The 57,671-nt window shown below is 55.7% G+C and carries 49 protein-coding genes, 6 tRNA genes and 3 rRNA genes (2 of these 58 running past the window's edge); 48 read left to right on the top strand and 10 right to left on the bottom strand.

Translation table 11 applies throughout. The annotated features are described in order from the left end of the window. From R0140_RS26060 to corA, 6 genes are all read left to right on the top strand, one after another. Positions 1-414 carry the 3' portion of a DUF484 domain-containing protein gene (locus tag R0140_RS26060; RefSeq protein ID WP_008807952.1) on the top strand. The gene continues 294 nt to the left of window position 1, outside the view, so 414 of the gene's 708 nt are visible here — the last part of the coding sequence; its start codon lies off the left edge, out of view; the stop codon is at positions 412-414. Continuing rightward, on the top strand, positions 411-1,310 hold the full coding sequence (xerC, locus tag R0140_RS26055; protein ID WP_032741598.1) for a tyrosine recombinase XerC: 900 nt from the start codon (positions 411-413) through the stop codon (positions 1,308-1,310). The genes R0140_RS26060 and xerC overlap by 4 nt, the downstream gene beginning before the upstream one ends. After that, positions 1,310-2,026, top strand: a complete 717-nt coding sequence (gene yigB, locus R0140_RS26050; RefSeq protein WP_032741602.1) for a 5-amino-6-(5-phospho-D-ribitylamino)uracil phosphatase YigB — start codon at positions 1,310-1,312, stop codon at positions 2,024-2,026. Before xerC ends, yigB begins: the two co-directional genes overlap by 1 nt. Before the next feature lie 63 nt (positions 2,027-2,089). Further along, complete coding sequence (gene uvrD / locus R0140_RS26045) at positions 2,090-4,252, top strand: DNA helicase II (protein WP_012543235.1); 2,163 nt, start codon at positions 2,090-2,092, stop codon at positions 4,250-4,252. A 148-nt stretch (positions 4,253-4,400) separates the two neighbouring features. Continuing rightward, the gene (ysgD, locus tag R0140_RS27860) at positions 4,401-4,457 is read left to right on the top strand and encodes a YsgD/CorL family protein (protein WP_349815745.1); all 57 of its coding nucleotides are present in this window, start codon (positions 4,401-4,403) and stop codon (positions 4,455-4,457) included. 150 nt (positions 4,458-4,607) lie between these two features. Beyond that, positions 4,608-5,558, top strand: a complete 951-nt coding sequence (gene corA / locus R0140_RS26040) for a magnesium/cobalt transporter CorA (RefSeq protein ID WP_012543234.1) — start codon at positions 4,608-4,610, stop codon at positions 5,556-5,558. Positions 5,559-5,601: 43 nt separating this feature from the next. On the opposite strand, the gene rarD is transcribed toward corA, so the two are convergent. Together rarD and yigI are read right to left on the bottom strand one after the other, a co-directional pair. Continuing rightward, positions 5,602-6,495, bottom strand: a complete 894-nt coding sequence (rarD, locus tag R0140_RS26035) for an EamA family transporter RarD (protein WP_032734015.1) — start codon at positions 6,493-6,495, stop codon at positions 5,602-5,604. 48 nt (positions 6,496-6,543) lie between these two features. Next, on the bottom strand, positions 6,544-7,008 hold the full coding sequence (gene yigI / locus R0140_RS26030) for an acyl-CoA thioesterase YigI (RefSeq protein WP_008807947.1): 465 nt from the start codon (positions 7,006-7,008) through the stop codon (positions 6,544-6,546). A 152-nt stretch (positions 7,009-7,160) separates the two neighbouring features. Between yigI and pldA the strand changes: the two genes are divergently transcribed. The 3 genes from pldA (at position 7,161) to rhtC (ending at position 10,597) form a co-directional block, all read left to right on the top strand. Further along, positions 7,161-8,021, top strand: a complete 861-nt coding sequence (pldA, locus tag R0140_RS26025) for a phospholipase A (protein WP_002883408.1) — start codon at positions 7,161-7,163, stop codon at positions 8,019-8,021. A 67-nt stretch (positions 8,022-8,088) separates the two neighbouring features. Next, positions 8,089-9,915, top strand: coding sequence for an ATP-dependent DNA helicase RecQ (gene recQ / locus R0140_RS26020; protein ID WP_012969190.1), 1,827 nt, complete (start codon positions 8,089-8,091; stop codon positions 9,913-9,915). 61 nt (positions 9,916-9,976) lie between these two features. Further along, positions 9,977-10,597 carry a threonine export protein RhtC gene (gene rhtC, locus R0140_RS26015; RefSeq protein WP_008807945.1) on the top strand — a complete coding sequence of 207 codons (621 nt, stop codon included), beginning with the start codon at positions 9,977-9,979 and terminating at the stop codon, positions 10,595-10,597. Positions 10,598-10,642: 45 nt separating this feature from the next. On the opposite strand, the gene R0140_RS26010 is transcribed toward rhtC, so the two are convergent. Together R0140_RS26010 and rhtB are read right to left on the bottom strand one after the other, a co-directional pair. Beyond that, positions 10,643-11,551 carry an Rpn family recombination-promoting nuclease/putative transposase gene (locus R0140_RS26010; protein ID WP_032741604.1) on the bottom strand — a complete coding sequence of 303 codons (909 nt, stop codon included), beginning with the start codon at positions 11,549-11,551 and terminating at the stop codon, positions 10,643-10,645. 162 nt (positions 11,552-11,713) lie between these two features. Continuing rightward, positions 11,714-12,334 (bottom strand): homoserine/homoserine lactone efflux protein, encoded by a 621-nt coding sequence (gene rhtB, locus R0140_RS26005; RefSeq protein ID WP_032741605.1) that lies wholly within the window; start codon positions 12,332-12,334, stop codon positions 11,714-11,716. Between the two features lie 109 nt (positions 12,335-12,443). Between rhtB and pldB the strand changes: the two genes are divergently transcribed. The 3 genes from pldB (at position 12,444) to R0140_RS25990 (ending at position 15,269) form a co-directional block, all read left to right on the top strand. After that, positions 12,444-13,436, top strand: coding sequence for a lysophospholipase L2 (gene pldB / locus R0140_RS26000; RefSeq protein ID WP_008807942.1), 993 nt, complete (start codon positions 12,444-12,446; stop codon positions 13,434-13,436). 44 nt (positions 13,437-13,480) lie between these two features. Beyond that, positions 13,481-14,305 carry a sugar/pyridoxal phosphate phosphatase YigL gene (yigL, locus tag R0140_RS25995; protein WP_032741607.1) on the top strand — a complete coding sequence of 275 codons (825 nt, stop codon included), beginning with the start codon at positions 13,481-13,483 and terminating at the stop codon, positions 14,303-14,305. Between the two features lie 64 nt (positions 14,306-14,369). Beyond that, positions 14,370-15,269 (top strand): carboxylate/amino acid/amine transporter, encoded by a 900-nt coding sequence (locus R0140_RS25990; RefSeq protein WP_084441716.1) that lies wholly within the window; start codon positions 14,370-14,372, stop codon positions 15,267-15,269. Here the strand turns inward: R0140_RS25990 and metR are convergent. After that, complete coding sequence (gene metR / locus R0140_RS25985; protein ID WP_032741610.1) at positions 15,157-16,110, bottom strand: HTH-type transcriptional regulator MetR; 954 nt, start codon at positions 16,108-16,110, stop codon at positions 15,157-15,159. The genes R0140_RS25990 and metR overlap by 113 nt on opposite strands. 247 nt (positions 16,111-16,357) lie before the next feature. Between metR and metE the strand changes: the two genes are divergently transcribed. Next, positions 16,358-18,622 (top strand): 5-methyltetrahydropteroyltriglutamate--homocysteine S-methyltransferase, encoded by a 2,265-nt coding sequence (metE, locus tag R0140_RS25980; RefSeq protein ID WP_016160079.1) that lies wholly within the window; start codon positions 16,358-16,360, stop codon positions 18,620-18,622. Between the two features lie 59 nt (positions 18,623-18,681). On the opposite strand, the gene R0140_RS25975 is transcribed toward metE, so the two are convergent. Next, positions 18,682-19,494, bottom strand: coding sequence for a dienelactone hydrolase family protein (locus tag R0140_RS25975; RefSeq protein ID WP_008807937.1), 813 nt, complete (start codon positions 19,492-19,494; stop codon positions 18,682-18,684). A gap of 272 nt (positions 19,495-19,766) precedes the next feature. Here R0140_RS25975 and udp point away from each other — a divergent pair, with 272 nt between their 5' ends. From udp to tatD, 9 genes are all read left to right on the top strand, one after another. Next, a complete protein-coding gene (gene udp, locus R0140_RS25970; protein WP_002883419.1) occupies positions 19,767-20,528 on the top strand; it encodes a uridine phosphorylase in 762 nt (253 codons plus the stop codon). A gap of 135 nt (positions 20,529-20,663) precedes the next feature. After that, entirely contained in the window at positions 20,664-22,112 is a 1,449-nt protein-coding gene (rmuC, locus tag R0140_RS25965; RefSeq protein ID WP_032741612.1) for a DNA recombination protein RmuC, read from the top strand. Positions 22,113-22,182: 70 nt separating this feature from the next. Further along, positions 22,183-22,938, top strand: coding sequence for a bifunctional demethylmenaquinone methyltransferase/2-methoxy-6-polyprenyl-1,4-benzoquinol methylase UbiE (ubiE, locus tag R0140_RS25960; RefSeq protein WP_317703924.1), 756 nt, complete (start codon positions 22,183-22,185; stop codon positions 22,936-22,938). 13 nt (positions 22,939-22,951) lie between these two features. Next, a complete protein-coding gene (gene ubiJ, locus R0140_RS25955; RefSeq protein ID WP_008807934.1) occupies positions 22,952-23,557 on the top strand; it encodes a ubiquinone biosynthesis protein UbiJ in 606 nt (201 codons plus the stop codon). Then, positions 23,554-25,194, top strand: a complete 1,641-nt coding sequence (gene ubiB, locus R0140_RS25950; RefSeq protein ID WP_008807933.1) for a ubiquinone biosynthesis regulatory protein kinase UbiB — start codon at positions 23,554-23,556, stop codon at positions 25,192-25,194. The genes ubiJ and ubiB overlap by 4 nt, the downstream gene beginning before the upstream one ends. Before the next feature lie 129 nt (positions 25,195-25,323). Continuing rightward, positions 25,324-25,575 (top strand): Sec-independent protein translocase subunit TatA, encoded by a 252-nt coding sequence (gene tatA / locus R0140_RS25945; RefSeq protein WP_002883425.1) that lies wholly within the window; start codon positions 25,324-25,326, stop codon positions 25,573-25,575. Between the two features lie 3 nt (positions 25,576-25,578). Continuing rightward, the gene (gene tatB, locus R0140_RS25940; protein ID WP_023323445.1) at positions 25,579-26,115 is read left to right on the top strand and encodes a Sec-independent protein translocase protein TatB; all 537 of its coding nucleotides are present in this window, start codon (positions 25,579-25,581) and stop codon (positions 26,113-26,115) included. Positions 26,116-26,117: 2 nt separating this feature from the next. Beyond that, the gene (gene tatC, locus R0140_RS25935; protein WP_004886745.1) at positions 26,118-26,897 is read left to right on the top strand and encodes a Sec-independent protein translocase subunit TatC; all 780 of its coding nucleotides are present in this window, start codon (positions 26,118-26,120) and stop codon (positions 26,895-26,897) included. Positions 26,898-26,929: 32 nt separating this feature from the next. Further along, positions 26,930-27,733, top strand: a complete 804-nt coding sequence (gene tatD, locus R0140_RS25930) for a 3'-5' ssDNA/RNA exonuclease TatD (protein ID WP_162493294.1) — start codon at positions 26,930-26,932, stop codon at positions 27,731-27,733. On the opposite strand, the gene rfaH is transcribed toward tatD, so the two are convergent. Then, complete coding sequence (gene rfaH / locus R0140_RS25925; protein ID WP_008807930.1) at positions 27,730-28,218, bottom strand: transcription/translation regulatory transformer protein RfaH; 489 nt, start codon at positions 28,216-28,218, stop codon at positions 27,730-27,732. The genes tatD and rfaH overlap by 4 nt on opposite strands. A gap of 178 nt (positions 28,219-28,396) precedes the next feature. On the opposite strand from rfaH, the gene ubiD reads away from it, so the two are divergent. Then, positions 28,397-29,866 carry a 4-hydroxy-3-polyprenylbenzoate decarboxylase gene (gene ubiD / locus R0140_RS25920; protein ID WP_032741613.1) on the top strand — a complete coding sequence of 490 codons (1,470 nt, stop codon included), beginning with the start codon at positions 28,397-28,399 and terminating at the stop codon, positions 29,864-29,866. 55 nt (positions 29,867-29,921) lie between these two features. Further along, a complete protein-coding gene (fre, locus tag R0140_RS25915; protein WP_008807928.1) occupies positions 29,922-30,623 on the top strand; it encodes an NAD(P)H-flavin reductase in 702 nt (233 codons plus the stop codon). Positions 30,624-30,729: 106 nt separating this feature from the next. On the opposite strand, the gene fadA is transcribed toward fre, so the two are convergent. Then, positions 30,730-31,893 (bottom strand): acetyl-CoA C-acyltransferase FadA, encoded by a 1,164-nt coding sequence (fadA, locus tag R0140_RS25910; protein WP_008807927.1) that lies wholly within the window; start codon positions 31,891-31,893, stop codon positions 30,730-30,732. Positions 31,894-31,902: 9 nt separating this feature from the next. Next, on the bottom strand, positions 31,903-34,092 hold the full coding sequence (gene fadB / locus R0140_RS25905; protein ID WP_032741615.1) for a fatty acid oxidation complex subunit alpha FadB: 2,190 nt from the start codon (positions 34,090-34,092) through the stop codon (positions 31,903-31,905). A 191-nt stretch (positions 34,093-34,283) separates the two neighbouring features. Here fadB and pepQ point away from each other — a divergent pair, with 191 nt between their 5' ends. The 11 genes from pepQ to birA all read left to right on the top strand — a co-directional run bounded on the left by pepQ (position 34,284) and on the right by birA (position 46,022). Further along, positions 34,284-35,615, top strand: coding sequence for a Xaa-Pro dipeptidase (gene pepQ / locus R0140_RS25900; RefSeq protein ID WP_012969182.1), 1,332 nt, complete (start codon positions 34,284-34,286; stop codon positions 35,613-35,615). Continuing rightward, on the top strand, positions 35,615-36,229 hold the full coding sequence (locus tag R0140_RS25895; protein ID WP_008807924.1) for an IMPACT family protein: 615 nt from the start codon (positions 35,615-35,617) through the stop codon (positions 36,227-36,229). The genes pepQ and R0140_RS25895 overlap by 1 nt, the downstream gene beginning before the upstream one ends. Positions 36,230-36,268: 39 nt before the next feature. Then, the gene (gene trkH / locus R0140_RS25890; RefSeq protein WP_008807923.1) at positions 36,269-37,720 is read left to right on the top strand and encodes a Trk system potassium transporter TrkH; all 1,452 of its coding nucleotides are present in this window, start codon (positions 36,269-36,271) and stop codon (positions 37,718-37,720) included. An 11-nt stretch (positions 37,721-37,731) separates the two neighbouring features. After that, positions 37,732-38,265: a menaquinone-dependent protoporphyrinogen IX dehydrogenase gene (gene hemG / locus R0140_RS25885; protein WP_012543216.1), complete on the top strand. Its 534-nt coding sequence runs from the start codon at positions 37,732-37,734 to the stop codon at positions 38,263-38,265. Between the two features lie 388 nt (positions 38,266-38,653). Then, positions 38,654-40,193, top strand: a 16S ribosomal RNA gene (locus R0140_RS25880). A 69-nt stretch (positions 40,194-40,262) separates the two neighbouring features. Then, positions 40,263-40,339 (top strand) — tRNA-Ile (locus tag R0140_RS25875). Positions 40,340-40,375: 36 nt separating this feature from the next. Then, positions 40,376-40,451 (top strand) — tRNA-Ala (locus tag R0140_RS25870). A gap of 177 nt (positions 40,452-40,628) precedes the next feature. Then, positions 40,629-43,532 (top strand): 23S ribosomal RNA (locus tag R0140_RS25865). A 96-nt stretch (positions 43,533-43,628) separates the two neighbouring features. Then, positions 43,629-43,744 (top strand): 5S ribosomal RNA (gene rrf / locus R0140_RS25860). Together the 16S, 23S and 5S rRNA genes with 2 tRNA genes alongside form the textbook arrangement of a ribosomal RNA operon. Before the next feature lie 290 nt (positions 43,745-44,034). Then, a complete protein-coding gene (murB, locus tag R0140_RS25855) occupies positions 44,035-45,063 on the top strand; it encodes a UDP-N-acetylmuramate dehydrogenase (protein WP_032736967.1) in 1,029 nt (342 codons plus the stop codon). Then, on the top strand, positions 45,060-46,022 hold the full coding sequence (birA, locus tag R0140_RS25850; protein WP_008808010.1) for a bifunctional biotin--[acetyl-CoA-carboxylase] ligase/biotin operon repressor BirA: 963 nt from the start codon (positions 45,060-45,062) through the stop codon (positions 46,020-46,022). The genes murB and birA overlap by 4 nt, the downstream gene beginning before the upstream one ends. 26 nt (positions 46,023-46,048) lie before the next feature. On the opposite strand, the gene coaA is transcribed toward birA, so the two are convergent. Continuing rightward, positions 46,049-46,999 (bottom strand): type I pantothenate kinase, encoded by a 951-nt coding sequence (gene coaA / locus R0140_RS25845; RefSeq protein WP_012543215.1) that lies wholly within the window; start codon positions 46,997-46,999, stop codon positions 46,049-46,051. Between the two features lie 418 nt (positions 47,000-47,417). Here coaA and R0140_RS25840 point away from each other — a divergent pair. From R0140_RS25840 to rpoC, 13 genes are all read left to right on the top strand, one after another. Further along, positions 47,418-47,493, top strand: a tRNA-Thr gene (locus tag R0140_RS25840). Between the two features lie 10 nt (positions 47,494-47,503). Beyond that, positions 47,504-47,588 (top strand) — tRNA-Tyr (locus tag R0140_RS25835). Between the two features lie 115 nt (positions 47,589-47,703). Next, positions 47,704-47,778: transfer RNA gene (locus R0140_RS25830), tRNA-Gly, on the top strand. 5 nt (positions 47,779-47,783) lie between these two features. Beyond that, positions 47,784-47,859 (top strand) — tRNA-Thr (locus R0140_RS25825). Between the two features lie 115 nt (positions 47,860-47,974). After that, positions 47,975-49,159: an elongation factor Tu gene (gene tuf, locus R0140_RS25820; protein WP_012543214.1), complete on the top strand. Its 1,185-nt coding sequence runs from the start codon at positions 47,975-47,977 to the stop codon at positions 49,157-49,159. 338 nt (positions 49,160-49,497) lie between these two features. Next, positions 49,498-49,881: a preprotein translocase subunit SecE gene (gene secE / locus R0140_RS25815; RefSeq protein ID WP_002883772.1), complete on the top strand. Its 384-nt coding sequence runs from the start codon at positions 49,498-49,500 to the stop codon at positions 49,879-49,881. A 1-nt stretch (position 49,882) separates the two neighbouring features. After that, the gene (gene nusG, locus R0140_RS25810; protein WP_007665882.1) at positions 49,883-50,428 is read left to right on the top strand and encodes a transcription termination/antitermination protein NusG; all 546 of its coding nucleotides are present in this window, start codon (positions 49,883-49,885) and stop codon (positions 50,426-50,428) included. 156 nt (positions 50,429-50,584) lie between these two features. After that, positions 50,585-51,013 (top strand): 50S ribosomal protein L11, encoded by a 429-nt coding sequence (rplK, locus tag R0140_RS25805; protein WP_008808007.1) that lies wholly within the window; start codon positions 50,585-50,587, stop codon positions 51,011-51,013. Positions 51,014-51,016: 3 nt separating this feature from the next. After that, a complete protein-coding gene (rplA, locus tag R0140_RS25800; protein ID WP_008808006.1) occupies positions 51,017-51,721 on the top strand; it encodes a 50S ribosomal protein L1 in 705 nt (234 codons plus the stop codon). 414 nt (positions 51,722-52,135) lie between these two features. Further along, positions 52,136-52,633 (top strand): 50S ribosomal protein L10, encoded by a 498-nt coding sequence (gene rplJ, locus R0140_RS25795; RefSeq protein WP_001207203.1) that lies wholly within the window; start codon positions 52,136-52,138, stop codon positions 52,631-52,633. A gap of 66 nt (positions 52,634-52,699) precedes the next feature. Then, positions 52,700-53,065 (top strand): 50S ribosomal protein L7/L12, encoded by a 366-nt coding sequence (gene rplL / locus R0140_RS25790; RefSeq protein WP_002884142.1) that lies wholly within the window; start codon positions 52,700-52,702, stop codon positions 53,063-53,065. A gap of 324 nt (positions 53,066-53,389) precedes the next feature. After that, the gene (rpoB, locus tag R0140_RS25785; protein ID WP_008808005.1) at positions 53,390-57,418 is read left to right on the top strand and encodes a DNA-directed RNA polymerase subunit beta; all 4,029 of its coding nucleotides are present in this window, start codon (positions 53,390-53,392) and stop codon (positions 57,416-57,418) included. Positions 57,419-57,494: 76 nt separating this feature from the next. After that, positions 57,495-57,671, top strand: the 5' end (the start) of a protein-coding gene (gene rpoC / locus R0140_RS25780) for a DNA-directed RNA polymerase subunit beta' (protein WP_008808004.1). Its footprint extends 4,047 nt past the window's final position; the window shows 177 of its 4,224 coding nt (coding positions 1-177); the start codon lies at positions 57,495-57,497; the stop codon falls past the right edge of the window.

The raw sequence follows: 57,671 nt of genomic DNA, 5'->3' as shown, positions 1-57,671 counted from the left end.
GCGGAGAGCCTCGATGATATGCTCAACCGCCTTCATCGCTGGGCTCGCGAGCTGGGGTTAGCTGGCGCCACGGTGCGCCTGTTCCCTGACTGCTGGCGCCTCGGCGCGCCCTCGAAGTTTACCCATTTGGCGTTAAGCCGGCAGGCGTTTGAGCCGATCCGTATTCAACGTCTGGGCCAGGCGCGCCACTATCTTGGGCCGCTGAACGGTCCGGAGCTGCTGGTGGTGCTACCGGAAGCGAAGGCCATTGGATCCGTGGCGATGTCGATGCTGGGCGGCGATAACGCTCCGGGCGTGATGCTCTTTAGCAGCCGCGATGCGCAGCATTATCAGTCAGGGCAGGGGACGCAGTTGCTGCAGGAAATTGCGCAGATGCTCCCTGGCCTGCTGGAGCGCTGGATTGAACGCGCATGACCGACTCTCCGCTTTCCGCCTGCGTCGACCGCTTCCTGCGCTATCTCGGCGTTGAGCGTCAGCTTAGCCCGATTACGCTGACTAACTACCAGCGTCAGCTGGACGCGTTGATCGCCCTGGCGGATGAGGCTGGGCTGAAAAGCTGGCAGCAGTGCGATGCCGCTCAGGTGCGTAGCTTTGCGGTACGCAGCCGCCGTGGTTTAGGCCCGGCGAGCCTGGCGCTGCGGCTTTCCGCGCTACGCAGCTTCTTTGACTGGATGATCAGTCAGGGCGAACTGGCCGCTAACCCGGCGAAGGGGATTGCGGCGCCGAAAATTCCCCGCCACTTGCCGAAAAATATCGATGTCGATGATGTAAATCGGCTGCTGGATATCGACCTCAACGATCCGCTCGCGGTGCGCGACCGGGCGATGCTGGAAGTGATGTACGGTGCAGGTCTGCGTCTGTCTGAGCTGGTCAACCTTGATATTAAGCACCTTGACCTCGAAAGCGGTGAGGTTTGGGTGATGGGCAAAGGCAGCAAAGAACGCCGTTTGCCGATCGGTCGTAACGCGGTGGCGTGGATTGAGCACTGGCTGGATTTGCGCGGCCTGTTCGGTACTGATGACGACGCGCTGTTTTTGTCGAAGCTGGGTAAACGCATTTCGGCGCGCAACGTGCAGAAGCGATTTGCCGAGTGGGGGATTAAGCAGGGGCTGAACAGCCATGTGCACCCGCACAAGCTGCGCCACTCCTTTGCTACCCATATGCTGGAGTCCAGTGGCGATCTGCGCGGCGTGCAGGAGCTGTTGGGCCATGCTAACCTCTCCACCACTCAAATCTATACCCATCTTGACTTTCAACACCTTGCCTCGGTGTACGATGCCGCGCATCCGCGCGCTAAACGGGGGAAATAATGCGTTTTTACCGACCTCTGGGCCAGATTTCCGCACTGACGTTTGACCTGGACGACACCCTATATGATAACCGCCCGGTGATTGACCGGACGATGCACGAGTCGCTGGCCTTTGTGCGCAATTACCATCCGTCGCTCAGCCAGTTCGATGCCCATGAGCTTAACCAACTGCGTCAGACGCTGCTGGCATCTGAGCCGGAGATCTACCACGACGTGACCGTCTGGCGCCATCGTGCGCTGGAGCTCGGCATGCGTAACGCTGGGCTCTCCGCCGAAGCGGCAAAAGCCGGCGCCGATGCGGCGATGGAAAACTTCGCCCACTGGCGCAGCCGGGTCGATGTTCCGCAGGAGACCCACGATACGCTGGCGAAGCTGGCGGAGAAGTGGCCGCTGGTGGCCATTACCAATGGCAACGCCCGCCCCGAGCTGTTCGGCCTGAGCGACTATTTCCGCTTCGTGCTGCGCGCGGGTCCGGATGGTCGTTCCAAGCCGTTTGCCGATATGTATCACCTGGCGGCGGAGCGTCTGAATTTACCACTCGGGCACATTCTGCACGTCGGCGATGATCTGACGACCGACGTCGCCGGTTCGCTACGCTGCGGGATGCAGGCCTGCTGGATCAAACCGCAAGGCGCGGACCTGATGCACACCGCGGACAGCCGCCTGCTGCCGCATATTGAAATTTCACGGTTGGCATCTCTAACCTCGCTGATATAATCACCAGTCACTCTGTATATATTAACAGGGGTTCATGGAACCCCTTCTCTTCCGGCGGTGCCAATGGACGTTTCTTACCTGCTCGACAGCCTTAATGACAAACAGCGTGAAGCCGTAGCGGCCTCGCGCACCAATATGCTGGTTCTGGCAGGGGCGGGCAGTGGTAAGACGCGCGTTCTGGTGCACCGTATCGCCTGGCTGCTGAGCGTGGAGAACTGCTCGCCGTACTCGATTATGGCGGTGACCTTTACCAACAAAGCGGCGGCGGAGATGCGCCACCGTATCGGCCAGCTGATGGGCACTACCCAGGGCGGCATGTGGGTAGGCACCTTCCACGGCCTCGCGCACCGCCTGCTGCGTGCGCATCATCTGGACGCCAACCTGCCGCAGGATTTCCAAATCCTCGACAGCGAAGACCAGCTCCGTCTGCTGAAGCGTCTGATTAAGGCGATGAACCTCGATGAGAAGCAATGGCCGCCGCGTCAGGCGATGTGGTACATCAACAGCCAGAAAGATGAAGGGCTGCGCCCGCATCACATTCAGAGCTACGGCAACCCGGTCGAGCAGACCTGGCAGAAGGTCTATCAGGCCTACCAGGAGGCCTGCGACCGCGCCGGGCTGGTGGATTTCGCCGAGCTGCTGCTGCGCGCGCACGAGCTGTGGCTGAACAAGCCGCATATCCTGCAGCACTATCGTGAGCGTTTCACCAATATCCTTGTCGATGAATTCCAGGACACCAACAACATCCAGTACGCCTGGATCCGCCTGCTGGCGGGCGATACCGGCAAAGTGATGATCGTCGGCGATGATGACCAGTCGATTTATGGCTGGCGCGGCGCGCAGGTCGAGAACATTCAGCGCTTCCTCAACGACTTCCCCGGCGCGGAAACTATTCGCCTGGAGCAGAACTATCGTTCAACCAGCAATATTCTTAGCGCTGCCAACGCCCTGATTGAAAACAACAACGGGCGCCTGGGCAAAAAGCTGTGGACCGACGGTGCCGACGGCGAGCCGATTTCGCTGTACTGCGCCTTCAACGATCTCGACGAAGCGCGCTTCGTGGTGAACCGCATTAAAACCTGGCAGGAGAACGGCGGCGCGCTGGAGCAATGCGCCATTCTCTATCGCAGTAACGCCCAGTCGCGCGTGCTGGAAGAGGCGCTCCTGCAGGCCAGCATGCCGTACCGTATCTACGGCGGTATGCGCTTCTTCGAACGTCAGGAAATCAAAGATGCGCTCTCTTACCTGCGCCTGATTGCCAACCGTAACGACGATGCCGCCTTTGAGCGGGTGGTCAATACGCCGACCCGCGGCATCGGCGATCGCACGCTGGACGTGGTGCGCCAGACCTCGCGCGATCGTCAGCTGACGCTGTGGCAGGCCTGCCGCGAGCTGCTGAAAGAGAAAGTGCTGGCTGGCCGAGCCGCCAGCGCTCTGCAGCGCTTTATGGAGTTGATTGACGCGCTGGCGCAGGAAACCGCCGATATGCCGCTACATGTTCAGACCGATCGGGTGATTAAAGACTCCGGGCTGCGCGCGATGTACGAGCAGGAGAAAGGCGAGAAGGGCCAGACCCGTATTGAAAACTTAGAGGAACTGGTGACGGCGACGCGCCAGTTCAGCTACAACGAAGAAGATGAAGACCTGATGCCGCTGCAGGCGTTCCTCTCCCACGCCGCGCTGGAAGCGGGCGAGGGGCAGGCGGACACCTGGCAGGACGCGGTTCAACTGATGACCCTGCACTCGGCGAAAGGGCTGGAATTCCCGCAGGTGTTTATCGTCGGCGTCGAAGAAGGGATGTTCCCGAGCCAGATGGCGCTTGATGAAGGCGGCCGCCTGGAAGAGGAACGTCGTCTGGCCTACGTTGGCGTAACGCGCGCCATGCAGAAGCTGACGCTGACCTACGCCGAAACCCGCCGTCTGTACGGCAAAGAGGTTTACCATCGCCCGTCGCGCTTTATTGGAGAACTGCCGCAGGAGTGCGTAGAAGAAGTGCGTCTGCGGGCCACGGTGAGCCGTCCGGTAAACCACCAGCGACTGGGGGCGCCGATTGCCGAGAGCGATACCGGCTACAAGTTAGGTCAGCGGGTGCGTCATCCGAAGTTTGGCGAAGGCACTATCGTCAACCTCGAAGGCAGCGGCGAGCACAGCCGGCTGCAGGTGGCTTTTCAGGGCCAGGGAATCAAATGGCTGGTGGCGGCTTACGCGCGGCTTGAGACGGTGTAACTTTAAGAAAAATATCATTATTTTGTAATATTCTGCTACCTTTATACGTTAAGGCGCCTGATTTGCGCTTTCGCGTTCCGTTGCGTGTTGACGCCGATTTTGCGCTGGCGTAACATGCGCGCACGATTACGCTAAGAGGACATTCGCCTTGGACACACCCAGTAGATGCTGGCTCAACTTCCTGTCATTCAGGAACAACTCCTAAGGCTATCCTCTTATGCTGATAGCCTTAGCGGTTGTCAGCGACCTGCCCTATTCCCGTCGCGCTGAGTCAGGCTTAATGGTCTGAAACCCAATTTGTTTCTGTGTGCCCACCGAACTGTCCGATAATTTTTTTGCATTGGGAGTCCCGGTCATGCTGAGCGCATTTCAACTGGAAAACAATCGTTTAACGCGCCTGGAAGCCGATGAGATCAAGCACCTCGCCAGCTCGGTGTGGGTCGATCTGGTCGAGCCTGACGACGATGAGCGAAGCCGCGTGCAGACGGAACTGGGTCAGAACCTGGCGACGCGCCCGGAACTGGAAGATATCGAAGCCTCCGCGCGTTTCTTTGAAGATGAAGATGGGTTACACATCCACTCGTTCTTCTTTTTTGAAGATGCGGAAGATCACGCCGGCAACTCTACCGTGGCGTTTACCATCCGCGAAGGTCGCCTGTTCACGCTGCGCGAGCGCGAACTGCCCGCTTTCCGCTTGTACCGTATGCGCGTGCGTAACCAGACGCTGGTCGACGGTAACGCCTATGAACTGCTGCTCGACCTGTTCGAAACCAAAATCGAGCAGCTGGCGGATGAAATTGAAAATATCTACAGCGACCTGGAAAAGCTGAGCCGCGTGATTATGGAAGGCCATCAGGGCGACGAGTACGATGAAGCGCTGTCGACGCTGGCGGAACTGGAAGATATCGGCTGGAAGGTCCGCCTCTGTCTGATGGATACCCAGCGCGCGCTGAACTTCCTGGTGCGTAAGGCGCGCCTGCCGGCGGGCCAGCTGGAACAGGCGCGGGAGATCCTGCGCGATATCGAATCCCTGCTGCCGCACAACGAATCGCTGTTCCAGAAGGTGAACTTCCTGATGCAGGCGGCGATGGGCTTCATCAACATCGAGCAGAACCGCATCATCAAGATCTTCTCCGTGGTGTCGGTGGTGTTCCTGCCGCCAACCCTGGTGGCGTCCAGCTACGGGATGAACTTTGAATTTATGCCGGAGCTGCACTGGAGCTTCGGCTACCCGGGGGCGATCGTCTTTATGATGCTGGCCGGCCTGGCGCCATATCTCTACTTCAAGCGTAAAAACTGGCTGTAAAAAAAGGGAGCGGCGGCTCCCTTTTTTACTGGCTGAGGCCGGCTTAGCCTCTGCGCAGCCGGCGCTGGGTATACAGCGCATCGACGATAAATACCGCCAGCGCGACCCAGATAAAGCCGAAGGTCACCATTTTATCCTTGCCCGGCACTTCGCCGTAGAACGTCACCGCCAGCAGGAACATCAGCGTTGGGCCGATGTACTGGAAAAAGCCCAGCGTGGAGAGCCGCAGGCGCGTTGCCGCGCCAGTGAAGCACAGCAGGGGAATGGTCGTGACCACGCCCGCGGCCATTAGCAGCAGATTGAGCGACCAGGGGTTCTCCCCCATATGGCTGGTCGAGCTATCAGTGATGCCAAACAGCCAGATTGCCGCCACCGGCAGTAGCCACAGCGTTTCCACCAGCATGCCGGTCTGCGCGTCGACAGCGATTTTCTTCCGCACCAGGCCGTAAAAGGCAAAACTGAAGGCCAGCCCAAGGCCGATTATCGGCAGCGAACCAAAGGTCCACAGCTGGACCAACACGCCGCAAAAGGCGAGGATCACCGCCAGCCACTGCAGGCGACGGAAGCGTTCGCCGAGGAAAATCATCCCCAACAGAATATTTACCAGCGGGTTGATAAAGTAGCCGAGGCTGGCTTCCAGCATATGGTGGTTATTCACCGCCCAGATGAACAACAGCCAGTTACCGCCGACCAGCACTGCCGAGAGCGCCAGCAGGAAGATCTTGCGCGGCGTCTTCAGCAGCTTTTTCACCTGCGGCCACTGGCGGCTGACGCTGATGAGCGCCACCATGAAGAAGAAGGACCAGATCACGCGATGGGTCAGAATTTCATCGGCGGGAACATAGTAGATAAGTTTGAAGTACGCTGGCGCGATACCCCAGATAAAGTAGGCGGCGAGGGCCAGAATGATCCCCAACCGCGTCTGTTTCGCATCCATCGGTAAAATCCATTGCCAAAGAGAGTGATGTTACTCGATTTTGGCCAATCAACCCACCATATAGGTGGCCGTTGCGCTGGCAATATAGACCTGAGCTTCGTTATGCAGTTCCACGCGGGCTACCGCCACTTTATTGCCGGCGCGCAGCAGGCTGCTGGTGGCGGTAAACCGTTCACCGCGGCCCGGACGCAGGTAGTCTACGCGCAGGTCGATGGTTCCCATGCGGGAGAGGCGTTGGCGCAGCTCTTCTTCGTTGATGGTGTCATGGCGGGTGAGGGTGCTGCCGACGCAGACCAGGCCAGCGGCGACGTCCAGCGCGGAGGCGATCACTCCGCCATGCAAAATACTCTGCGCCCAGTTGCCGACCATCATCGGCTGATTATTAAAGCTGAGCTGGGCAAACGCCTTTTCATAGCGCTCCAGTTCGAGACCGAGGGCACGGTTAAACGGCATGTGATAGACGAAAATCTCCCCCACCAGTTTCAGCGCTGCTTCGGCAGTAAGTTCAGACATAACACCGGTTCCATTCGTTAACAAAATGTTGATTTTATGCTTCTAAAATATTGATTTCCACTTTCGGAGCGGATTAGGGGGCAGGTGATTAATAAACAGGTAGAATGGCTTCAGGTTAAACAAAAATAAAAACTATTTATCAGGAGACCAGCATGCGTATCTCTTTGGCCTGCCTGGTGGCGCTGTGCGCGCTACCGGCCGGTGTTATGGCGCAGGATGCGTCGGTTCACGACAAACCGGCAGTGCGCGGCAGCATTATCGCCAACCTGCTCCAGGACCATGATAATCCTTTCCTGCTCTATCCTTATGAGAGCAACTATTTGCTCTACACATGGACCAGCGACCTCAATAAAGAGGCGATCCGCAGCTATGACTGGGCCGAAAATGCCCGTAAAGATGAAGTGAAATTTCAGCTGAGTCTGGCGTTTCCGCTGTGGCGCGGCATCCTGGGTGATAATTCGCTGCTCGGCGCATCGTACACCCAGAAATCCTGGTGGCAGCTCTCCAACAGCAAAGAGTCGGCGCCGTTTCGCGAAACCAATTACGAACCCCAGCTGTTTTTGGGCTTTGCGACCGACTACCAGTTTGCCGGCTGGACGCTGCGCGACATCGAGATGGGGTATAACCACGACTCGAATGGTCGTTCCGACCCCACCTCGCGCAGCTGGAACCGGCTTTACGCCCGCCTGATGGCGCAAAACGGCAACTGGCTGGTGGAAGTGAAGCCCTGGTATGTGGTGGGCAACACCGATGATAACCCGGATATCACCAAATATATGGGCTATTACCGGCTGAAGGTGGGCTACCAGCTGGGAGAGGCGATCCTCAGCGCGCAGGGGCAATATAACTGGAACACCGGCTATGGCGGGGCGGAGCTCGGCGTGAGCTATCCCATTACCAAACATGTTCGCGCCTATACGCAGATCTACAGCGGTTACGGCGAATCGCTTATCGACTACAACTTTAATCAAACGCGCGTCGGCGTCGGGCTAATGCTCAACGATCTGTTTTAATCGTTGCACTCTGGCTCACAGGCGCTGAAAATAGCGCCTGTTTTCTTTTCAGGCAAATGGGGTCAACGTGGCACAGGCGGAAGTATTAAATCAGGAATCGCTGGCGAAGCAGGTTTTACAAGAGACCTTCGGCTACCAGCAGTTCCGTCCTGGCCAGGAAACGATTATCGAGACGGTGCTTGAGGGCCGGGACTGCCTGGTGGTCATGCCGACCGGTGGCGGTAAGTCGCTGTGCTATCAGGTGCCGGCGCTGGTCATGGGCGGTCTGACGGTCGTGGTCTCACCCCTGATCTCGCTGATGAAAGACCAGGTCGATCAACTGCTGGCCAACGGCGTGGCGGCGGCTTGTCTGAACTCGACGCAAAGCCGCGAGCAGCAGCAGGAAGTGATGGCCGGCTGTCGCAGCGGGCAGGTTCGTCTGCTGTATATCGCGCCGGAACGGTTGATGCTGGATAACTTTCTTGAGCATCTGGCGAACTGGAACCTGGCGATGCTGGCGGTAGACGAAGCGCACTGTATCTCCCAGTGGGGCCATGACTTCCGTCCGGAATATGCCGCGCTGGGCCAGCTGCGCCAGCGGATGCCGAAGATCCCGTTTATGGCGTTGACCGCCACCGCCGATGACACCACCCGCCGTGATATCGTCCGTCTGCTCGGGCTTAACGATCCGCTGATTCAGGTCAGCAGCTTCGACCGGCCGAACATCCGCTATATGCTGATGGAGAAATTCAAACCGCTCGACCAGTTGATGCGCTACGTTCAGGATCAGCGTGGCAAATCGGGCATCATCTACTGCAACAGCCGCTCGAAAGTGGAAGATACCGCCGCGCGTCTGCAGAGCCGCGGCATCAGCGCGGCGGCTTACCATGCTGGTCTGGAAAACGCCGTTCGCGCCGACGTGCAGGAGAAATTCCAGCGCGACGATCTGCAGATCGTGGTGGCGACGGTGGCCTTCGGGATGGGTATCAACAAGCCGAACGTCCGCTTTGTGGTGCACTTCGATATCCCGCGCAATATTGAATCCTACTACCAGGAAACCGGCCGCGCCGGGCGTGATGGCCTGCCGGCGGAAGCGATGCTGTTTTACGATCCGGCGGATATGGCGTGGCTGCGCCGCTGTCTGGAGGAAAAACCCGCCGGACCGCTACAGGATATCGAGCGGCATAAGCTGAATGCGATGGGGGCGTTTGCCGAAGCGCAAACCTGTCGTCGTCTGGTGCTGCTGAACTACTTTGGCGAAGGGCGCCAGGAGCCGTGCGGCAACTGCGATATCTGTCTTGATCCACCAAAGCAGTACGATGGCTTAATGGATGCGCGCAAGGCGCTTTCAACGATTTACCGGGTGAATCAACGTTTCGGGATGGGTTACGTGGTGGAGGTCCTGCGCGGGGCCAACAACCAGCGCATCCGTGACATGGGCCACGATAAGCTGCCGGTTTACGGTATCGGCCGGGAGCAGAGTCACGAGCACTGGGTGAGCGTGATCCGCCAACTGATTCACCTTGGGCTGGTGACGCAGAATATCGCCCAGCACTCCGCACTGCAGCTGACCGAAGCCGCACGACCGGTGCTGCGCGGCGAGGTGCCGCTGCAGCTTGCCGTACCGCGTATCGTGGCGCTGAAGCCGAAGGCGATGCAGAAATCCTTTGGCGGCAATTACGACCGCAAGCTGTTTGCCAAGCTGCGCAAATTGCGTAAAGCGATCGCCGACGAAGAGAATATCCCGCCATACGTGGTCTTCAACGACGCGACGCTGATCGAGATGGCGGAACAGTCGCCACTCACCGCCGGCGAGATGCTCAGCGTCAACGGCGTGGGGACGCGTAAACTTGAGCGCTTCGGTAAAGAATTCATGGCATTGATACGCGCTCATGTCGATGGTGATGATGAGTAGTCAGCCGCGGGAAAAGGTGCCAGAATAGTTTCCCTCTTCACTATTTTCCTGCGAGTTAACTATGCTGATGCTTTTCCTCACCGTGGCGCTGGTGCATATCATTGCGCTGATGAGCCCGGGGCCGGACTTTTTCTTTGTCTCACAAACGGCCATCAGCCGCTCGCGCAGAGAGGCGATGATGGGTGTGCTGGGGATCACCTGCGGCGTCATGATCTGGGCGGGGGTTGCCCTGCTCGGCCTGAACCTGATCCTCGCGCAGATGGCGTGGCTGCATAACATCATCATGGTCGGTGGCGGCCTGTATCTGTGCTGGATGGGCTACCAGATGCTGCGCGGCGCGCTGAAAAAAGAGGCGGTGGCCTCGGCGGAGCCGCAGGTGGAGCTGGCCCGCAGCGGACGCAGCTTCGTGAAGGGACTGCTGACCAATCTGGCGAATCCGAAAGCGATCATCTACTTCGGCTCGGTGTTCTCGCTGTTCGTGGGTGACAGCGTCGGCGCTGGTGCGCGCTGGGGTATTTTCCTGCTGATTATCGTCGAGACGCTGGCCTGGTTTATGGTGGTTGCCAGCCTGTTCGCCCTGCCGGGGATGCGCCGCGGCTATCAGCGGATGGCGAAGTGGATCGATGGTATCGCCGGTACGCTGTTTGCGGGCTTCGGCATCCACCTGATTATCTCGCGTTAACCGGTATGCTGTTTCCCACCCGGCTGTTTCCGGGTGGGGAAAGTGTCAGTGGCGAAGCCGCTGCAGCTCATCTTTAGCCAGACCGGTCATTTCCATAATAGCTGCGTCATCAATACCGCGTTTGCGCATTGCTTCGGCAACCTGCAGCAAGGCCTGGTGTTTACCTTCTTTTATGCCCTGCTGTACGCCTTTCTCCATACCTTCTGCAAGCCATGTTTCCGCCAGCGTCATCAGTAATCCTCCATGCTGCGGCACGCGCTGTGCCAGTCCGTACAAGAGTGTCCGTGTATCCTCGGCATCTCCTGCCTGAGCCATATAGTTTACCAATACGGTGATTTGTTGTCCGCTCATCTGCTCCAGCAGTAAGAGATGGGTCAACTTATCCAGCAATTGCGCCATATCGCGCTGGCGGATGTGCTTTTGCACCAGCGTCAGGGCTGCCATGCTGCGGTGCTGCATGATGTCGTCGTCGGGGATCACCGTGATATCGACCAGCGGAAACGCCCCGCTATAGAGCTGGCGGGCGGTCTCAGGATCGGCAAAATTATCCAGCCAGCGCATCGACCAGGGATAGGGGCTGCGTCGTCCCTGATAAAAGAGAATAGGGATAACCAGAGGCAGCGTTTTATGGCCGCTCTCCAGGTGCCGCTGCATGGCGGCGACAGCATAGCGCATTAAGCGAAAGGCCATCAGCTTATCAGGTGCGCTCTGGTGCTCGATCAGAACATGGACATAGCCCGCACCGCGGGTGGTTTCCAGCGAATAAAGGATATCACTGTAGTAAGGCCTGAGATCGTCTTCGAGAAAGCTGCCGGATTCCAGACGCAGGGTATCCAGTTTGCAGATCTGTATTAACGACGAAGGCAGGTGGAGCTCGATAAAATCGCGCGCCGTCTCTACCCGCGAGAGAAAGGTTTTAAATACCGCATCATGAGGAGTCGCCGTTTCCGCCATTGCCGTTCATCCGTGAATCACGTATCTGGCGGCATCCTGACACGGTGGGTTCAACGCCGACAGCGGGTAAAAAAATTAAATACCCGCTTTGCGTGTAGGCTCGTGCAGAGAGAAAGCGTCGTTCACCTGGCGAACCTCTCTTTGCGAGCGAGATTCCATGATTCAGGCGTGGCGGGCGGAGGCGAGCAGCGCCCCGACCAGCATAAACAGCGAACCAAAGATTTTGTTCAACGCCTTCATCTGCTTTGGCCCTTTGATCCATGTGGAAATGCGCTGCGCCAGGGTCGCATAGCCAATCATCACAATGATATCGACGACAATGGTGGTGACGCCCAGAACAAGATACTGCATCACCTGCGGCTGGTGCGGCAGGATAAACTGCGGAAACAGGGCGGCCAGAAACACAATGCTTTTGGGGTTGGTGAGATTCACGAACACCGCGCGCTGGAACAGTTTGCCGCGCGTCTGCGCCTTCGCCAGCGTATTCAGGTCGATCGCCCCCGCCGCCCGCCATTGCTGGATCCCCAGCCAGATAAGATAAGCCGCGCCGGCCCATTTCAGCACTTCAAAGGCCAGCACCGAGCGGGAGAAAAGGGTGCCGAGACCAACACCAACCAGCACGATATGAATAACCAGCCCGGTCTGCAAACCGGCAATCGACGCCGCCGCGCCGCGGTAACCGTGGTTAATGGAGGTGGTCATGGTATTAATCGCTCCGGAACCTGGTGACAGGCTGAGAATGATTGATGTCAGCAGGTAGGCGAACCACCACTCAATGGTCATGAGAAACTCCCTGATTGTCTGTTTTTATGCCACAATACGCTATTGTGTCAGCATTGTGTGATACAGGGCAAAAAAACGATTTTCAGCGGTTAACAGGGGTGTAAACCCGATGTTTGGGCAGAAAAAGGACTGGGAAACACGAGAAAACGCGTTTGCGGCCTTTAGCATGGGGCCGCTGACGGATTTCTGGCGACAGCGCGAAGAGGCTGAATTTAAAGGCGTCGATGATGTGCCGGTACGCTTTGTTCGCTTCTGCGCGCAAAATAACGATCGTCTGGTGCTGATTTGCCCCGGGCGCATTGAAAGCTACGTGAAGTATGCTGAAGTAGCCTACGATCTCTTTCACAGCGGCTTTGACGTGATGATCATCGACCATCGCGGCCAGGGGCGCTCGGGCCGCCTGCTCTCTGATACCCACCGCGGACACGTCGTCAACTTCAGCGACTATGTCGATGACCTGGCGGCGCTCTGGCAGCAGCAGGTGGTCCCCGGACACTGGCGAAAACGGTTTATCCTCGCTCACTCTATGGGCGGGGCGATTGCCACGCTTTTTCTGCAACGTTACCAGGCGCATTGCGATGCGATTGCGCTCTGCGCGCCGATGTTCGGGATTATCATTCGATTGCCGGACTGGATGGTGCGCCATATTCTCGACTGGGCTGAGGGCCATCAGCGCATTCGCGAAGAGTATGCCATCGGCACCGGGCGCTGGCGGGCGCTGCCTTTTGCCGTTAACGTGCTGACGCACAGTCGACAACGCTATCGTCGCAACTTGCGCTTCTATGCCGATGAACCGCGACTGCAGGTTGGCGGCCCGACCTGGCACTGGGTGCGGGAGGGCATGCTGGCCGGCGACGAAGTGCTGGCGAATGTGGAAAAAGACACCGCCCCGACGCTGCTTTTACAGGCAGAGGAGGAGCGGGTGGTCGATAATCTGATGCACGACCGCTATTGTGAATTACGGGCCGCTGCCGGCCATCCCTGTGAGGGCGGTAAACCGCTCGTCATTGAAGGGGCATATCATGAGATCCTTTTTGAAAAGGACGCTATGCGCTCAGTCGCGCTCAATGCCATCGTCGAGTTTTTCAATCGACATACTTAATCCGACGATAACGCTCGTCGCCCTGCTTAGAGGTTAACTTTTTTATGTACCAGGTTGTTGCGTCTGATTTAGACGGCACGCTGCTTTCCCCCGATCATTTCCTGACCCCGTATGCCAAAGAGACGCTGAAATTGCTCACCGCCCGTGGGATCAATTTCGTCTTCGCCACCGGCCGTCACTACATCGACGTCGGGCAGATCCGCGATAATCTCGGCATCCGGTCGTACATGATCACCTCTAACGGCGCCCGGGTTCACGATAGCGATGGTCAGCAAATCTTTGCCCATAACCTCGACCGCGATATTGCCGCCGACCTGTTTGAGATCGTGCGTAACGACCCGAAAATCGTCACTAACGTCTATCGGGAAGACGAGTGGTATATGAACCGCCATCGTCCGGAAGAGATGCGCTTCTTCAAGGAGGCGGTGTTTAACTACAAGCTGTATGAGCCGGGCGAACTGGATCCGCAGGGGATCAGCAAAGTATTCTTTACCTGCGAGGATCACGAGCATCTGCTGCCGCTGGAGCAGGCGATGAACGCCCGCTGGGGCGATCGCGTGAACGTCAGCTTCTCCACCTTAACCTGCCTGGAAGTCATGGCGGGTGGGGTATCGAAGGGGCATGCGCTGGAGGCGGTGGCGAAAATGCTCGGTTACACTCTTGCCGATTGCATCGCCTTCGGCGACGGTATGAACGACGCTGAGATGCTGTCGATGGCCGGCAAAGGCTGCATCATGGCCAACGCCCATCAACGGCTGAAGGATCTGCATCCGGAACTGGAAGTGATCGGCAGTAACGCCGACGATGCGGTCCCGCACTACCTGCGTAAGCTATACCTCGACTGGAAAAGATTGACGACTGGCGAATAACTGTCCAGTCGTCAACCTGACTCTTCGCTACAATGCCTGTTCTTTATCCAACGAGACGACCATTGTGGCGCTGTTAATTATCACCACTATCCTGTGGGCCTTTTCTTTTAGCCTGATTGGCGAATACCTTGCCGGTAGCGTCGACAGCTATTTTTCGGTGCTGATGCGTGTGGGCCTGGCGGCGCTGGTGTTCCTGCCTTTCCTGCGCACGCGCGGCCAGTCTCCGCGCACGATCGTGCTCTATATGCTGGTGGGCGCGATGCAGCTTGGCATCATGTATCTGCTGGCTTTCCGCGCCTATCTCTATCTGACGGTTTCGGAATTTCTGCTGTTTACCGTGTTTACCCCGCTGTATATCACGCTGATCTACGACATGCTCAGCGGACGTAAGCTGCGCTGGGGCTATCTGCTGAGTGCTGCGCTGGCGGTGCTGGGGGCGGCGATTATCCGCTATGACAAAGTCAGCGATCATTTCTGGACCGGGCTGTTACTGGTGCAGTTGTCAAACCTCTGCTTCGCTATCGGCATGGTGGGTTACAAGCGCCTGATGGAGGTACGTCCGATGCCGCAGCACAATGCCTTTGCCTGGTTTTATGTCGGGGCCTTTATCGTGGCGGTGGCAGCGTGGTTTATGCTGGGCAACCCCCAGAAGCTGCCGACCACCACGCTGCAGTGGAGCGTGCTGGTGTGGCTCGGCGTGGTGGCTTCCGGGCTGGGTTACTTTATGTGGAACTATGGCGCCACGCAGGTGGATGCCGGCACGCTGGGGATCATGAACAACGTCCATGTCCCCGCTGGTCTACTGGTTAACCTTGCCATCTGGCAGGAGCAGCCGCACTGGCCGAGCTTTATTAGCGGAGCGTTGGTGATCCTGGCCTCGTTGTGGGTCCATCGCCGCTGGGTCGCTCCGCACTCCGGACAAACGGCAGGTGATCGCAGGCGTGGTTCCGCGCAGAGCGAATAAACGCTTCGGTGACCGGTTGACGCTGTTCGCCATCGCGGACGGCCGCGTACAACCGGCTCCATAATCCCTCACCCAGGGTTTTGGTGACCACCAGGCCCTGGCGTTCAAAGCTTTCCACCACCCAGTGCGGCAGCGCGGCGATGCCCATCCTTGCGGCCACCATCTGGATCAGCAACAGCGTGTTATCGACGCTTTTCAACTGGGGACTGATGCCGGCCGGCTGCAGGAAATGGCGCCAGATATCGAGGCGCCCGCGCTGCACGGGATAAATCAGCAGCGTTTCCGCGGCCAGGTCCTCTGGCGTAATCAGGGTCTTCATGGCTAACGGGTGCTCGGGCGCCAGCACCAGACGCACCTCATAATCAAACATCGGCGAGTAGTGCAGACCGCTGCGCGGCAGGATATCGGAAGTCATCACCAGATCCAGTTCGCCCTGCTGCAGCGCAGGCTGCGGGTCGAAGGTCACTCCGGAATGGAAGTCGACCTCCACGTGCGGCCAGCGGGCGCGGAAATTCTCCAGCGCCGGCGTCAGCCACTGAATACAGCTGTGGCATTCGATAGCCAGCCTCAGCCGGGTCTGCTGTGGTTCGTTACAGTCCTGCAGGGCGCGAGCGATCTGCGGCAGCACCTGATTGGCCAACTGCAGCAGAATTTCCCCTTGCGGCGTGAAGCGTAGTGGCTGGCTTTTACGCACAAACAAACGGAAGCCAAGGCGCTGTTCCAGATCGCTGAACTGGTGAGACAAGGCGGACTGGGTCTGGTGCAGGGCCGCTGCCGCACCCGCCAGTGAACCGCTGTTCCGCAACGCTTGCAGCGTTTTCAGATGTTTAATTTCGATCATGAAAGTCCTTCACTTCGCCATGAGCAATTTGCGCTTGAGGAATATACAGTAACTGTCAATTATGGATGTGTAAACATCTGGACGTCTAAAACTCGTCATATTTCGACTTGCAGATGCGTTGGCTGCCTCGCTTACCCCAGTCACTTACTTCAGTAAGCTCCTGGGGATGCGCATCGTTGCCGCCTTCCTGCAAGCCGAACTATTTAGAGTTTTTCTTCAGATTCAATGAAATAAGAGAGGAACAAAAATGACAATTATTAACCACACCCTCGGTTTTCCTCGCGTTGGCCTGCGCCGCGAGCTGAAAAAAGCGCAAGAGAGCTACTGGGCGGGCAACGCCACTCGCGAGGAACTGCTGACAGTAGGCCGTGAGCTGCGTGCCCGCCACTGGGAGCAGCAGAAACAGGCGGGCGTTGATCTGCTGCCGGTGGGGGATTTCGCCTGGTACGACCATGTTCTGACTACCAGCCTGCTGCTGGGCAACGTGCCGGCTCGTCATCAGAACAAAGACGGATCCATCGATATCGATACCCTGTTCCGCATTGGCCGCGGCCGTGCGCCGACTGGCGAACCGGCCGCCGCTGCGGAAATGACCAAATGGTTTAACACCAACTATCACTACATGGTGCCGGAGTTCGTGAAGGGCCAGCAGTTCAAACTGACCTGGACCCAACTGCTGGATGAAGTAGACGAAGCGCTGGCGCTGGGCCACAAGATCAAGCCCGTGCTGCTGGGGCCGGTAACGTACCTGTGGCTGGGTAAAGTGAAAGGTGAACCGTTTGACCGTCTGAGCCTGCTGAATGACATCCTGCCGGTTTACCAGCAGGTGCTGGCCGAACTGGCGAAGCGCGGCATCGAGTGGGTGCAGATTGATGAACCGGCGCTGGTGCTGGAGCTGCCGCCAGCGTGGCTGGAGGCCTTTAAACCGGCTTATGACGCCCTGCAGGGCCAGGTGAAACTGCTGCTGACCACCTATTTTGAAGGCATTAGTGACAATCTCGCGACCATTGCTGCGCTACCGGTCCAGGGGCTGCACGTCGATCTGGTGCACGGCAAAGATGATGTTGCCGAGCTGCACAACCGCCTGCCGGCCGACTGGCTGCTGTCTGCGGGTCTGATCAATGGGCGCAACGTCTGGCGCGCCGATCTCACCGAAAAGTATGCGCAAATTAAAGACCTCGTCGGTAAACGCGACCTCTGGGTCGCGTCATCCTGTTCTCTGCTGCATAGCCCGATCGATCTGAGCGTGGAGACGCGCCTTGATGCGGAAGTGAAGAGCTGGTTTGCCTTCGCGCTGCAGAAATGCGGCGAGCTGGCGCTGCTGCGCGATGCGCTGAACAGTGGCGATACGGCGGCGATTACCGAGTGGAGCGCGCCAATCCAGGCCCGTCGCCATTCGACCCGCGTGCACAACGCGGAAGTGGAAAAACGGCTGGCGGCGATCACCGCTCAGGACAGCCAGCGTGCCAGCCCCTATGAGGTTCGCGCGCAGGCACAGCGCCAGCGCTTTAACCTGCCGAAATGGCCGACCACCACCATCGGGTCATTCCCGCAAACGACGGAGATCCGCGGTCTGCGCCTGGACTTCAAAAAGGGCAACCTTGACGCCAGTCATTATCGGACGGGGATTGCGGAACATATTAAGCAGGCGATCGTCGAGCAGGAGCGGTTAGGTTTAGACGTACTGGTGCACGGAGAAGCCGAGCGGAACGACATGGTGGAATACTTCGGTGAACATCTGGACGGTTTTATCTTCACGCAAAACGGCTGGGTGCAGAGCTATGGTTCCCGTTGCGTGAAGCCGCCGGTGGTGATCGGCGACGTCAGCCGTCCGCAGGCGATCACCGTCGACTGGGCGAAGTACGCGCAGTCGCTGACCGACAAGCCAGTGAAAGGGATGCTCACTGGACCGGTGACCATTCTGTGCTGGTCCTTCCCGCGGGAAGATGTCAGCCGTGAAACCATCGCGAAACAGATTGCGCTGGCCCTGCGTGATGAAGTGGCGGATCTGGAAGCGGCGGGGATCGGCATCATCCAGATTGATGAGCCGGCGCTGCGCGAAGGGTTACCGCTGAAGCGCAGCGACTGGGATGCCTATCTGCAGTGGGGTGTGGAAGCCTTCCGCCTTAATGCTGCGGTCGCCAAAGACGACACGCAGATCCACACCCACATGTGCTATTGCGAGTTCAACGACATCATGGACTCCATTGCCGCGCTGGATGCCGACGTGATCACCATTGAAACCTCGCGGTCCGATATGGAGCTGCTGGAGTCGTTCGAAGCGTTCGAGTATCCCAATGAGATCGGGCCGGGGGTATATGATATTCACTCGCCGAACGTGCCGAGCGTGGAGTGGATAGAAGCGCTGCTGGCAAAAGCCGCGCAGCGTATCCCGGCGGAGCGGCTGTGGGTTAACCCGGACTGCGGCCTGAAAACTCGCGGCTGGCCGGAAACCCGCGCCGCGCTGGCGAATATGGTGCAAGCGGCGCAGAACCTGCGCCAGTCCGCCTGATCGTTACGCGAAAAATCAAAAAAGGAGGCATTTGCCTCCTTTTTTCATGCATTGGGTGATTATGCTTTTTTGCCGCCATACTGAGCAAACCACGCGAGCATTCGCTGCCAGCCGTCTTTGGCTGACTCTTCATGATAGCTGGCGCGATAGTCGGCGTTAAAGGCATGATCGGCTTCGGGATAGACCACGATTTCCGCTGTGGCGTTGGCCGCCCGCAGCGCCTGACGCATGGTCTCGATGGTGTCCTGTGGAATACTGGCGTCTTTAGCGCCGTACAGACCAAGCACCGGGGCGTTGAGATCGACCGCGATATCTACCGGATGCTTCGGTGAATTCAGCGATTTTTCTCCCACCAGCTTGCCGTACCAGGCCACGCCTGCCTTCAGCTGCGGGTTATGCGCGGCATACAGCCAGGTAATGCGTCCGCCCCAGCAGAAGCCGGTGATTAGCAGACGATGGGCATCGCCGCCGTGGCGCGCCGCCCAGCTGGCGACATGGTCGAGATCCGCCAGCACCTGCGCGTCCGGCACCTTGGTAACCAGCTCTTTGAACAGGGTCGGGATATCGTGGTACTCATTCGGATCGCCCTGACGGAAGTACAATTCAGGCGCAATAGCCAGATAGCCTTCCTGCGCCAGGCGGCGACAAAGATCGCGAATATGCTCATGCACGCCGAAAATTTCCTGTACCACGATAACGATCGGCAGCGGACCGTCGGCATTTTTCGGGCGGGCGTGGTAGGCCGGCATGTTTTCACCCTGAGAGGGAATAGACGTCTCTCCGGCGATAATATGCTCTTCCGGCGTATGAACGGCGGTGGCGGCGTGTGGTGAAGCTGCAGGTGCGAATCCAGGTTGCTTGGTGGTGGTCATGGTATTCTCCGTACCCTTATTTATTAGCGCATCAATAACTATAGACCCTTTACCTTTAGTTCGGGCGGTAATAAAGCACAGTGCCTGAAAGCGGCTATCTTTTGTTCTGTGACGATGAATATAACTTGTTAATGTGATGTGTATCACTATTTACTGAAAAACAACTGCAATCATTATTGGTCTTGGTGACTATCATCACAAAATGTTGCCAGGGGCTTCTGTACAGTACCGTTTTGCTTCTGCTGATAATTCGACCCACAGAGGAGTTTTTTATGTCCAAGTCTGATGTTTTTCATCTCGGCCTCACCAAGAACGATTTACAAGGGGCTACGCTGGCTATCGTCCCTGGCGATCCGGAGCGTGTGGAAAAGATCGCCGCGCTGATGGATAAGCCGGTTAAGCTGGCATCCCACCGCGAATTTACCTCCTGGCGCGCGGAGCTGGACGGCAAACCGGTGATCGTCTGCTCCACCGGCATCGGCGGCCCGTCGACTTCTATCGCCGTGGAAGAGCTGGCGCAGCTGGGCGTGCGTACCTTCCTGCGTATCGGCACCACCGGCGCGATTCAACCGCACATTAACGTTGGCGATGTGCTGGTTACGACCGCTTCCGTTCGCCTGGACGGCGCCAGCCTGCACTTCGCGCCGATGGAATTCCCGGCCGTCGCAGACTTCGCCTGCACCACCGCGCTGGTGGAAGCGGCGAAATCTATTGGTGCCACCACCCATATCGGCGTGACCGCCTCTTCGGATACCTTCTACCCAGGCCAGGAGCGTTACGACACCTTCTCCGGCCGCGTGGTGAGCCGCTTCAAGGGCTCAATGGAAGAGTGGCAGGCAATGGGCGTGATGAACTATGAAATGGAATCCGCCACGCTGCTGACCATGTGCGCCAGCCAGGGCCTGCGTGCCGGGATGGTCGCCGGGGTTATTGTGAACCGTACCCAGCAAGAGATCCCTAACGCCGAAACCATGAAGCAAACCGAAAGCCACGCGGTCAAAATCGTCGTGGAAGCGGCGCGTCGTCTGCTGTAATTCAACCCCTTCTCTGTCAGGCCGGGTCCTCCGGCCTTTCTTTTTTGCGTTGCTCCTCGCAGGAAATCCCTTTTAAACTGGACGTTTGTACAGCACAATTCTATTTTGTGCCATCAGGTTATCGCAGGGGGCGTCGTGGATCTCTCAATCATTATCAGCGCGGTTATCGCACTGGCTGCCGGGTTAATGGTCGGCTGGCTGGCAACCAAAGCGCGCGCCGACCAAATCCGGGCCGATCTCATTGAGGAGCGGCGAGAGCTGGATATTGAGCTGAGCGCCGCCCGTCAGCAGCTGGTGCAGGAGGCCCACTGGCGTGAGGAGTGCGAGCTGCTGAACAATGAGCTGCGCAGTCTGCGGGATATCAATACCTCGCTGGAGGCCGATCTGCGTGAGGTCACCACCCGGCTCGAATCCACCCAGCTGCATGCGGAAGATAAGATCCGTCAGATGGTTAACAGCGAGCAGCGCCTGAGCGAGCAGTTTGAAAACCTCGCCAACCGCATTTTCGAACACAGCAACCGGCGCGTCGATGAGCAAAACCGCCTGAGTCTGCATGGTCTGCTGACCCCGCTGCGCGAACAGCTCGACGGGTTCCGCCGCCAGGTGCAGGAGAGCTTTGGCCAGGAGGCGCGGGAAAGGCACACCCTGGCGCATGAGATCCGCAATCTTCAGCAGCTGAACGCGCAGATGGCGCAGGAGGCACTGAACCTGACGAAAGCGCTGAAAGGTGATAACAAAACCCAGGGCAACTGGGGGGAAGTGGTCTTAACCCGCGTGCTGGAGGCCTCCGGCCTGCGCGAAGGCTATGAGTACCAGACCCAGGTCAGTATCGAGACCGATAACCGCTCGCGGATGCAGCCGGACGTCATTGTCCGCCTGCCGCAGGGCAAGGACGTGGTGATAGACGCCAAAATGACCCTGGTCGCCTATGAGCGCTATTTCAACGCCGAAGACGACTACACCCGTGAAGTCGCGCTGCAGGAACATCTTGCCTCGGTGCGAAACCATATTCGCCTGCTGGGACGCAAGGATTATCAACAACTGCCGGGGCTGCGCTCTCTCGACTACGTGCTGATGTTTATTCCCGTCGAGCCGGCGTTCCTGGTGGCCATCGACCGTCAGCCCGAGCTCATCAGCGAGGCGTTGCAAAATAATATCATGCTGGTCAGCCCGACGACGCTGCTGGTAGCCCTGCGTACTATCGCCAATCTGTGGCGCTATGAGCATCAGAGCCGCAACGCGCAGAAGATCGCCGAGCGGGCGGGGCGCCTTTACGACAAAATGCGCCTGTTTGTGGATGATATGTCCGCCATCGGCCAGAGTCTGGATAAGGCGCAAGAGAACTATCGCGAGGCGATGAAAAAGCTCGCTTCCGGGCGCGGGAACCTGCTGGCCCAGGCGGAAGCCTTTCGCGGCCTGGGGGTGGAGGTGAAGCGCGGGATAAATCCTGATTTAGTCGAACAAGCTACTGCCCAGGACGATGAATATCGTCTTGAAGACGAGGATAACCTCCCGGAAAATGACGCATTTTCACCCGACTCTGCCGAGGCGTTACATAATCGGGAGGCGGCTCCGCCACGTTGAGACGTATGGGAAATGCGCTGAATCTGATACACTCAGTGAACATTTTCTTGAAAAGCAAGCAGGCATAGAGATGGTTGAGGATTCACAAGAAACGACGCACTTTGGCTTTCAGACGGTCGCTAAAGAGCAGAAACAGGACATGGTGGCGCATGTATTCCATTCTGTCGCGGCAAAGTATGATGTGATGAACGACTTGATGTCGTTTGGTATCCATCGTTTGTGGAAGCGTTTCACCATCGACTGCAGCGGCGTACGTCGCGGGCAGACCGTGCTGGATCTGGCGGGGGGGACCGGCGATTTGACGGCCAAGTTCTCCCGTCTGGTAGGAGAAACCGGCCGTGTCATGCTTGCTGATATCAATGATTCCATGCTCAAAATGGGCCGCGAAAAGCTGCGTAATATCGGCATCGTGGGCAACGTTGAGTATGTTCAGGCCAACGCGGAAGCCCTGCCGTTTGCTGATAACACCTTTGACTGCATCACCATCTCTTTCGGTCTGCGTAACGTTACCGATAAAGAAAAAGCGCTGCGTTCGATGTACCGCGTGCTGAAGCCGGGCGGACGTCTGCTGGTGCTGGAGTTTTCTAAACCGATTATCGAACCGCTCAGCAAAGCCTACGACGCTTACTCCTTCCATATCCTGCCGAAGGTGGGGGAACTGGTGGCAAAAGACGGCGACAGCTATCGCTACCTGGCAGAATCTATCCGTATGCACCCGGATCAGGAAACCCTGAAAGAGATGATGCAGGATGCAGGTTTTGAAAGTGTCGACTACCACAACCTGACGGCGGGTATCGTTGCCTTGCATCGCGGTTACAAGTTCTGACAGGAGGGACGCTATGCCTTTCACACCCCTGGTGACCGCTAGCATTGAGACGGCGCTGAATACTTTTCTCTGGCGTGACAAGGCGCTAAAACCCGCTCGTCAGCGCCTGCTGGGTAAGGTATTGCGAGTTCAACTGCAGGACTTCTCCACCCCGATCGTACTGGCGTTCAGCGAACGCCAGGTTGATGTCCTGAGCGCCTGGGAGGGAGAGGCCGACTGCACTGTGATTACCCGGCTCAGCGTGCTGCCCAAACTGCGTAATCGTCAGCAGCTCACGGCGCTTATCCGTAGCGGAGATCTGGAAGTGCAGGGCGATCTGCAGGTGGTGCAGAATATGGTCTCCCTGTGCGATCTGGCGGAGTTCGATCCCGCTGAACTGCTGGCGCCTTATACTGGCGATATCGTGGCTGAAGGCGTTGGCAAAGTCCTCCGCGGCGGCGCTCAGTTTTTACTGAAAGGCGCGCAGCGCCAGCAGCGCTATGTCGCAGAAGCGATCACTGAAGAGTGGCGACTGGCACCGGGGCCGCTGGAGCTGGCATGGTTTGCGGAAGAAACGACGGCTATTGAACGCGCGCTGGCCGCACTGGAAAAACGGCTGGAAACGCTGGAGGGCAAATGACGCCAGGAGAATTACGGCGCCTGTATTTCATCATCCACACCTTTTTGAGCTACGGGCTCGATGAGCTCATCCCCAAAATTCGTCTCACGCTGCCGCTGCGTATCTGGCGGCGGATGCTGTTCTGGATGCCAAATCGTCATCAAGACCAACCCCTTGGCACTCGTCTGCGCCTGGCGCTTCAGGAGCTGGGGCCGGTGTGGATTAAATTTGGCCAGATGCTTTCCACCCGCCGGGATCTCTTCCCGCCGCATATTGCCGATCAGCTGGCGCTGTTGCAGGACCGCGTAGCGCCCTTTGAAGGAAAGCTCGCGCAGCAGCAGATAGAGAAAGCGATGGGGGGCCTGCCGGTGGAAGCCTGGTTTGATGATTTCTCCGTAGAGCCGTTAGCCTCGGCGTCCATCGCCCAGGTGCATACCGCACGTCTGAAAGAGAATGGCAAAGAGGTGGTGATCAAGGTTATCCGCCCGGATATTTTGCCGATCATTAAAGCGGACATGAAGCTCATCTACCGCCTGGCGCGCTGGGTACCGCGTCTGCTGCCTGACGGCCGCCGTCTGCGCCCGCAGGAGGTGGTTCGCGAATATGAAAAAACGCTGCTGGACGAGCTGAACCTGTTGCGGGAATCCGCCAACGCCATTCAGCTGCGGCGTAATTTCGAAGATAGTCCGATGCTGTACGTGCCGGAGGTGTACCCCGACTACTGCAGCGAAAGCATGATGGTGATGGAGCGCATCTACGGTATCCCGGTGTCCGACGTGGAGGCGCTGGAGGCCCAGGGGACCAACATGCAGCTGCTGGCGGAGCGGGGCGTGCAGGTCTTCTTTACCCAGGTGTTCCGCGACAGCTTCTTTCATGCCGATATGCACCCTGGCAACATATTCGTCAGCTACGAGCACCCGGAAGATCCGCAGTATATCGGCATCGACTGCGGTATTGTCGGCTCGCTGAACAAAGAAGATAAGCGCTATCTGGCGGAAAACTTTATCGCCTTCTTTAACCGCGATTATCGTAAGGTGGCTGAGCTGCACGTCGATTCCGGTTGGGTACCGCCCGATACGAATGTCGAAGAGTTTGAGTTCGCGATCCGCACGGTCTGCGAGCCGATCTTTGAGAAGCCGCTGGCGGAGATCTCCTTCGGCCACGTGCTGCTTAATCTGTTCAATACCGCGCGGCGTTTCAATATGGAAGTCCAGCCGCAGCTCGTTTTACTACAGAAGACATTACTTTACGTAGAAGGGGTAGGCCGGCAGCTCTATCCTCAGTTAGACTTGTGGAAAACGGCGAAGCCTTTCCTCGAGTCGTGGATCAAAGATCAGGTCGGCATTCCGGCGCTGGTGCGCGCGTTTAAAGACAAAGCGCCGTTCTGGATCGAAAGAATGCCTGAAATACCTGAGCTGGTGTATCAGAGCCTGCAGCAGAGCAAACAGCTGCAGACCAGCGTCGATACCATCGTGCGGGATATGCATGTGCGTCATGTGCGCCAGGGCCAATCCCGTTATCTGTTTGGTATAGGCGCGGTTTTATTGCTCAGTGGTACGCTGCTCTTTATCCATCGCCCTGAGTGGGGAATGATGCCCGGCTGGTTGATGGCCGGCGGTGTGGTGACCTGGCTGATTGGCTGGCGGAAAACCCACTGATCGGTTCGCCTCTTCATGACGCAGGCTTATTTGCGCAAAATCATGCCGGCGGCCTGACGAAGAGGCGGCTCGCAGGATGGCGTGTATAATGCGTCCACATAATTCATCATCTGTCATAGGGGAACGTGTATGGGTGGTATCAGTATTTGGCAGTTATTAATTGTTGTCGTCATCGTAGTTCTGCTTTTTGGGACGAAGAAGCTGAGCTCACTGGGGTCAGACTTAGGGGCATCTATCAAAGGCTTTAAAAAAGCCATGAGTGATGATGATAAACCCGAAAAGTCGGCGCCAGACGCAGATTTCACGGCGAAAACCATCGCCGATAAACAGGATGATGCAAAAAAAGACGAGACAAAACGCCACGACAAAGAGCAGGTGTAACTCGTGTTCGATATTGGTTTTAGTGAACTACTGCTGGTGTTTGTGATTGGCCTCATTGTTCTGGGGCCACAGCGGCTTCCCGTCGCGGTTAAAACGGTGGTTGGCTGGATCCGTACGCTACGCTCGCTGGCGACCACGGTACAAAATGAGCTGGCCCAGGAGCTAAAACTGCAGGAGTTCCAGGAGAGCCTCAAGAAGGTGGAAAAGGCCAGCCTGAATAACCTGACGCCGGAGCTGAAAGCCTCCATGGATGAACTGCGCGAGGCCGCGGAGTCGATGAAGCGCTCCTATAGCGCCCACGATCCTGAAAAGGCCAGCGACGAAGCCAATACCATCCTTAATCCGGTGGTGAAAGGCAGTGAAGCGCAGCGCCAGGACGTCACGCCGGCGACGGCAGAACATCAGGCCAGCGCTCCGGCTCATGCGCCGGGTCCCGTCGTCGATGAGCAACCCGCTTCACCGGCTGAACTTCCGGCAGAGAAAACATCCGCTACGGCGGCAGCCCCTCATTCTTCCCCCGCATCGAGTGATAAACCGTAAACATGGGCGTAGACGATACACAACCGCTAATTTCGCATCTGATTGAGCTGCGCAAGCGTCTGCTCAACAGCATCATTGCTATTCTGGTGATCTTCCTGGCGCTGGTCTATTTCGCCAATGATATCTACCAGCTGGTCTCGGCCCCGCTTATCAGCAAGATGCCGGTGGGCGCGACGATGATCGCTACTGATGTCGCTTCACCTTTCTTTACGCCGATAAAGCTGACCTTCATGGTGTCGGTGATCCTGTCAGTGCCGATTATTCTTTACCAGGTATGGGCCTTCGTCGCGCCGGCGCTGTATAAGCACGAGCGCCGGCTGGTGGTGCCTTTACTGGTATCCAGTACGCTGCTGTTCTATATCGGCATGGCTTTCGCTTATTTTGTCGTGTTTCCGCTGGCGTTCGGCTTCCTGACCCATGCTGCCCCAGAGGGGGTGCTGGTCTCGACCGATATCCGCAGCTATCTCGACTTCGTGATGGCGCTGTTTATGGCTTTCGGGGTCTCTTTTGAGGTACCGGTCGCCATTGTGCTGCTCTGCTGGATGGGCGTTACCACGCCGGAAGAGCTGCGCAAAAAACGGCCGTATGTGCTGGTGGGCGCCTTCGTGGTGGGTATGCTGCTGACACCGCCGGACGTATTCTCGCAGACGCTGCTGGCCATTCCGATGTACTGTCTGTTTGAAGTCGGGGTGTTCTTCGCCCGCTTCTACACCGGGAAGCGCCTGACGCGTGATGACGACGCTGCGGCCGAAGCTGAAGCCGCGGAGCACAGAGAAGAGTAATACCGCCAACCGCCCGTCAGGGCGGTTGGCATATGGGAGCGATCATGTTTGATATCGGCGTTAATCTCACCAGTTCGCAGTTTTCCCGCGACCATGATGAGGTGGTGGCGCGCGCCCGGGCGGCGGGGGTTCACGGCATGCTGCTGACCGGCACAAATTTGCCGGAGAGCCAGCAGGCCCAGAGAATGGCGAGCCATTATTCCGGTTGCTGGTCCACGGCAGGGGTTCATCCCCATGACGGCAGCAGCTGGTCGCCAGCGGTCGCCGAGGCGATTTATACCCTCGCCCGCGAGCCACAGGTGGTGGCGATAGGTGAGTGCGGTCTGGATTTCAACCGTAATTTCTCCACGCCGCAGGAGCAGGAGGCAGCGTTCAGCGCCCAACTGGCGCTGGCCGCTGAGCTGTCGATGCCGGTGTTTTTACACTGCCGCGACGCCCACGACCGGTTTCTGGCGTTGCTTAAACCCTGGCTTGAGAAGATCCCGGGCGCGGTGCTGCACTGCTTTACCGGCAGCCGCAGCGAGGTGCAGGAATGCCTGGATCTGGGCCTGTTTATCGGTATTACCGGTTGGGTATGCGATGAGCGGCGGGGACTGGAGCTGCGCGAGCTGCTGCCGGCGATCCCGGCGGAACGTCTGCTGCTGGAGACCGATGCGCCTTATCTGCTGCCTCGCGACCTCAAGCCGAGACCGGCCTCGCGGCGTAACGAGCCCGCGTATTTGCCGCATATCCTGGCCAGCGTCGCGAGCTGGCGGGGCGAAGAGACGCAATGGCTGGAGGCGCAAACGGACGCAAACGTCAGGACGCTGTTTGGCATCGACGTTAACGGCGTTTAGATTTTCTGGAAGTCGGTGTTTTTAACGCTCTGCAGGACTTGCTTATTCAGCAGGTTTAACAGCAACATAGAACGAGCTTCGCCGTCCGGCTCGGTGAAGATAGCCTGTAAGCCTTCGAACGCGCCGTCGGTGATTAGCACGCTATCGCCCTCATGCGGCGTTTCCGGGTCGGTAATGCCTTCTGGTTTGTAGATAGAGAGCTGATGAATCACCGCCGAGGGAACGACAGCGGGCAGGGCGCCAAAGCGCACGAAGTTGTTAACCCCGCGGGTGGCGCTGATGGTAGTGGTATGAATCACCTCTGGATCGAACTCAATAAACAGGTAGTTCGGGAACAGCGGTTCGCTGACCATGGTGCGTTTACCGCGAATGATTTTTTCCAGCGCAATCGTCGGCATCAGGCAGTTAACTGACTGACGTTCCAGATGTTCCTGGGCTCGTTGTAGCTGCCCACGTTTGCAATACAGTAAGTACCAGGCTTGCATAATGACTCATTCCACTTCTAATAACGGCAAGCATAACAAATGGCTGGTGTAATCGCGAAAGCCATTATAATTGAAATCCAAATTTCAGCGTTCTTTCACGCTAATTTAACAAAATTACAGCATCGCGCCGTCGAACACCGTATAATTAGCCGCCTGTAGAGAGGTCAATAACACTTTCATGAAATACCACGATCTTCGCGACTTTCTGACACTCCTGGAACAACAGGGCGAACTAAAACGTATCACTCTGCCGGTCGATCCTCACCTGGAAATCACCGAAATTGCCGACCGGACCCTGCGTGCCGGTGGCCCGGCGCTGCTGTTTGAAAACCCGAAAGGCTACTCGATGCCGGTGCTGTGCAATCTGTTTGGCACGCCGCGTCGTGTGGCGCTAGGGATGGGGCAGGAAGAGGTCAGTTCGCTGCGCGAGGTGGGTAAGCTGTTAGCTTTTCTGAAAGAGCCGGAACCGCCAAAAGGCTTCCGCGATCTGTTTGATAAGCTGCCGCAGTTCAAGCAAGTGTTGAATATGCCGACCAAACGCCTGCGCGGTGCGCCCTGCCAACAAAAAATCATCCAGGGCGATGACGTCGACCTGAATAAAATCCCGATTATGACCTGCTGGCCGGAAGATGCCGCGCCGCTGATCACCTGGGGGCTGACGGTGACCCGCGGGCCGCACAAAGAGCGGCAGAACCTGGGAATTTATCGCCAGCAGCTGATCGGTAAAAACAAACTCATCATGCGTTGGTTATCCCACCGCGGCGGCGCGCTCGATTTCCAGGAGTGGTGCGCGGCGCATCCCGGCGAGCGCTTCCCGGTTTCCGTGGCGCTTGGCGCCGATCCGGCGACCATTCTTGGCGCGGTGACGCCGGTGCCCGATACCCTGTCGGAATATGCTTTCGCAGGCTTGCTGCGCGGCACCAAGACCGAAGTGGTGAAGTGCGTTTCCAATGACCTTGAAGTGCCGGCCAGCGCGGAAATTGTGCTCGAAGGTTACATTGAGGCCGGGGAGATGGCGCCGGAAGGCCCGTATGGCGATCATACTGGTTACTACAATGAAGTGGACAGCTTCCCGGTATTTACGGTGACCCATATTACCCAGCGCGAAGACGCGATTTATCATTCGACCTATACCGGCCGACCGCCCGATGAGCCCGCGGTGCTGGGCGTGGCGCTGAACGAAGTCTTTGTGCCGATTCTGCAAAAGCAGTTCCCGGAAATCGTCGACTTTTATCTGCCGCCGGAAGGGTGTTCCTATCGCCTGGCGGTGGTGACCATGAAAAAACAGTACGCGGGCCATGCCAAGCGCGTGATGATGGGCGTCTGGTCATTCCTGCGCCAGTTCATGTATACCAAATTCGTGATCGTATGCGATGACGACGTCAACGCACGCGACTGGAACGACGTGATTTGGGCGATTACTACCCGTATGGACCCGGCTCGTGATACGGTACTGGTAGAAAATACGCCAATAGATTATCTGGATTTTGCCTCGCCGGTTTCCGGCCTGGGTTCAAAAATGGGGCTGGATGCCACAAATAAATGGCCTGGCGAAACCCAGCGTGAATGGGGTCGTCCAATCAAAAAAGATCCTCAGGTGACGGCGCGCATCGACGCCATCTGGGATGAACTGGCCATCTTTAAATAACAGTAAGCGGGGCTAACGCTGCTGTTTTGCTCTATAGACCCGACAGAGGGGACGCATGACAACCTTAAGCTGTAAAGTGACCTCGGTGGAGGCGATTACCGATACCGTGTATCGCGTTCGATTAGTACCGGAAGCGGCATTCTCTTTCCGCGCCGGCCAGTATCTGATGGTAGTGATGGATGAGCGCGACAAGCGTCCGTTCTCTATGGCTTCCACGCCGTCAGAGCACGAGTTTATCGAGCTGCATATCGGTGCTTCTGAACTCAATCTGTATGCGATGGCGGTGATGGATCGCATTCTGAAAGAGCGTGAAATTGAGGTTGATATTCCGCATGGCGAAGCGTGGCTGCGCGATGACGAAGATCGCCCGCTGATTCTGATCGCCGGCGGTACCGGATTCTCTTATGTGCGTTCTATTCTGTTAACCGCGCTGGCGCGTAACCCGGATCGCGATATCGCCATTTATTGGGGCGGCCGCGAGGCTAAGCATTTGTACGATCTGGCCGAGCTGGAAGCGTTAAGCATCAAGCATCCGAATCTGCGCATTGAGCCGGTGGTCGAGCAACCGGAAGAAGGGTGGCGCGGTCGTTCCGGTACGGTACTGACTGCCGTGCTGCAGGATTACGGCACGCTGGCCGAGCATGATATCTACATTGCCGGTCGTTTTGAGATGGCTAAGATTGCCCGCGACCTGTTCTGCAACGAACGCGGCGCGCGTGAAGATCGCCTGTTTGGCGATGCGTTTGCGTTTATCTGAAAATAAAAAACCCGCCCCTGACAGGCGGGAAGAACGGCAACTAAACCTGCTCTCTTCGCCATTGCTGCCTGTTTCTGGTCGCAATGGCGTTGAGATAACCCTTCGATTAAATCCGCTCAAACACAGTGGCAATACCCTGACCTAAACCGATACACATGGTCGCCAGACCGAACTGAGCGTCTTTGCGTTCCATCTGATTGATCAACGTGGTGCTAATGCGCGCCCCGGAGCAGCCCAGCGGATGTCCGAGCGCGATCGCGCCGCCGTTGAGGTTGATCTTCTCGTCAATCTGCTCCATTAAGCCCAGATCTTTAATACACGGCAGGATCTGCGCGGCAAACGCTTCATTCATTTCAAAGACGTCGATATCGCTGGTGGATAAGCCCGCTTTTTTCAGCGCCAGCTTTGAGGCCGGAACCGGGCCATAACCCATAATGGACGGGTCGCAGCCGACCACCGCCATCGAACGGACGCGGGCGCGTGGCTTCAGCCCCAGCTCGCGGGCGCGGCTTTCGCTCATCAGCAGCATTGCCGCCGCGCCGTCGGAAAGGGCGGAAGAGGTGCCTGCCGTTACCGTGCCGGTCACCGGATCAAATGCCGGTCTCAGCGCCGCCAGCGCTTCGACGGTGGTTTCCGGGCGGATCACTTCGTCATAGTTAAAAGACTTCAGTACGCCATCGGCATCGTGGCCACCGGTCGGGATAATCTCGGCTTTGAAGGCGCCTGATTGGGTCGCCGCCCAGGCGCGAGCGTGAGAGCGTGCGGCGAACTGATCCTGCATTTCGCGGCTGATGCCGTGCAGACGCGCCAGCATTTCCGCGGTCAGCCCCATCATGCCGGCGGCTTTCGCCACATTACGGCTGAGGCCCGGATGGAAATCGACACCGTGGCTCATTGGCACATGGCCCATGTGCTCAACGCCGCCAATCAGGCAGACGCTGGCATCGCCGGTCATGATCATACGGGCCGCATCGTGCAGTGCCTGCATGGAGGAACCGCACAGACGGTTAACCGTCGTCGCCGGTACCGAGTGCGGGATTTCTGCCAGCAGCGCGGCGTTACGCGCAATGTTGAAACCCTGCTCCAGCGTTTGTTGCACGCAGCCCCAGTAAATATCGTCAATCGCGCTCGCCTCAAGCGACGGGTTACGCGAAAGCAGGCTACGCATCAGGTGCGCGGAGAGGTCTTCCGCACGCACGTTGCGAAAGGCGCCGCCCTTCGAACGGCCCATCGGGGTGCGAATTGCATCGACAATGACAACCTGTTCCATTGTGACTCCTTAAGCCGTTTTCAGAGCGCCAACCGGACGGGCTGGCTCTACCTGGGGATAATACGCTTCGTTATGGCGCGCTTTGTCACGCAGACCGGCTGGCACTTCATACAGCGGGCCAAGGTGCTGGTATTGCTGTGCCATATCGAGATACTTCGCGCTGCCGATGGTGTCCAGCCAGCGGAATGCGCCGCCGTGGAACGGAGGGAAGCCCAGGCCGTATACCAGCGCCATATCCGCTTCCGCCGGGCTGGCGATAATGCCTTCTTCCAGGCAGCGGACGACTTCGTTAACCATCGGGATCATCATGCGGGCGATAATCTCTTCATCGCTGAAATCGCGCTTCGGCTGGCTGACGTCGGCCAGCAGGCTGTCGACGGCAGCGTCTTCTTCTTTCTTCGGCTTACCTTTGCTGTCTTCTTTATAACGCCAGAAACCGAGGCCGTTCTTCTGGCCGAAACGGTTGGCGTCAAACAGGGCGTCGATGGCGTCGCGATAATCTTTCTGCATCCGCTGCGGGAAGCCCGCCGCCATCACGGCCTGAGCATGGTGGGCGGTATCGATGCCGACAACATCCAGCAGATAGGCCGGGCCCATTGGCCAGCCAAACTGTTTTTCCATCACTTTGTCGACTTTGCGGAAATCCGCGCCGTCGCGCAGCAGCTGGCTGAAGCCGGCGAAGTAGGGGAACAGGACGCGATTAACGAAGAAGCCGGGACAATCATTGACCACGATCGGCGTTTTGCCCATTTTGCTGGCCCAGGCCACAACTTTGGCAATGGTCTTATCCGAGGTTTTTTCGCCGCGGATCACTTCAACCAGCGGCATGCGATGCACCGGGTTAAAGAAGTGCATACCGCAGAAGTTTTCCGGGCGTTGCAGAACGCTGGCCAGTTCGCTGATGGGGATTGTTGAGGTGTTGGATGCCAGCACGGTATCCGGGCGCACTTTTGCCTCGGTTTCGGCCAGCACCGCTTTCTTCACTTTCGGGTTTTCGACCACCGCTTCAACAACCACGTCGACGCGATCAAAACCGCTGTATTCCAGGGTTGGCTGAATGGTGCTGATCACTCCGGCCAGCTTCAGACCGTCGATTTTGCCGCGTTCCAGCTGTTTATTCAGCAGTTTCGCCGCTTCGGTCATGCCCAGGGTCAGCGATTTGTCGCTAATGTCTTTCATCACCACCGGCACGCCTTTCCAGGCCGACTGGTATGCGATACCGCCGCCCATAATGCCAGCGCCCAGGACAGCAGCATGCTTCGGCGTCTCGACATCTTTGGTCAACTTTTTCGCTTTCGCTTTGACGTACTGGTCGTTCAGGAAGATACCAACCAGCACGCGGGCCTCATTGGTATGGGCCAGCGGGACAAAGCTTTTATTTTCCAGCACCAGGGCTTCTTCACGACCAAGACGTGCGGCGGCTTCAATGGTTTTCACCGCGGTGATCGGCGCCGGGTAATGTTTCCCGGCCGTTTGCGCGACCATGCCTTTGGCAATCGTGAAGCTCATGGTAGCTTCAATTTTGCTGAGCTTCAGCGGCTCTAGTTTCGGCTGACGTTTTGCTTTCCAGTCCAGATCGCCATTAATCGCCTGACGCAGGATCGCCAGCGCGCCGTCACGCAGTTTTTCCGCTGCGACCACACCATCCACCAGGCCGATTTTCAGCGCCTGATCGGCGCCGACGTCTTTCCCGGCGGCAATAATTTCCAGCGCGCTATCGGCGCCGAGCAAGCGTGGCAGACGCACAGAACCGCCGAAGCCCGGCATAATGCCAAGCTTGGTTTCCGGCAGACCGATACGCAGATCCGGCGTCGCCAGGCGGTAATCGGTCGCCAGGACGCATTCACAACCGCCGCCCAGCGCGTAACCATTGACGGCAGAGATCGTCGGGACGGGAAGATCTTCCAGACGATTGAAAACGCTGTTAGCAAAATGCAACCACTGGCTTAACTGCTCCTCAGGGACCAGGAACAGCGAGAGGAATTCGGTGATATCCGCGCCGACGATAAACGCCGCTTTTTCAGAGCGCAGCAGCAGACCTTTGAGATCGTTTTGTTTTTCCAGTACGTCCAGCGCGTGACCGAGGCTGGCTACGGTTGCGGTATCAAGCTTGTTGACCGAACCTGGGGCATCGAACACCAGTTCGGCGATGCCATCTTCCAGCCAGTCGAGGTACAGGGTGTCGCCTTTGTAGAGCATGTCAGTCTCCTGAATCCAGCAATATGATCTGGTCATACCAGATGAAACGGAGTGTGGAATTTATGTTAAAGAATTGCAAATTACTCTTTAAATAATTGCTGGTCGGATCACATCCGGCGGAAATCACCCGCACGCAGGGTGATGTGCTAAGATGCGGAGTATCACGATCCCATAAAAGCAAAGGATGAAAGATGGAATCCCTGTCCGCGCTCTATAAAAATCATATTGTTACCCTACAAGAACGTACCCGCGACGTGCTGGCCCGTTTTCAGATGGATGCGCTGCTGATTCACTCCGGTGAGCTGGTTAACGTCTTCCTTGACGACCACCCGTACCCGTTCAAGGTCAATCCGCAGTTCAAAGCCTGGGTGCCAGTGACGCAGGTGCCTAACTGCTGGCTGCTGGTGGATGGCGTTAACAAACCGAAGCTGTGGTTCTATCTGCCGGTCGATTACTGGCACAACGTCGAGCCGCTACCGACCGCATTCTGGACCGAAGAAGTTGACGTCATTGCTCTGCCGAAGGCCGATGGCATCGGCAGCCAGCTACCTGCCGCTCGCGGTAATATCGGTTATATTGGGCCGGTACCGGAGCGCGCGCTGGGGCTGGGTATCGCTGCGGATAAGATCAACCCGAAAGGGGTTATCGATTACCTGCACTACTATCGGGCTTACAAAACGGATTACGAGCTGGCCTGTATGCGTGAAGCGCAGAAATCGGCGGTCAATGGTCATCGCGCGGCCTATGAAGCTTTCCAGTCCGGGATGAGCGAATTCGATATCAACCAGGCCTATCTCACCGCCACTGGTCACCGCGATACCGACGTGCCTTACAGCAACATTGTCGCGCTGAATGAGCATGCCTCCGTCCTGCACTACACCAAACTGGATCATCGCGCCCCGGCGGAGATGCGCAGCTTCCTGCTCGACGCTGGCGCAGAATATAACGGCTATGCCGCGGATCTGACGCGAACCTGGGCGGCGCACGGCGACAACGACTTTGCCCATCTGATCAAAGACGTTAATGACGAGCAGCTGGCGCTGATTAGCACCATGAAGGCCGGGACTCGTTATGTTGATTACCATATCCAGTTCCATCAGCGCATCGCAAAGCTACTGCGTAAACACCAGTTGGTTACCGACATAAGCGAAGAGGCGATGGTGGAGAATGACCTGACCGGGCCGTTTATGCCGCACGGGATTGGCCATCCGCTGGGTCTGCAGGTGCATGATGTCGCTGGCTTTATGCAGGATGACACCGGTACGCATCTGGCGGCGCCGTCGAAATACCCGTATCTGCGCTGCACCCGTATTATCGAGCCGCGCATGGTGCTGACTATTGAACCCGGCATCTACTTCATCGAGTCGTTACTGGCGCCGTGGCGTGAAGGCCCGTTCAGCAAGCACTTCAACTGGCAGAAAATTGACGCCATGAAGCCGTTTGGCGGGATCCGTATCGAAGATAACGTGGTGGTTCACGAAAACAGCATTGAAAATATGACGCGCGATCTGAAGCTGGCTTAATGGAAAGCTGGTTAATCCCGGCGGCGCCGGTTACCGTCGTTGAGGAGATTAAAAAAAGCCGTTTTATCACGCTGTTGGCGCATACCGACGGCGTGGCGGCGGCAAAAGCGTTTGTCGAGTCCGTCAGAGCGGATCACCCTGATGCCCGCCACCACTGCGTGGCGTGGGTCGCCGGGCCGCCTGATGATTCGCAACAGCTGGGGTTTTCTGACGATGGCGAACCGGCGGGGACGGCGGGTAAACCGATGCTGGCGCAACTGATGGGGTGCGGCGTGGGTGAGATAACCGCTGTCGTCGTGCGCTACTACGGTGGTATCCTGCTGGGCACCGGCGGCCTGGTGAAAGCCTATGGCGGCGGTGTTCATCAGGCGCTGGCGCAGCTGACGACGCAGCGCAAGACGCCGTTAACAGCATATACTTTGCAATGTGAGTATGGGCAACTGGCCGGTATCGAAGCGCTGCTCGCCCAATTCTCCGGGAAGGTAGTCGAAAGCGAATATCTGGCGTCGGTTCGGCTGCGCGTGGCGCTTCCCCGGGCCGAAGTGGCGGCTTTTTCAGCAAAACTGGCTGATTTTAGTCGCGGTTCATTGCAATTACTGAAGATTGACGAATAATCCCCTCTGTTTTTTTGCCTATCAAAGGAAGCGCCAGAGATGCATTTTCGCGCCATAACCCGAATCGTTGGACTGTTGGTCATCTTATTTTCGGGGACGATGATCGTTCCGGGATTAGTGGCCCTGATATATCGCGATGGCGCGGGGCGGGCCTTCACGCAAACCTTTTTTGTTGCGCTGGCGATTGGCTCCATGCTGTGGTGGCCGAATCGTAAACAAAAAGGCGAACTGAAATCCCGCGAAGGGTTTCTGATTGTGGTGCTGTTCTGGACCGTGCTGGGGAGCGTGGGGGCCTTGCCCTTTATTTTCGCCGAGCAGCCGAACCTGACGGTGACCGATGCCTTCTTCGAGTCATTTTCCGGCCTGACGACGACCGGAGCGACCACCCTGGTGGGTTTGGACTCATTACCTCATGCAATCCTCTTTTACCGGCAGATGCTGCAATGGTTCGGCGGCATGGGGATCATTGTGCTGGCGGTGGCGATTCTGCCTATCCTCGGCGTCGGGGGGATGCAGCTCTACCGCGCGGAAATGCCCGGTCCGTTGAAAGACAACAAAATGCGCCCGCGTATCGCCGAGACGGCGAAGACGCTGTGGCTTATCTATGTGTTATTGACGATAGCCTGCGCATTGGCGCTCTGGTTTGCCGGTATGCCGGCGTTCGATGCGATTGGGCACAGCTTTGCCACTATCGCCATCGGCGGTTTCTCGACTCACGATGCCAGCGTCGGCTATTTCAATAGCCCGATGATTAACTCTATCATCGCGATCTTTTTGCTGATCTCTGGCTGTAACTACGGTCTGCATTTTTCGTTATTGAGCGGACGTAGCCTGAAGGTGTACTGGCGCGACCCAGAATTTCGCATGTTCATTGGCGTCCAGTTGACGCTGGTCATCATCTGTACGCTGGTGCTATGGCTTCATAACGTGTATGGGTCGGTGCTGACGACGCTGAATCAGGCTTTTTTCCAGGTGGTGTCGATGGCGACCACCGCGGGATTCACCACCGATAGCATTGCGCGCTGGCCGCTATTCCTGCCGGTGTTGCTGCTCTGCTCCGCATTTATCGGCGGCTGTGCCGGGTCCACGGGCGGTGGCTTAAAGGTGATCCGTATCCTGTTGCTGTTTAAGCAGGGCAACCGTGAGCTTAAGCGTCTGGTACACCCGAATGCGGTTTATAGCATCAAGTTAGGTAACCGCGCCTTGCCGGAACGTATTCTTGAAGCCGTGTGGGGATTCTTCTCCGCCTATGCGCTGGTCTTTATCATTAGTATGTTGGCTATTATCGCCACCGGGGTGGATGATTTCTCTGCCTTCGCCTCCGTGGTGGCGACGTTGAACAACCTCGGGCCTGGGCTTGGCGTTGTCGCGGACAACTTTGCCACTATGAACCCGGTCGCGAAATGGATCCTGATTGCTAATATGCTGTTTGGTCGTCTGGAAGTGTTCACCTTACTGGTGCTCTTTACTCCCACTTTCTGGCGCGAATAACAGGAGTGCTCGTGAAAACTTTAATACTCTTCTCCACCCGCGACGGGCAGACCCGTGAAATCGCTTCGTTTCTGGCCTCCGAGCTGAAAGAGCTGGGCATCGACGCGGACACCTTGAACCTGAACCGTACCGATGTCGTCGAATGGCATCACTACGATCGGGTGGTCATCGGCGCGTCGATTCGCTACGGGCACTTTCATCCGGCGGTGGACCGCTTTGTGAAAAAGCATCTGGCATCATTGCAGGCGCTGCCGGGAGCATTCTTCTCTGTTAACCTGGTGGCGCGTAAACCCGAGAAGCGCACGCCGCAGACCAACAGCTATACGCGTAAGTTTCTGCTGAACTCGCCGTGGCAGCCGCAGAGCTGCGCGGTATTTGCCGGCGCGCTGCGCTACCCGCGCTACAGCTGGTACGATCGGTTTATGATCCGCCTGATTATGAAAATGACCGGGGGGGAAACGGATACCCGCAAAGAAGTGGTCTATACCGACTGGCAACAAGTATCCCGGTTTGCTCGGGAAATCGCACAAATGGCGCGCAAATAGCGCGTAAAACTCGCGTTGTGATGGAAAATCGAGCGAACGAAAAGTTTTTTTGAATTTCCCCTTGTCACCTCAGAATTACTCCCTATAATGCGCCTCCACTGACACGGAACAACGGCAAACAAGCCGCCGGGTCAGCGGGGTTCCGGTGAGAACCTCGCAGAGAAAAGCAAAAATAAATGCTTGACTCTGAAGCGGGAAAGCGTAATATGCACACCCCGCGCCGCAGCGAAAAACGAAGCGGCACTGCTCTTTAACAATTTATCAGACAATCTGTGTGGGCACTCAAAGTGACATGGATTCTTAACGTCCTCGGACGAAAAATGAATACCAAGTCTCTGAGTGAACATACGTAATTCATTACGAAGTTTAATTCACGAGCATCAAACTTAAATTGAAGAGTTTGATCATGGCTCAGATTGAACGCTGGCGGCAGGCCTAACACATGCAAGTCGAGCGGTAGCACAGAGAGCTTGCTCTCGGGTGACGAGCGGCGGACGGGTGAGTAATGTCTGGGAAACTGCCTGATGGAGGGGGATAACTACTGGAAACGGTAGCTAATACCGCATAACGTCGCAAGACCAAAGTGGGGGACCTTCGGGCCTCATGCCATCAGATGTGCCCAGATGGGATTAGCTAGTAGGTGGGGTAACGGCTCACCTAGGCGACGATCCCTAGCTGGTCTGAGAGGATGACCAGCCACACTGGAACTGAGACACGGTCCAGACTCCTACGGGAGGCAGCAGTGGGGAATATTGCACAATGGGCGCAAGCCTGATGCAGCCATGCCGCGTGTGTGAAGAAGGCCTTCGGGTTGTAAAGCACTTTCAGCGGGGAGGAAGGCGGTGAGGTTAATAACCTCATCGATTGACGTTACCCGCAGAAGAAGCACCGGCTAACTCCGTGCCAGCAGCCGCGGTAATACGGAGGGTGCAAGCGTTAATCGGAATTACTGGGCGTAAAGCGCACGCAGGCGGTCTGTCAAGTCGGATGTGAAATCCCCGGGCTCAACCTGGGAACTGCATTCGAAACTGGCAGGCTAGAGTCTTGTAGAGGGGGGTAGAATTCCAGGTGTAGCGGTGAAATGCGTAGAGATCTGGAGGAATACCGGTGGCGAAGGCGGCCCCCTGGACAAAGACTGACGCTCAGGTGCGAAAGCGTGGGGAGCAAACAGGATTAGATACCCTGGTAGTCCACGCTGTAAACGATGTCGATTTGGAGGTTGTGCCCTTGAGGCGTGGCTTCCGGAGCTAACGCGTTAAATCGACCGCCTGGGGAGTACGGCCGCAAGGTTAAAACTCAAATGAATTGACGGGGGCCCGCACAAGCGGTGGAGCATGTGGTTTAATTCGATGCAACGCGAAGAACCTTACCTGGTCTTGACATCCACAGAACTTTCCAGAGATGGATTGGTGCCTTCGGGAACTGTGAGACAGGTGCTGCATGGCTGTCGTCAGCTCGTGTTGTGAAATGTTGGGTTAAGTCCCGCAACGAGCGCAACCCTTATCCTTTGTTGCCAGCGGTTAGGCCGGGAACTCAAAGGAGACTGCCAGTGATAAACTGGAGGAAGGTGGGGATGACGTCAAGTCATCATGGCCCTTACGACCAGGGCTACACACGTGCTACAATGGCATATACAAAGAGAAGCGACCTCGCGAGAGCAAGCGGACCTCATAAAGTATGTCGTAGTCCGGATTGGAGTCTGCAACTCGACTCCATGAAGTCGGAATCGCTAGTAATCGTAGATCAGAATGCTACGGTGAATACGTTCCCGGGCCTTGTACACACCGCCCGTCACACCATGGGAGTGGGTTGCAAAAGAAGTAGGTAGCTTAACCTTCGGGAGGGCGCTTACCACTTTGTGATTCATGACTGGGGTGAAGTCGTAACAAGGTAACCGTAGGGGAACCTGCGGTTGGATCACCTCCTTACCTTAAAGAACCTGCCTTTGTAGTGCTCACACAGATTGTCTGATGAAAAACAGCAGTAAAAACCTCTACAGGCTTGTAGCTCAGGTGGTTAGAGCGCACCCCTGATAAGGGTGAGGTCGGTGGTTCAAGTCCACTCAGGCCTACCAAATTTGCGAAGCAAATTTGAAGAGGTTGCAAACGATGGGGCTATAGCTCAGCTGGGAGAGCGCCTGCTTTGCACGCAGGAGGTCTGCGGTTCGATCCCGCATAGCTCCACCATCTTTACTGCAAACACAAGAAAACTTCAGAGTGAACCTGAAAAGGTGCACTGCGAAGTTTTGCTCTTTAAAAATCTGGATCAAGCTGAAAATTGAAACGACACACTGTTTAAGTGTGTTCGAGTCTCTCAAATTTTCGCGACACGATGGTGTTTTACGAAACATCTTCGGGTTGTGAGGTTAAGCGACTAAGCGTACACGGTGGATGCCCTGGCAGTCAGAGGCGATGAAGGACGTGCTAATCTGCGAAAAGCGTCGGTAAGGTGATATGAACCGTTACAGCCGGCGATGTCCGAATGGGGAAACCCAGTGCAATTCGTTGCACTATCGTTAACTGAATACATAGGTTAACGAGGCGAACCGGGGGAACTGAAACATCTAAGTACCCCGAGGAAAAGAAATCAACCGAGATTCCCCCAGTAGCGGCGAGCGAACGGGGAGCAGCCCAGAGTCTGAATCAGCTTGTGTGTTAGTGGAACGGTCTGGAAAGTCCGACGGTACAGGGTGATAGTCCCGTACACCAAAATGCACAGGTTGTGAACTCGAAGAGTAGGGCGGGACACGTGGTATCCTGTCTGAATATGGGGGGACCATCCTCCAAGGCTAAATACTCCTGACTGACCGATAGTGAACCAGTACCGTGAGGGAAAGGCGAAAAGAACCCCGGCGAGGGGAGTGAAAAAGAACCTGAAACCGTGTACGTACAAGCAGTGGGAGCACCTTCGGGTGTGACTGCGTACCTTTTGTATAATGGGTCAGCGACTTATATTCTGTAGCAAGGTTAACCGTATAGGGGAGCCGCAGGGAAACCGAGTCTTAACTGGGCGTTAAGTTGCAGGGTATAGACCCGAAACCCGGTGATCTAGCCATGGGCAGGTTGAAGGTTGGGTAACACTAACTGGAGGACCGAACCGACTAATGTTGAAAAATTAGCGGATGACTTGTGGCTGGGGGTGAAAGGCCAATCAAACCGGGAGATAGCTGGTTCTCCCCGAAAGCTATTTAGGTAGCGCCTCGTGAACTCATCTTCGGGGGTAGAGCACTGTTTCGGCTAGGGGGTCATCCCGACTTACCAACCCGATGCAAACTACGAATACCGAAGAATGTTATCACGGGAGACACACGGCGGGTGCTAACGTCCGTCGTGAAGAGGGAAACAACCCAGACCGCCAGCTAAGGTCCCAAAGTCATGGTTAAGTGGGAAACGATGTGGGAAGGCACAGACAGCCAGGATGTTGGCTTAGAAGCAGCCATCATTTAAAGAAAGCGTAATAGCTCACTGGTCGAGTCGGCCTGCGCGGAAGATGTAACGGGGCTAAACCATGCACCGAAGCTGCGGCAGCGACACTATGTGTTGTTGGGTAGGGGAGCGTTCTGTAAGCCTGCGAAGGTGGCCTGTGAGGGTTGCTGGAGGTATCAGAAGTGCGAATGCTGACATAAGTAACGATAAAGCGGGTGAAAAGCCCGCTCGCCGGAAGACCAAGGGTTCCTGTCCAACGTTAATCGGGGCAGGGTGAGTCGACCCCTAAGGCGAGGCCGAAAGGCGTAGTCGATGGGAAACAGGTTAATATTCCTGTACTTGGTGTTACTGCGAAGGGGGGACGGAGAAGGCTATGTTAGCCGGGCGACGGTTGTCCCGGTTTAAGCATGTAGGCGGAGGTTCCAGGTAAATCCGGTACCTTTTAACGCTGAGGTGTGATGACGAGGCACTACGGTGCTGAAGTAACAAATGCCCTGCTTCCAGGAAAAGCCTCTAAGCATCAGGTAACATTAAATCGTACCCCAAACCGACACAGGTGGTCAGGTAGAGAATACCAAGGCGCTTGAGAGAACTCGGGTGAAGGAACTAGGCAAAATGGTGCCGTAACTTCGGGAGAAGGCACGCTGGTGTGTAGGTGAAGTCCCTGCGGACGGAGCTGAGACCAGTCGAAGATACCAGCTGGCTGCAACTGTTTATTAAAAACACAGCACTGTGCAAACACGAAAGTGGACGTATACGGTGTGACGCCTGCCCGGTGCCGGAAGGTTAATTGATGGGGTTATCCGTAAGGAGAAGCTCTTGATCGAAGCCCCGGTAAACGGCGGCCGTAACTATAACGGTCCTAAGGTAGCGAAATTCCTTGTCGGGTAAGTTCCGACCTGCACGAATGGCGTAATGATGGCCAGGCTGTCTCCACCCGAGACTCAGTGAAATTGAACTCGCTGTGAAGATGCAGTGTACCCGCGGCAAGACGGAAAGACCCCGTGAACCTTTACTATAGCTTGACACTGAACATTGAGCCTTGATGTGTAGGATAGGTGGGAGGCTTTGAAGCGTGGACGCCAGTCTGCGTGGAGCCAACCTTGAAATACCACCCTTTAATGTTTGATGTTCTAACGTAGGCCCCTGACCGGGGTTGCGGACAGTGTCTGGTGGGTAGTTTGACTGGGGCGGTCTCCTCCCAAAGAGTAACGGAGGAGCACGAAGGTTAGCTAATCCTGGTCGGACATCAGGAGGTTAGTGCAATGGCATAAGCTAGCTTGACTGCGAGCGTGACGGCGCGAGCAGGTGCGAAAGCAGGTCATAGTGATCCGGTGGTTCTGAATGGAAGGGCCATCGCTCAACGGATAAAAGGTACTCCGGGGATAACAGGCTGATACCGCCCAAGAGTTCATATCGACGGCGGTGTTTGGCACCTCGATGTCGGCTCATCACATCCTGGGGCTGAAGTAGGTCCCAAGGGTATGGCTGTTCGCCATTTAAAGTGGTACGCGAGCTGGGTTTAGAACGTCGTGAGACAGTTCGGTCCCTATCTGCCGTGGGCGCTGGAGAATTGAGGGGGGCTGCTCCTAGTACGAGAGGACCGGAGTGGACGCATCACTGGTGTTCGGGTTGTCATGCCAATGGCACTGCCCGGTAGCTAAATGCGGAAGAGATAAGTGCTGAAAGCATCTAAGCACGAAACTTGCCCCGAGATGAGTTCTCCCTGAGACTATAAGTCTCCTGAAGGAACGTTGAAGACGACGACGTTGATAGGCCGGGTGTGTAAGCGCAGCGATGCGTTGAGCTAACCGGTACTAATGAACCGTGAGGCTTAACCTTACAACGCCGAAGCTGTTTTGGCGGATTTGAGAGAAGATTTTCAGCGTGATACAGATTAATCGATGCGTCCGCAGGACGTGTTGAAAACAGAATTTGCCTGGCGGCGATAGCGCGGTGGTCCCACCTGACCCCATGCCGAACTCAGAAGTGAAACGCCGTAGCGCCGATGGTAGTGTGGGGTCTCCCCATGTGAGAGTAGGGAACTGCCAGGCATCAAATAAAACGAAAGGCTCAGTCGAAAGACTGGGCCTTTTGTTTTTGCGTTTTAACAAGAACCCCGTCCCGAAAGGTGCGGGGTTTTTTGCTGTGTGGGGTATGTCTCCCCGGTGGCGCTGCGCTTACCGGGGCTACGGATTCGCACCCGCCCTGCACGACCTGTAGCCCGGACCGGTACACCGCATCATTACCGGTAACGCCCCCAATATCACTGCCCCTGCAATCAGGCAAGCCTTCCCCCGCCAGATACGGTAAACTAACGCCGATTTTGCATCAGGAAGCCACTATGAACCACTCCCTCAAACCCTGGAATACCTTTGGCATTGAGCGCTCCGCCAGGACGATTGTACGCGCCGAAACTGAGCAGCAGTTATTAAGCGCTTGGCAAACTGCTGTCGCGGCAGGCGAACCCACGCTGATCCTTGGGGAAGGTAGTAATGTCCTGTTTCTGAACGACTATGCCGGTACGGTGATCCTCAACCGAATTATGGGGATCGAGGTGAGCGAAACGCCGGAAGCCTGGTGCTTGCACGTCGGCGCCGGCGAAAACTGGCATCAATTGGTGCAGTTCACGCTACAGCATGCGATGCCAGGTCTGGAAAATTTGGCATTGATCCCTGGCTGCGCAGGATCTTCGCCGATCCAGAATATTGGCGCCTACGGTGTCGAGCTCCAGCGGGTTTGCAACTATGTGGACTGCATTGAGCTGGAAACGGGTCGTAAGCAGCGTCTTTCAGCGGCGGAATGCCGTTTCGGCTACCGTGACAGTATCTTTAAACATGAATATCAGGATCGCTACGCCATCGTCGCGATTGGTTTAACGTTAGCGAAAGCATGGCAGCCTGTACTGAGTTACGGTGATTTAACGCGTCTTGATCCACAGACCGTCACCCCGCAGCAGGTATTCGATTCCGTTTGTCATATGCGAATGACTAAGTTGCCGGATCCCAGGATTAACGGCAATGCCGGAAGTTTCTTTAAGAATCCGATCGTCAGCGCTCAGGTTGCTGAAGCGCTGCTGGCGCAATTCCCCCGGGCGCCGCATTATCCGCAGGCAAACGGCACCGTCAAGCTGGCCGCGGGCTGGTTAATCGATCAATGTCAGCTCAAAGGGCAACGCATTGGCGGCGCGGCCGTCCATCGACAACAGGCCCTGGTACTCATTAATGAAGATCGAGCGACCAGCGAGGACGTGGTAAAACTAGCCCATTACGTTCGCCAGCAGGTGGGTAAGAAATTCGATGTATGGCTTCAGCCCGAGGTGCGCTTCATTGGAACGCATGGTGAAGTCAACGCAGAGGAGAGCATTGCGTGAAAGACCATACTATTCCCTTAACGTTGATTTCTATCCTGGCTGATGGCGAGTTCCACTCAGGTGAACAGCTTGGTGAGCAGTTAGGTATGAGCCGGGCGGCGATTAATAAGCATATCCAGACCTTACGCGACTGGGGCGTCGATGTGTTTACAGTGCCAGGCAAGGGTTACAGCCTGCCGGAGCCCATTCATCTGTTGGATGAGAAAAAGATTTCCCAACAGATTGAACATGGCCGAGTGACGGTTCTCCCCGTGATTGACTCCACTAACCAGTATTTACTGGACAGGCTTGATGAGCTGACATCCGGGGATGCCTGTGTGGCTGAATATCAGCAGGCAGGGCGAGGACGGCGAGGTAGAAAATGGTTCTCGCCCTTTGGCGCCAATCTTTATCTCTCGATGTACTGGCGCCTGGAGCAGGGGCCGGCGGCGGCTATTGGACTCAGCCTGGTGATTGGTATCGTGATCGCTGAAGTTTTGCAGCAGCTCGGGGCCGATCAGGTTCGTGTGAAATGGCCAAACGATATTTACCTGCAAGATCGTAAACTGTCAGGGATCCTCGTGGAACTGACCGGGAAAACGGGTGATGCTGCACAAATCGTTAGTGGCGCGGGTATCAATCTTGTGATGCGTCGCGTGGAGTCTGACGTGGTCAATCAGGGGTGGATAAGCCTTCAGGAGGCGGGGGTTGTCATCGACCGCAACCTCCTCGCCGCGCGCCTGATTAAAGAGCTACGTCTGGGCCTGGAACTGTTCGAGCAGGAAGGGTTAGCGCCCTATCTGCCGCGCTGGGAGAAACTGGATAACTTTATTCATCGCCCGGTAAAACTCATTATCGGTGATAAAGAAATCTATGGAATTTCCCGGGGCATTGATGCGCAAGGCGCACTATTGCTGGAACAGGATGGGGTGATAAAAGCCTGGGTTGGCGGTGAAATATCATTGCGCAGCGCAGAATAAAAAAGGGAGCTTCGGCTCCCTTTGCTTTATTTACGTAAGCGTACTTGATTCACAGAATGATTGGCGCTTTTGGTCATGATCAGGCTGGCACGTTCGCGGGTTGGAAGGATGTTTTCTTTAAGATTCATTAAGTTAATCTCGTTCCATAGCGAGGTGGCAATATCCACCGCCTCTTCCTTCGACAGCTTAGCGTAATTGTGGAAGTAGGAGTCAGGATCGGTAAACGCCCCTTCTCGGAATTTGAGAAAACGGTTGATATACCAGCTTTTCAGTAATTCTTCCGGTGCATCGACATAAATAGAAAAATCGACAAAATCGGATACAAATACATGATGAGGATCGTGCGGATAATCCATTCCACTTTGCAGAACGTTGAGTCCCTCAAGAATTAAAATATCCGGCTGCGCGACGGTTTTATCGCCGTCGGGAATAACATCATAAATCAGATGGGAATAAACCGGCGCGGTTGCCTGCGGTACACCTGATTTAAGATCGGAGACAAACTTCACCAGTCGATGCATATCATAGGACTGCGGGAAGCCTTTCTTCTTCATTAATCCGCGTTCTTTCAATACTGAGTTAGGGTGCAAAAAACCGTCAGTAGTGATGAGTTCAACATGGCGGTGCTCCGGCCAACGGCTAAGCAAGGCCTGCAGTACACGCGCGGTGGTGCTTTTCCCCACCGCAACGCTGCCAGCGATGCTGATGATATAGGGAATGCGTTGACCGTTGGTGCCAAGAAATTGTTCGAGAACAGCCTGACGACGCAGGTTAGAACTGATATAGAAGTTGAGCAAACGCGACAGCGGCAAATAGATCTCGGCAACCTCTTCCAGAGAGAGATCTTCGTTGATGCCTTTTAACCGCGTGATTTCATCCTCGGTTAACGTCATCGGGACAGAATCACGAAGTGCAGCCCATTGGTGGCGGTTAAATTGTAGGTACGGTGTCATTAACGTCTGCTCTTTTTGGCTCATAAGCATGTTCTTACCATCGCCGTATACGTTGAAACGGCGATGCTTCACACGAGTTAATCAGGACAATGGGCAGGAGGGTAACACCAGATTGCCGGGAATAATAAGAAAAAAACTCATTGAATGCTGCTTTCTCGCGCCAGCATCACAAGAGAGGAATAAGTTTCTTATTCGTAGTAAACCAGCAGGATAGTGCTAACGGCCCGTTACCTTTCTGTCAGTCGTCCGCATACATCCTGGGCATCAGCGGGTGACTGGAACCGCTCCTGATGAGCTGGATTGCTGGCGAATATTTGCACTGCCCTGTTTGAAATTACACCGTTTTTTCGTGTAAGAGCACAAAATGTGAGCAAGAGAACGTTTTATGCAAATTTTTAGTTGCATGAACTCGCTCCTCTCCCTAGAATGCGCGCTACTTGATGCCGACTTAGCTCAGTAGGTAGAGCAACTGACTTGTAATCAGTAGGTCACCAGTTCGATTCCGGTAGTCGGCACCATAACAATTTGGGTGGGGTTCCCGAGCGGCCAAAGGGAGCAGACTGTAAATCTGCCGTCATCGACTTCGAAGGTTCGAATCCTTCCCCCACCACCACTTTCTGGCGACGCTTTGCGTAGCCGGAGTTGGTTGGGTAAACTAATCAGCTCAATACTAAAGAGAGCAGTCTCTTTAGTATTACAGAAAGAACTGGGTAGCCGAGTTTCAGGATGCGGGCATCGTATAATGGCTATTACCTCAGCCTTCCAAGCTGATGATGCGGGTTCGATTCCCGCTGCCCGCTCCAGACGTGCTGATATGGCTCAGTTGGTAGAGCGCACCCTTGGTAAGGGTGAGGTCCCCAGTTCGACTCTGGGTATCAGCACCACTTCTTTTCTCTCCTTCCCTGTTTCTCTTCTGTTATTTTCATTCAACAAGTCGGGCATGTTGCCTGGTTGATGTGGTGATATCACCGATTTATCCGTGTCTTAGAGGGACAATCGATGTCTAAAGAAAAGTTTGAACGTACAAAACCGCACGTTAACGTCGGTACTATCGGCCACGTTGACCATGGTAAAACAACGCTGACCGCTGCCATCACTACCGTTCTGGCTAAAACCTACGGTGGTTCTGCTCGTGCATTCGACCAGATCGATAACGCACCGGAAGAAAAAGCTCGTGGTATCACCATCAACACCTCTCACGTTGAATATGACACCCCGACTCGCCACTACGCGCACGTAGACTGCCCGGGCCACGCCGACTATGTTAAAAACATGATCACCGGTGCTGCGCAGATGGACGGCGCGATCCTGGTTGTTGCTGCGACTGACGGCCCGATGCCGCAGACTCGTGAGCACATCCTGCTGGGTCGTCAGGTAGGCGTTCCGTACATCATCGTGTTCCTGAACAAATGCGACATGGTTGATGACGAAGAGCTGCTGGAACTGGTTGAGATGGAAGTTCGTGAACTGCTGTCTCAGTACGATTTCCCGGGCGACGACACCCCGATCGTTCGTGGTTCTGCTCTGAAAGCGCTGGAAGGCGACGCAGAGTGGGAAGCGAAAATCATCGAACTGGCTGGCCACCTGGATACCTATATCCCGGAACCAGAGCGTGCGATTGACAAGCCGTTCCTGCTGCCGATTGAAGACGTATTCTCCATCTCCGGTCGTGGTACCGTTGTTACCGGTCGTGTAGAGCGCGGTATCATCAAAGTCGGTGAAGAAGTTGAAATCGTTGGTATCAAAGAAACCGCGAAGACCACCTGTACTGGCGTTGAAATGTTCCGCAAACTGCTGGACGAAGGCCGTGCTGGTGAGAACGTTGGTGTTCTGCTGCGTGGTATCAAACGTGAAGAAATCGAACGTGGTCAGGTACTGGCTAAGCCGGGCAGCATCAAGCCGCACACCAAGTTCGAATCTGAAGTGTACATCCTGTCCAAAGACGAAGGCGGCCGTCATACTCCGTTCTTCAAAGGCTACCGTCCGCAGTTCTACTTCCGTACTACTGACGTGACTGGCACCATCGAACTGCCGGAAGGCGTAGAGATGGTTATGCCGGGCGACAACATCAAAATGGTTGTTACCCTGATCCACCCGATCGCGATGGACGATGGTCTGCGTTTCGCAATCCGTGAAGGCGGTCGTACCGTTGGCGCGGGCGTGGTTGCTAAAGTTCTCGGCTAATCGCTGATAACATTTGACGCAATGCGCAATAAAAGGGCATCATTTGATGCCCTTTTTGCACGCTTTCATACCAGAACCTGGCTCATCAGTGATTTTTTTTGTCATAATCATTGCTGAGACAGGCTCTGAAGAGGGCGTTTATACACCAAACCATTCGAGCGGTAGCGCGACGGCAAGTCAGCGTTCTCCTTTGCAATAGCAGGGAAGAGGCGCCAGAACCGCCAGCGTTGAAGCAGTTTGAACGCGTTCAGTGTATAATCCGAAACTTAATTTCGGTTTGGATCGCCTCGCCCCCGCGGGGTGAAATTGTTTGTAGAATACTTCTGACAGGTTGGTTTATGAGTGCGAATACCGAAGCTCAAGGGAGCGGGCGCGGCCTGGAAGCGATGAAGTGGATTATCGTTGCCGTGCTGCTGATCGTGGCGATCGTGGGCAACTTCCTTTATCGCGACATTATGCTGGCGGTGCGTGCGCTGGCCGTGGTTATTCTTATTGCTGCTGCCGGTGGCGTCGCGCTGTTGACGACGAAAGGTAAGGCGACCGTTGCTTTTGCTCGCGAAGCGCGAACTGAAGTGCGTAAAGTGATTTGGCCGACTCGCCAGGAAACGCTGCATACTACGCTGATTGTTGCTGCCGTGACTGCAGTAATGTCACTGATCCTGTGGGGACTGGATGGTATTCTGGTTCGCCTGGTCTCCTTTATCACTGGCCTGAGGTTCTGAGATGTCTGAAGCTCCTAAAAAGCGCTGGTACGTCGTTCAGGCGTTTTCCGGTTTTGAAGGTCGCGTAGCTACTTCGCTGCGTGAACATATCAAATTACACAACATGGAAGAGTTGTTTGGCGAAGTCATGGTTCCAACCGAAGAAGTGGTTGAAATCCGTGGCGGCCAGCGTCGCAAAAGCGAACGTAAATTCTTCCCTGGCTACGTTCTGGTTCAGATGGTCATGAACGACGCGAGCTGGCACCTGGTGCGCAGCGTACCGCGTGTGATGGGCTTCATCGGCGGTACTTCCGACCGTCCGGCGCCGATCAGCGACAAAGAAGTCGATGCCATCATGAACCGCCTGCAGCAGGTTGGCGATAAGCCGCGTCCGAAAACGCTGTTTGAGCCGGGCGAAATGGTTCGTGTCAACGATGGTCCGTTCGCTGACTTTAACGGCGTCGTTGAAGAAGTGGACTATGAGAAGTCCCGCCTGAAAGTTTCTGTTTCTATCTTCGGTCGTGCGACGCCGGTAGAACTGGACTTCGGTCAGGTTGAGAAGGCGTAAGCCGGCGATCAAAAAAGCAGCGATTTAATCGTTGCATAGGGCGCGAAATTGGCATACAATTTCGCGCCTTTTGTTTTTATGGGCCTGGCCCGTAAAACGATGTTTAATCACGGGGAGCTTCTCTGAAGCGTTAATACCCAATTTGAGGATTTAAGAATGGCTAAGAAAGTACAAGCCTACGTCAAGCTGCAGGTTGCAGCTGGTATGGCAAACCCGAGTCCGCCGGTTGGTCCAGCACTGGGTCAGCAGGGCGTTAACATCATGGAATTCTGCAAAGCGTTCAACGCAAAAACTGAATCCATGGAAAAAGGTCTGCCAATCCCGGTTGTTATCACCGTTTACGCTGACCGTTCTTTCACTTTCGTTACCAAAACCCCGCCGGCAGCAGTTCTGCTGAAAAAAGCGGCTGGTATCAAGTCCGGCTCTGGTAAGCCGAACAAAGATAAAGTGGGTAAAATTTCCCGCGCTCAGCTGCAGGAAATCGCGCAGACCAAAGCTGCCGACATGACTGGTGCCGACATTGAAGCGATGACTCGCTCCATCGAAGGTACTGCACGTTCCATGGGCCTGGTAGTGGAGGACTAAGAAATGGCTAAACTGACCAAGCGCATGTCCGTGATCCGTGACAAAGTTGATGCAACTAAACAGTATGACATCAACGAAGCCATCTCTCTGCTGAAAGAACTGGCTACTGCTAAGTTCGTTGAAAGCGTTGACGTTGCTGTAAACCTGGGCATCGATGCTCGTAAATCTGACCAGAACGTACGTGGTGCAACTGTACTGCCGCACGGTACTGGCCGTTCTGTTCGCGTTGCCGTATTTGCCCAGGGCGCAAACGCTGAAGCTGCTAAAGCTGCAGGCGCTGAGCTGGTAGGTATGGAAGATCTGGCTGACCAGATCAAGAAAGGCGAAATGAACTTTGACGTTGTTATTGCTTCCCCGGATGCAATGCGCGTTGTTGGCCAGCTGGGCCAGGTTCTGGGTCCGCGCGGCCTGATGCCAAACCCGAAAGTGGGTACCGTAACCCCTAACGTTGCTGAAGCGGTTAAGAACGCTAAAGCAGGTCAGGTTCGTTATCGTAACGACAAAAACGGCATCATCCACACCACCATCGGTAAAGTGGACTTTGACGCTGACAAACTGAAAGAAAACCTGGAAGCTCTGCTGGTTGCGCTGAAAAAAGCAAAACCGACTCAGGCGAAAGGCGTGTACATCAAGAAAGTTAGCATCTCCACCACCATGGGTGCAGGTGTTGCAGTAGATCAGGCTGGCCTGAACGCTTCTGCAAACTAATGCCTTTACGTGGGCGGTGATTTTGTCTACAATCTTACCCCCACGATTCTGTCAATAAGACAGACGCTATGCGAGTCATTTGAATTGCAGCAAGGCAGCAATCGAGTGAATCACCGGGAGTGTAGTTAACTACATGACCGGTGTGAACGAGAGCAGCTAACGCCGCTGCGGTTCGAAGGACGAAGTCATAGAAAGAATTTGTTCGTTGGAGCCTGGCCTATCCAGGCCTCCGTCGAAGACCGCAGGTGTTTCGCAAGAAACTTAATCCCCTGCGTAGACGGTGACAGAACGCTAAGATTATTTTTTGGATACTCTGGCTTGTTTCTGCTCACCGTATTTAGACGCTCTTTTCGTTGAATTGAGTGAAGTGAGTTCCAGAGCATAAGCTCTGGCAAACATCCAGGAGCAAAGCTAATGGCTTTAAATCTTCAAGACAAACAAGCGATTGTTGCTGAAGTCAGCGAAGTAGCCAAAGGCGCGCTGTCTGCAGTAGTTGCGGATTCCCGTGGCGTAACTGTAGATAAAATGACTGAACTGCGTAAAGCAGGTCGTGAAGCTGGCGTATACATGCGTGTTGTTCGTAACACCCTGCTGCGCCGCGTCGTTGAAGGTACTCAGTTCGAGTGCCTGAAAGACACGTTTGTTGGTCCGACCCTGATTGCATACTCTATGGAACACCCGGGCGCTGCTGCTCGTCTGTTCAAAGAGTTCGCGAAAGCGAATGCAAAATTTGAGGTCAAAGCCGCTGCCTTTGAAGGTGAGCTGATCCCGGCGTCGCAGATCGACCGCCTGGCAACTCTGCCGACCTACGAAGAAGCAATTGCACGCCTGATGGCAACCATGAAAGAAGCTTCGGCTGGCAAACTGGTTCGTACTCTGGCTGCTGTACGCGATGCGAAAGAAGCTGCTTAATCGCAGTTATCTTTATAAAGCATTCGCTTACGTATAAACTTATTCTGATATTCAGGAACAATTTAAATGTCTATCACTAAAGATCAAATCATTGAAGCAGTATCCGCTATGTCCGTAATGGACGTTGTTGAGCTGATCTCTGCAATGGAAGAAAAATTCGGTGTTTCCGCTGCTGCTGCTGTAGCTGTAGCTGCTGGCCCGGTTGAAGCTGCTGAAGAAAAAACTGAATTCGACGTAATTCTGAAAGCTGCTGGCGCTAACAAAGTTGCTGTTATCAAAGCAGTACGTGGCGCAACTGGCCTGGGTCTGAAAGAAGCTAAAGACCTGGTAGAATCTGCTCCGGCTGCACTGAAAGAAGGCATCAGCAAAGACGACGCTGAAGCTCTGAAAAAATCTCTGGAAGAAGCTGGCGCTGAAGTTGAAGTTAAATAAGCCAACCCTTCCGGTTGCAGCCTGAGAAATCAGGCTGAGGCTGGTGACTTTTTAGTCACCAGCCTTTTTGCGCTGTAAGGCGCCAGTAGCATTTCACACTGTTTGACTGCTGGTTTGCCTGACAATGCTTGTTTCTATCGACGACTTAATATACTGCGACAGGTTAGGGTTCCTGGGCTGTGTAAATCGCAACGAAATGGTTTAAGCGTGATAGCAACAGGTATTGCGGAAAGTGTTCCATTTTCCGGTCAACAAAATAGTGTTGCATAAAAAACTGCCTTACTTAGGCAGACGGGTCGACTTGTCAGCGAGCTGAGGAACCCTATGGTTTACTCCTATACCGAGAAAAAACGTATTCGTAAGGATTTTGGTAAACGTCCACAAGTTCTGGACATACCTTATCTCCTTTCTATCCAGCTTGATTCGTTCCAGAAGTTTATCGAGCAAGATCCTGAAGGGCAGTATGGTCTGGAAGCAGCCTTCCGTTCCGTATTCCCGATTCAGAGCTACAGCGGTAATTCAGAGCTGCAATACGTCAGCTACCGTCTGGGCGAACCTGTTTTTGATGTTAAAGAATGTCAGATCCGTGGCGTGACTTATTCTGCACCGCTGCGCGTAAAACTGCGTCTGGTGATCTACGAGCGCGAAGCGCCGGAAGGCACCGTTAAAGACATCAAAGAACAAGAAGTCTACATGGGCGAAATCCCGCTCATGACCGACAACGGTACCTTTGTTATCAACGGTACCGAGCGTGTTATCGTTTCTCAGCTGCACCGTAGCCCGGGCGTCTTCTTTGACAGTGACAAAGGTAAGACCCACTCCTCCGGTAAGGTCCTGTATAACGCACGTATCATCCCTTACCGCGGTTCCTGGCTGGACTTCGAATTCGACCCGAAAGACAACCTGTTCGTTCGTATCGACCGTCGTCGTAAACTGCCGGCAACCATCATTCTGCGCGCGCTGAATTACACCACTGAGCAGATCCTTGACCTGTTCTTCGAGAAAGTGGTCTTTGAAATTCGCGACAACAAGCTGCAGATGGAGCTGGTACCGGAGCGTCTGCGCGGTGAAACCGCCTCCTTCGATATCGAAGCCAACGGTAAAGTGTACGTTGAGAAAGGCCGTCGTATTACTGCGCGCCACATTCGCCAGCTGGAAAAAGACGATATCAAACATATCGAAGTTCCGGTTGAGTACATCGCGGGTAAAGTTGCTTCTAAAGACTACATCGACGAAGCGACCGGCGAACTGATCTGCCCGGCGAACATGGAGCTGAGCCTGGATCTGCTGGCTAAACTGAGCCAGTCCGGCCACAAGCGTATCGAAACGCTGTTCACCAACGATCTGGACCACGGTCCGTACATTTCTGAAACGGTACGCGTCGACCCGACCAACGATCGTCTGAGCGCGCTGGTAGAAATCTACCGCATGATGCGCCCGGGTGAGCCGCCGACTCGCGAAGCGGCTGAAAGCCTGTTTGAGAACCTGTTCTTCTCCGAAGACCGCTACGATCTGTCCGCGGTTGGTCGTATGAAGTTCAACCGTTCTCTGCTGCGCGACGAAATCGAAGGTTCCGGTATCCTGAGCAAAGACGACATCATTGAAGTGATGAAGAAGCTCATCGATATCCGTAACGGTAAAGGCGAAGTCGATGATATCGACCACCTCGGCAACCGTCGTATCCGTTCCGTTGGCGAAATGGCGGAAAACCAGTTCCGCGTTGGCCTGGTACGTGTAGAGCGTGCGGTTAAAGAGCGTCTGTCTCTGGGCGATCTGGATACCCTGATGCCTCAGGATATGATCAACGCCAAGCCGATTTCCGCAGCAGTGAAAGAGTTCTTTGGTTCCAGCCAGCTGTCCCAGTTTATGGACCAGAACAACCCGCTGTCTGAGATTACGCACAAACGTCGTATCTCCGCACTCGGCCCAGGCGGTCTGACCCGTGAACGCGCAGGCTTCGAAGTTCGAGACGTACACCCGACGCACTACGGTCGCGTATGTCCAATCGAAACGCCTGAAGGTCCGAACATCGGTCTGATCAACTCCCTGTCCGTGTACGCACAGACTAACGAATACGGTTTCCTTGAGACCCCGTATCGTAAAGTGACCGACGGTGTGGTTACCGATGAAATTCACTACCTGTCTGCTATCGAAGAAGGCAACTACGTTATTGCTCAGGCGAACTCCAACCTGGATGAAAACGGCCACTTCGTAGAAGACCTGGTTACCTGCCGTAGCAAAGGCGAATCCAGCTTGTTCAGCCGCGACCAAGTTGACTACATGGACGTATCCACCCAGCAGGTGGTATCCGTCGGTGCGTCCCTGATCCCGTTCCTGGAGCACGATGACGCCAACCGTGCATTGATGGGTGCGAACATGCAACGTCAGGCGGTTCCGACTCTGCGCGCTGATAAGCCGCTGGTTGGTACCGGTATGGAACGTGCTGTTGCCGTTGACTCCGGTGTTACTGCGGTGGCTAAACGTGGCGGTACCGTTCAGTACGTGGATGCTTCCCGTATCGTTATCAAAGTTAACGAAGACGAGATGTACCCGGGCGAAGCAGGTATCGACATCTATAACCTGACCAAGTACACCCGTTCTAACCAGAACACCTGCATCAACCAGATGCCTTGCGTGTCCCTGGGCGAACCCATTGAGCGCGGCGACGTGCTGGCCGACGGCCCATCCACCGACCTTGGTGAACTGGCGCTGGGTCAGAACATGCGCGTAGCGTTCATGCCGTGGAACGGCTACAACTTCGAAGACTCCATCCTCGTCTCCGAGCGTGTTGTTCAGGAAGACCGTTTCACCACCATCCACATTCAGGAACTGGCGTGCGTGTCCCGTGACACCAAGCTGGGGCCGGAAGAGATCACCGCTGACATCCCGAACGTGGGTGAAGCTGCGCTCTCTAAACTGGATGAGTCCGGTATCGTTTATATCGGCGCGGAAGTGACCGGCGGCGACATTCTGGTTGGTAAGGTAACGCCGAAAGGTGAAACCCAGCTGACGCCGGAAGAGAAACTGCTGCGTGCGATCTTCGGTGAGAAAGCGTCTGACGTTAAAGACTCTTCTCTGCGCGTACCGAACGGTGTCTCTGGTACCGTTATCGACGTTCAGGTCTTTACCCGTGATGGCGTAGAAAAAGACAAACGTGCGCTGGAAATCGAAGAGATGCAGCTGAAGCAGGCGAAGAAAGACCTGTCTGAAGAACTGCAGATCCTCGAAGCCGGTCTGTTCAGTCGTATCTACGCGGTGCTGGTCTCCGGTGGCGTTGAAGCTGAGAAGCTCGACAAACTGCCGCGCGATCGCTGGCTGGAACTGGGCCTGACCGACGAAGAGAAACAGAATCAGCTGGAGCAACTGGCTGAGCAGTATGACGAACTGAAACACGAGTTCGAGAAAAAACTCGAAGCGAAACGCCGTAAAATCACCCAAGGCGACGATCTGGCACCGGGTGTGCTGAAGATTGTTAAGGTATACCTGGCCGTTAAACGCCGTATCCAGCCTGGTGATAAGATGGCAGGCCGTCACGGTAACAAGGGTGTTATCTCTAAGATCAACCCGATCGAAGATATGCCGCACGATGCTAACGGTACGCCGGTAGATATCGTACTGAACCCGCTGGGCGTACCGTCTCGTATGAACATCGGTCAGATCCTGGAAACTCACCTGGGTATGGCTGCGAAAGGCATCGGCGATAAGATCAACGCCATGCTGAAACAGCAGCAAGAAGTCGCGAAACTGCGCGAATTCATCCAGCGTGCTTACGATCTGGGCGCTGACGTTCGCCAGAAAGTTGACCTGAATACCTTCAGCGATGAAGAAGTTCTGCGTCTGGCTGAAAACCTGCGTAAAGGCATGCCGATCGCAACGCCGGTATTCGACGGTGCGAAAGAAGCTGAAATCAAAGAGCTGCTGCAGCTGGGCGACCTGCCGACTTCCGGTCAGATCACCCTGTTTGACGGCCGCACCGGTGAACAGTTCGAACGTCCGGTAACCGTGGGTTACATGTACATGCTGAAACTGAACCACCTGGTCGACGACAAAATGCACGCTCGTTCCACCGGTTCCTACAGCCTGGTTACTCAGCAGCCGCTGGGTGGTAAGGCGCAGTTCGGTGGTCAGCGCTTCGGTGAGATGGAAGTGTGGGCGCTGGAAGCTTATGGCGCGGCCTACACCCTGCAGGAAATGCTCACCGTTAAGTCTGATGACGTGAACGGTCGTACCAAGATGTATAAAAACATCGTGGACGGCAACCACCAGATGGAACCGGGCATGCCGGAATCCTTCAACGTACTGTTGAAAGAAATCCGCTCGCTGGGCATCAACATCGAACTGGAAGACGAGTAACTCTCGCTCAAACAGGTCACTGGTGCCGGGATAAAACCCGGCGCCAGATTGTGCTAACTCCGACGGGAGCAAATCCGTGAAAGACTTATTAAAGTTTCTGAAAGCGCAAACTAAAACCGAAGAGTTTGATGCGATCAAAATTGCTCTGGCATCGCCAGACATGATCCGTTCATGGTCTTTCGGTGAAGTTAAAAAGCCGGAAACCATTAACTACCGTACGTTCAAGCCTGAGCGTGACGGTCTGTTCTGTGCT

Source organism: Klebsiella sp. w6, assembly GCF_033100215.1.
GTDB classification, from domain to species: domain Bacteria; phylum Pseudomonadota; class Gammaproteobacteria; order Enterobacterales; family Enterobacteriaceae; genus Klebsiella; species Klebsiella variicola.
The sequence above is the reverse complement of the archived record's forward strand: the minus strand, read 5'-3'. Positions and strand labels throughout refer to the sequence as shown.

What these genes read in the sequence shown, in the direction of transcription:
- rhtC (WP_008807945.1), top strand. Translation starts at nt 9,977, where the DNA reads ATGCTGATGCTTTTCCTCACCGTGGCGCTGGTGCATATCATTGCGCTG.
- nusG (WP_007665882.1), top strand. Translation starts at nt 49,883, where the DNA reads ATGTCTGAAGCTCCTAAAAAGCGCTGGTACGTCGTTCAGGCGTTTTCC.
- pldA (WP_002883408.1), top strand. Translation starts at nt 7,161, where the DNA reads ATGCGTATCTCTTTGGCCTGCCTGGTGGCGCTGTGCGCGCTACCGGCC.
- pepQ (WP_012969182.1), top strand. Translation starts at nt 34,284, where the DNA reads ATGGAATCCCTGTCCGCGCTCTATAAAAATCATATTGTTACCCTACAA.
- ubiE (WP_317703924.1), top strand. Translation starts at nt 22,183, where the DNA reads ATGGTTGAGGATTCACAAGAAACGACGCACTTTGGCTTTCAGACGGTC.
- rhtB (WP_032741605.1), bottom strand. Translation starts at nt 12,334, where the DNA reads ATGACCATTGAGTGGTGGTTCGCCTACCTGCTGACATCAATCATTCTC.
- rplK (WP_008808007.1), top strand. Translation starts at nt 50,585, where the DNA reads ATGGCTAAGAAAGTACAAGCCTACGTCAAGCTGCAGGTTGCAGCTGGT.
- ubiD (WP_032741613.1), top strand. Translation starts at nt 28,397, where the DNA reads ATGAAATACCACGATCTTCGCGACTTTCTGACACTCCTGGAACAACAG.
- yigB (WP_032741602.1), top strand. Translation starts at nt 1,310, where the DNA reads ATGCGTTTTTACCGACCTCTGGGCCAGATTTCCGCACTGACGTTTGAC.
- fadA (WP_008807927.1), bottom strand. Translation starts at nt 31,893, where the DNA reads ATGGAACAGGTTGTCATTGTCGATGCAATTCGCACCCCGATGGGCCGT.
- tatD (WP_162493294.1), top strand. Translation starts at nt 26,930, where the DNA reads ATGGGAGCGATCATGTTTGATATCGGCGTTAATCTCACCAGTTCGCAG.
- R0140_RS25975 (WP_008807937.1), bottom strand. Translation starts at nt 19,494, where the DNA reads ATGACCACCACCAAGCAACCTGGATTCGCACCTGCAGCTTCACCACAC.
- ubiB (WP_008807933.1), top strand. Translation starts at nt 23,554, where the DNA reads ATGACGCCAGGAGAATTACGGCGCCTGTATTTCATCATCCACACCTTT.
- yigI (WP_008807947.1), bottom strand. Translation starts at nt 7,008, where the DNA reads ATGTCTGAACTTACTGCCGAAGCAGCGCTGAAACTGGTGGGGGAGATT.
- yigL (WP_032741607.1), top strand. Translation starts at nt 13,481, where the DNA reads ATGTACCAGGTTGTTGCGTCTGATTTAGACGGCACGCTGCTTTCCCCC.
- rplL (WP_002884142.1), top strand. Translation starts at nt 52,700, where the DNA reads ATGTCTATCACTAAAGATCAAATCATTGAAGCAGTATCCGCTATGTCC.
- metR (WP_032741610.1), bottom strand. Translation starts at nt 16,110, where the DNA reads ATGATCGAAATTAAACATCTGAAAACGCTGCAAGCGTTGCGGAACAGC.
- rfaH (WP_008807930.1), bottom strand. Translation starts at nt 28,218, where the DNA reads ATGCAAGCCTGGTACTTACTGTATTGCAAACGTGGGCAGCTACAACGA.
- rarD (WP_032734015.1), bottom strand. Translation starts at nt 6,495, where the DNA reads ATGGATGCGAAACAGACGCGGTTGGGGATCATTCTGGCCCTCGCCGCC.
- uvrD (WP_012543235.1), top strand. Translation starts at nt 2,090, where the DNA reads ATGGACGTTTCTTACCTGCTCGACAGCCTTAATGACAAACAGCGTGAA.
- rpoB (WP_008808005.1), top strand. Translation starts at nt 53,390, where the DNA reads ATGGTTTACTCCTATACCGAGAAAAAACGTATTCGTAAGGATTTTGGT.
- udp (WP_002883419.1), top strand. Translation starts at nt 19,767, where the DNA reads ATGTCCAAGTCTGATGTTTTTCATCTCGGCCTCACCAAGAACGATTTA.
- rplJ (WP_001207203.1), top strand. Translation starts at nt 52,136, where the DNA reads ATGGCTTTAAATCTTCAAGACAAACAAGCGATTGTTGCTGAAGTCAGC.
- trkH (WP_008807923.1), top strand. Translation starts at nt 36,269, where the DNA reads ATGCATTTTCGCGCCATAACCCGAATCGTTGGACTGTTGGTCATCTTA.
- ubiJ (WP_008807934.1), top strand. Translation starts at nt 22,952, where the DNA reads ATGCCTTTCACACCCCTGGTGACCGCTAGCATTGAGACGGCGCTGAAT.
- corA (WP_012543234.1), top strand. Translation starts at nt 4,608, where the DNA reads ATGCTGAGCGCATTTCAACTGGAAAACAATCGTTTAACGCGCCTGGAA.
- xerC (WP_032741598.1), top strand. Translation starts at nt 411, where the DNA reads ATGACCGACTCTCCGCTTTCCGCCTGCGTCGACCGCTTCCTGCGCTAT.
- rplA (WP_008808006.1), top strand. Translation starts at nt 51,017, where the DNA reads ATGGCTAAACTGACCAAGCGCATGTCCGTGATCCGTGACAAAGTTGAT.
- secE (WP_002883772.1), top strand. Translation starts at nt 49,498, where the DNA reads ATGAGTGCGAATACCGAAGCTCAAGGGAGCGGGCGCGGCCTGGAAGCG.
- tuf (WP_012543214.1), top strand. Translation starts at nt 47,975, where the DNA reads ATGTCTAAAGAAAAGTTTGAACGTACAAAACCGCACGTTAACGTCGGT.
- R0140_RS25895 (WP_008807924.1), top strand. Translation starts at nt 35,615, where the DNA reads ATGGAAAGCTGGTTAATCCCGGCGGCGCCGGTTACCGTCGTTGAGGAG.
- murB (WP_032736967.1), top strand. Translation starts at nt 44,035, where the DNA reads ATGAACCACTCCCTCAAACCCTGGAATACCTTTGGCATTGAGCGCTCC.
- pldB (WP_008807942.1), top strand. Translation starts at nt 12,444, where the DNA reads ATGTTTGGGCAGAAAAAGGACTGGGAAACACGAGAAAACGCGTTTGCG.
- metE (WP_016160079.1), top strand. Translation starts at nt 16,358, where the DNA reads ATGACAATTATTAACCACACCCTCGGTTTTCCTCGCGTTGGCCTGCGC.
- coaA (WP_012543215.1), bottom strand. Translation starts at nt 46,999, where the DNA reads ATGAGCCAAAAAGAGCAGACGTTAATGACACCGTACCTACAATTTAAC.
- R0140_RS26010 (WP_032741604.1), bottom strand. Translation starts at nt 11,551, where the DNA reads ATGGCGGAAACGGCGACTCCTCATGATGCGGTATTTAAAACCTTTCTC.
- tatC (WP_004886745.1), top strand. Translation starts at nt 26,118, where the DNA reads ATGGGCGTAGACGATACACAACCGCTAATTTCGCATCTGATTGAGCTG.
- tatA (WP_002883425.1), top strand. Translation starts at nt 25,324, where the DNA reads ATGGGTGGTATCAGTATTTGGCAGTTATTAATTGTTGTCGTCATCGTA.
- fre (WP_008807928.1), top strand. Translation starts at nt 29,922, where the DNA reads ATGACAACCTTAAGCTGTAAAGTGACCTCGGTGGAGGCGATTACCGAT.
- fadB (WP_032741615.1), bottom strand. Translation starts at nt 34,092, where the DNA reads ATGCTCTACAAAGGCGACACCCTGTACCTCGACTGGCTGGAAGATGGC.